This window comes from Chryseobacterium sp. ISL-6, from assembly GCF_018613715.1.
Classification (GTDB): domain Bacteria; phylum Bacteroidota; class Bacteroidia; order Flavobacteriales; family Weeksellaceae; genus Chryseobacterium; species Chryseobacterium paludis.
Map to the genome: position 1 here is coordinate 230,174 of NZ_JAGGPT010000007.1, position 57,671 is coordinate 287,844.

Here is a 57,671-nt window from a genome sequence, read left to right on the forward strand (position 1 = left end):
GCCCTTTTGAAGGATTTTTGAGCAAAATCATATTGCTCTTTTAATCCTTTATATTTTGCTTCCAACTGTCTCAACTGATCAGCCGTAGCTCCATTTTTAGCCATTTGCTCTTGAGCTGTAGCTGCATTTACAGCACCTTGTGCCTGGGCAATTTTTGCTGAAACTTCCGGAACATCTAATAAAGCAAGGGTATCACCTTTTTTTACCGTCTGACCTTCCGTTACATATATTTTTAGAATTCTTCCGGTTACCTTTGGAGCAAATGAGACGACATCCTTTTTGGTCTTCCCTTCAGAATCATTAAGATTTTCTTTTTTTTGAGTACAACTTCCCAATAAAACCAGAAAACTAAATAGTATAGAGATATTTTTTTGCATCATTTTAATTTTAGAGGGTTAATAAAGCTTGGTAATATCCAATTCCTGGGTAGAACGCATCAATTCTATTCCTGCCCTTCGCTGGTTAAAAATAGCATTCTGATATTCCAGTTCTACCACTTCAAGATCACTTTCAGCTTCTATCAGCTGTGATGACTTGCTCATTCCATATCTGAATTCTTTTTCAGCCTGTACCAAAGCGTTTTTTGCTAATTCTTTTTCTTTGCTTTTCAATGCGATCTGTGCTGTTGCAATATCATAATTGGTTTGATTATTTGCTAAATTCAAGGTCAGCTTCTTTAAAGCATCTTCTTTCTGATTTTGTAAAACTTCTTTTCCAATTTTGGCTGTTTCCTCAGCATGCTTCCCTTCTCTACCGTCAAATATCTCCCATTTAAACCCTACCCCTGCGGTAAACAATGGCAATATATTGATATTGGTAGGTCTCCAGTCCAATTTTGCGCCTTCATAACCAATAGCAGGAATTGCGGGAATTACATTTTCAGAAGTTTTAATCCGGCTTCCATATAAGCCGATATAATAAGCTGACGCCATCAACTGAACCTTTGGAATCATCCATGTTCTTTCTGCTTTGATCTTGTAGTCAGCAGCTACAATTCCATGCTCCAGGGCACGGATCTCTGCTCTCTGCTCAATTCCTTTTTCATGGGTAAGCATATCAACCGGTGATAAAACAGGATCTATCAAACGAAGACGCTCTTTATTGATTCCCGTTAATATATAAAGTTGGGTCAGCAACAACTCTTTTTTCCCTTCATACTCTACGATCTTAGCATCTAATGTTGCCTGAGCAAGCTCTATCTTCTTATGATCATAAGGGGTAATTAAGCCATATCCTAATGCTTTATCTGCTGTTTTCCGATTGATATCAAGTCTCTTTTTACTTTCATCCAAAACATTTTTAGACTGATGAATTAAAGCCAGCTGATCATATGCCTTAGAAATACTTGCCACCACCTCATCTCTCGTTTTCTCAAGAAGAATATTTTCTGATACTTTCTTTTCTTCAATTGCCTTTTTAAGATATTTTACTTTACCTCCTGAATAAACAAGCATTTTAGCATCAGCTTTTGCGATACCTGAGAAACCTGAAATATTCAGATTGTTATTATACCTTCCTTCCGGAATCTGTATAAATGGCTGAAGATTAATTTCTGGAGATGTTAGACGTGCCGTTGCATTCACGTAACCTACCTGTCCGCTTAATTCCAAAGTCGGAAGAAAGATATCTTTCAATTTATGCTCATCAAGATCGGTAAGTTTGTTTTGGGTAACCTGCATCTTAAGATCGGAATCCCGAACCATTGCACTGTCTAAAAGTTCTTTAAAGTCCGGCGCAGACTGTGCCCAACCAAAAGCTGGAAGTATAAAAAAACCAAGGGTAAAAATCAATAAATTGTTTTTCATGGTTCATGTTTACAACAAATATAATGCAAAAAAGCTTCGATTTTACAAATAACAATCCCGATTTAGTGAATTTAAAGAATGTTCAATACAAATGGTCGGTTATCAGCATTTCACAGAGAATCGTTTAAATATGGTTTAGTTGTAAAATAATTTTCGCCGCAAAAGGATTAGTCAGGTTTGATCACATTTTTAAACGTATTCAAACAAAAAAACTCCTCTACAATGTGAGGAGTTTTTATAATAATATAGAATGAATTACTTCTGAACCGCTTTCTTCATTGCAGCATCCGGACGTAAAATTCTGTAACGTACTTCGAGATCTTTAGGCACATAAAATACCAAAGGTAATTTACTGTTATATCTTACAATTTCTGGTTGGATATAAATAAACTTCTTAGTCGCTTTTTTATTCATACAACCCATTAAAGTTCCTGCTGCCTCACCATTGGATTCTACTTCATAATAATTGTAACCCCATCCCTGCAGATCCTGAGATTTCACACTGCCCATTAAGAAATAGTTATTACAATCCAACATCTTTTCAGTCCCCACAAAATATTCAACCTTTAAATCCTGCTCATTTTTTGCAACAGGAAGCTGAATATAAACCTGCTTATATCCGTCTTTTGCTTTAGGGAACATTTCGATCTCTAATTTTTCAAATTTTTCTGCTTTCTTCTGTGCGAAAGTATTTACTCCTACCATCATTACCAATCCAGTAATTACTACTTTTGAAAATTTCATTTGTTTTCTTTTTTATTTTACTATTCCCTATTAGCCAAAAATCATTCCAAAATCTGAATATTGCTACCTTTCGTATGGGCATTCATCTGCGGAGCATAATAATTCTGCATGGTTGTAATTCCATTGGAGAACTTTCCAGATGCATTGGCTACAAAATCATATTCAAATACATATTTTCCTTTTGGCATATATTGAATATAGAAATTAGTAGAAGCATCCTTGGTAGCCTGATAATAACCCAAACTATTTTTCCATTGGTATCCTGACAATACATCTACAGGTTCAAATCCTGCAGCACGCATATCTTTAATATGAATAAATTCCATGGCACGGTCTGTATTCAGAATCATTCTTACTGTTACTTTATCTCCCACTTTTAATGGAGTTTCAGCAGAGATTTTCTGCAATTCTTCACCATTTACCGTTTTTACTTTTTTATAAAGCTCTTTGGTAATGGAGATATAGTTTTCTGATGATTTTATTTTATCTAAATCTTCGTAATACTGCCAGAACAATCCTCCCTGAACAATTCCAGGGCCAGGTTTTGTGATGGTAACTGTACCTAAGTTCTTATCTACAATATCTGTTTTCACCGTTGATTTTACATATCCTGTTGCCTGTGTTTGTGGTGCAAGTTCTTTTCCACCCCAAACGATTGTTGCTTTATCACTTTCCGCACCAGTCCATGATTTTCCAGAATTAAGAATGGTAAAAATCACCTCTGAAGTTCCTCTGGAACTACCCCATGAATTGACTTCTTTCTGAGTCACCAACCAGATCTTCATATCTTCAATGAATTTCTGATCGTTCGGTTTCAATTTATTAAAGGCTTCTAAAGCTCCGGCATGATTCACTACTTTTGAACTGAACCAACCCCAATCATTAAGGTTTTGTTTCCAATATACTCCCTGTGTTTTAGTATCTGTAGAAGTTTCTTTCAAATACGTCATCAACTTATCTGAAGTATCTTTCATTCCGTAATCGCTTAACAGCAACGCGGCACGGTGAAGTCCAAAGAATGTGAAGTCTGTAATTTTTGCTGTTTTAGCTTTTTGTTTTACCAATGTTTTTAATGTTGCTCCTTTTCCTTTTAAAGGATATTGTTTTTCCCAATAATTTCTGGTATCCAAATAATCAATAGTCCAGTTATTCCACACATTTTCTTTCGTATCAGCATATTTATTGATTTCATTATCTACATACTGTACCAATTGAGCAACCATTTCATTTTGTGTTGAGCTTTGGTAATCTTTTACATTATCTTTTAACCAAACATTGATCTTTCCTAAGTTTTTAAGGATATACAATGAAACGCTATAAGAACTAGGATAACCTGCGTACCAGGAGAAACCTCCATCCGGATTTTGTAATTTTTTGAAATCATCCCAATCCTGGTTGATTGAATTCTTCATCGTATTGGCATCAAATAATAATGCCAGTTTCTGCATCTGCTCCTGTTCGTTTTTACTTTCCAGTACCCAAGGGGTTTCTTCCAATAACAGTTGCTTTAATTCCTGATTCTTTTCAAGATTAGAATTCAATAATCCTTTGCTTTGGTACTCTTCAAAGATCGTTTTCATTTTTGGATTTGCCTTAAAGATCTCAGAAGCCAATACATCTGCAAACCATTTATTGAAGATCACATCAGCTGAACTGTTCTGATCATTTTTCAAACTTGGAAGAGCAAACATAATTTCCCAGATAGGATTCGTCGTCAATTCCAAAGTATTTGAAACATTGGCAATACTTGTTGATGTTGCGTTTTTAAGGTTATCCAAAACAAAAGTCTTCGTTTCACCCTCTTTTACAAAAACAGGAACGGCATCTGTTACCAGCATTCTATTTGGTAAAATAGCAATCGCTTGCTGTTCTCCATCAGAATAAGCACCCGCTTTTGCTACTACTTTTAAAATGATGGATGAAACATTATTCGGGACTTTTACTTTCCATGTTACTACTGAATTTCCACTTTCATTTAAATCAAAATTCTGAGTGCTTGAATTCAATCCGAATTTTGAAGAGATATCTTCATTGGTAAAGGCATCCAGGATTTGTAAATTTGCAGAGCCACTTAATTTCTTAGCGGTTAAATTAGACAGTTTCGATTGCAGATTCAGCTCATCCCCTTCTCTTAAAAATCTCGGATAGTTAGGTGTTACTGAGAATTCTTTCTGTGTAACCACTTCTTTCTCTAAGGTTGCAGCTCTGGCATCTTTTGTATGCGCCAGGAACATCAGCTTCCATTTTGTTAAAGCTTCCGGAGAGGTAAATTCAAAGTTTACATTTCCTTCTGCATCCGTTTTCAGGTCAGGATAGAAAAATGCTGTTTCATTAAGGTTTTGACGAACCGGAACTTTTTCTAAAGATTCTGCTCCTATTGAATCATCTTTGTCAATTACACCATCACCGTCTGCTTGTTTAGCAGCATCAAAACCTACACTTTTACGAGCATTATTAGCCTTCATTCTTGTAGTTGGTGCTGGTAAAGCGACAGAATAAGCTGCTTCTGTTACTGCTTGGCGCACTGTTACACCAGCTACCTTTCCTTCTAGCTCCTGAAGTGCCCCTCCATAATAAAGTGAGTTATCAAACCAATCAAAAGCCGGTACCTCAACATACTTACCATTAAAATATTTCAATCTTTTTTGATAATATTTTTGCTGAAGATTCTGTCTGATATCATAAGAAGTGATAATGCTATATGGTGTATAAATATTCTGCCAGTTAAAGCTATTAACAGCAAACTGATCCAAAGACATATCATACATATTCGCCAATACCTCAGCATTGATCTTCTCTTTCTCGTTTCCTGAAACTTTTACGGTCCATTTTTCCTTAGAGTTGGGCTCCAGTTTATCTCTAAACGTAACCGTTTCAATCTTCAACGGCTGTTCAGAATTTTTTATTTTTAAATTAACAGATTCAGTCTGTATATCATTAAATGCCACAACCTGAAACTGGATATTTAATGTGGCTACACTTTTATCCTTAGGAACATCTACTGAATATTCTAAAATTCCGTTCTTTAGTTTATAACTTTCAGAAACTGTATTTCCAGATCCGTTTTGAACAAACACATTCACCAAAGCATCAGGAACTGCTGAATACACATAGATTTTTGCTTTTTCACCTCTTGCTACTTCAGCTTTAGGCTCCAGAACCTTCAGGAATGTTTTCTGATTGGGTTTTAAAGAACCTTTATCCCAAACACTGAAATTCTGTACAGATTTTATCGTGTCCTTTCCTTCCATATTATACAGTTCCAATTGATAGTCTCCCGTTTCCAGTTTTCCTAAATCAAGATTGGATATTAATTGCGTATTATCAGCAGAAGGTTCCTGAATTTTATTGAAAATAACTTTTCCAACTTTCCAGTTCTTTACTTCATCATTCTTATCATATAGATCATGTGGGAATTTTTTGATGAATTCATCTTTACTGAATTTAGGTAAGTTCTGAACTTCCTTTTCGAAATTACTTCTGAAAATCCTGTCAGGTGTTTCTAATTTGGATAATTTAACCTGATATGATTTTTTAAGGTTCTGTTCGTTGTAATTTTTTGTTTCTACTTTTACTTTTACATTCTCATCAGCAAAAGTATTCTTGATCTCTTCTGCTTTAATATAATGAGAAACTGAAGCTACTTTTAATTGTGTATTGGCTGTCTGTGTCTCTCCATTAATATCCGTTGCAGAAGCATTGATCTCGTAGTTATCGATCTGTATACCTTCCAGCTTTTCATCTTTTTTAAGATCTAAACGAATAACAAATTCTCCTTTTTCATTAGTTTTTGCCTCGCCCAGAATAGAGTTTTCATTATCATCACCTTGTGGATACCACCAAAAATATCTCCAACGGATATTATGTTTTTTGATTTCGTAACTTACCGTTGTGTTACTTAGCGCAACACCTGAAAACATCGCTGCTTTTCCTTTTAACTCTATGGTCTGACCATATTTATATTCTTCTTTTACAGGATCAAAAGTAACTTCGAATTTTGGTCTCTTATACTCCTCCACTCGGATATCTTTATATCCCTGGGTATCACCATCAGTAATCAGATAGAATGCACCATTCAGTTTTCCTTTTGGTAAAATAAAACTTCCATGATAAGATCCAAATTCATTGGTCCTGAAATTCTGTACGGAAACTTCCTGGCCATTGGTATCCTGTAATGTTATTTTTTGTTTTAATCCAGATGCTATTGCCTCTATTTCTTTATCAATTCTGGTATTGATTACTTTAAAATATACCGTCTGTCCCGGTCTGTAAATCGCTCTGTCAGTAAAGATCTGAGCCTTAGTACGGTTTTGTTTATTAGGATTATAGTCATCAGAGTAGCCGTCATTACCATACACCTGCATGATCTGATAATCTTTCGTCTTTGGCTGCTGAATTAAAAATGTTCTGTAATAGTCTTTATCCGTTGTTGAAGGAAATTTGAAAACACCTTTATCACTGGTTTTTCCTTCTATTTTATTTAAAGTTTTATTGGCTACAAACTCATAGAAAGTAAGATTTTCGTTAGTAACCGGTTTGCCATTTTCACTGTTTACCAGTTTTAGTTCGTTTGAAAGTTGGTTTCTATCTGTTTTATTTTGATAGATCACTTTATTATTAGAAACTAAGAAGTAAAAATTCTGATTGACATCAAGATCTTTAGAATCGGAGCCTGCAACAGAATATTCTGCAACATAAACACCGGAAGGAAGTGGCTGGATTTCTAAAGAAGTTTTATGAAGCTGATAATCCTTGGGATCAGAAAGCTGATAGGTTTCTTTTCTTACAAGATTTTTTTTCAATTCTCCAAATGTATTTCCATAGGAGCTATTAATGTATTTCATTAATGAAGTGAAATTATCTTTTACCTCATAGATATTCAATGAAAACTCAGAAACATTTTTATATTCCGTGACTAAATGAATCGGAAGATTAGCCTGAGTCTGTTGTTCATATTTAATATTAAGATTCGGATTGGTAATCTGATTTTCTTTGTTTTTTATGTTTTCCAGAAATAAAGATTTGGGATATTGGCTTTTGGCCTGATCAGCAATAGCTAATGCTTCTTTTGATTGTTTTTTCGCAAGATATTCATTCATAATATCCTCCATAATCAAAACTTTATAATCTCCTTCCGGACCTGATTTTAAAAGATTCTGAAGTTGGGTTAATTTATCTTTACATTGATTTGAATTACAGTTTTCAGAAAGTTTCTGATGCATAAAATAAAGCTTTGCATTTCCTGTATTCTGCGCAATTAATTCATCATAAATAGTATTAATCTGAACTCTGTTTTCACTAATTTCATTTTTTGTGAAAAGGCCATTATCAGATAAGAAAGTGATTTTTCTTAAAGAATACCAATCCCATAAAGTCGGAAAATAGAGGATATCATTAGTATTGGAAAAAGCAGCCTTATATTTCTCCAGTGTTATCTTCTTCATTTCCTGCTTCTGCTGGTCGAGATCTTTGAAGTTTTTACTGAGATAATTTTTAAAGTCAAGCTTGCTCCATGTCTCTATTTGTGAAATATCTTGTGAATTCACATTCGTTCTGCCATTGATCTCCCAGGAATGCTGGCTATAATAATCTAAAAAGAAACCACTCAGAAGTACATCATAGACCATTTTCTCATTGCCTTTCAGTTGCTTTTGGGTTTCCTGTAGTTTACTAAAGAATTTTGAAGCAGAATTATTCTGATCATCGTCTGTTGTCTGATTTACAATACTGAACTCTGCTTTGAGGGAACTGATCAACTGCAGCGTATTATTTTCTTTCATAGCTTGTTTTTGTATGTCTAAAACAATGGGAAGATTTGATTTATAAGCTCCTTTCTGGCTGTTGTCGGCAATTTTTTTCCACTGATCATCGTAGTATTTCTGTGCAAAAACAGCTGAACAATTCAGCATTAAAAGCAAAAGCATAAAAACCTTGGAAAATCTTTTCATAAATGTTATTTTTGATAAATGAATTTCTTAAAAGTACTGAAAAAATATGGCATAGACAGTCAAATTTATGTCTCCTTAATGGGAACTCTTTTCGCAGTATTTTTCATGAGAGAGCAAAACACATTCCGTTTCCCTTCCTTTTTTTTAATTTTCATCACCTATTTCAGTGGTTATCTTTATACGAAGTATCAATACACTAAATATTTCTTTAAAATATTAATATTAAATGGTATAGCAGGAGTAATTTGTGCCTTTCTGATCATTCATAATCATAACGAAATAAGATTACTTAAATGGTTTATTATTGTTGTTTTAGGATTATTATATAACAGCATTTTCCTGGAGGTTTATATTAGAAAAATTCCTTTGTTAAAGGTTTTTTATGTAGGATTGGTATGGGCTCTTATTAACTGTTGGCTTACTTTACAAGAGTTCAGCCTACCCATTTTTCTAATCAGCTTCTTTTTTATCACAGCTTTAGTACTTCCTTTTGATATCAGGGATATGCAAAGTGATACAGTACAAACCTTTCCAAAATTAATTGGTATTCAGAATACAAAATACATCGCCTATCTACTGGTATTTATAAGTACCATCATTTCCAGTTTCTATCTGGATTATCCTTATTCGTTTTCTTTTTTTTTAACAAGTATTGCCACCTATATTCTTATCTATTTTTCTGAAAACAAGAGAGATGACGCTTATTTTTCTTTTGGGGTGGAAACTTGCTCTGCACTTCCTTTTTTATTTTTAGGAATAATGAAGTATTTTTGACAAATGATTATTAAGAAACTTTCTCTGTACAATTTTAAAAACCATGCTGAGAAAAAATTTGAATTTTCGCCTCAGATCAACTGCTTTGTAGGGAATAATGGTGTAGGAAAAACCAATATTTTAGATGCATTGCATTACTTGTCTGTAGGAAAAAGTTTTTTAGGAAATACAGATCTTAATAACATCAAAAAGGAAGAAGACTTTTTTACGATCGACGCTGAGATTCAAAATGATGAAAGTGAAGATACTCTGAAAATATCTCAACCGAAGGAAGCTAAAAAGATCATTAAAAAGAATGATAAAAGCTATGACAGGATGTCTGATCACATTGGATATTTACCCAGTGTAATGATCTCTCCTTATGATTCCAACCTGATTTCCGATTCCGGGGAAAGCCGGAGAAAATTTTTGGACTCCATGATCTGTCAAACCGATTCCGGATACCTTTTTGATCTTATGCAATATCAAAAAATTGTTCAGCAAAGAAATGCTTTATTAAAATATTTTGCTAAAAACAGGGTTTTTGATAAAGACGCTTTAGAAATTTATGATGATCCGATCACTAAATTCGGGACTAAAATATTTGAAAAAAGACAGGAATTCGTTTCTCAGCTAAATCCCATCATACAGAACTTTTACCATATTATTTCCGGGGGAAAAGAAATGGTTTCCGTGATCTACGAATCTCATTTACTGGAAAACTCTTTTGAAAATTTATTAAAAGAAAGCCTGGAAAGAGACCGAATGTTAACCTACACTTCAAAAGGGATTCATAAAGATGACCTCCTTTTTGAAATGGATGCTGTTTTAATTAAAAAAATAGGATCTCAAGGTCAGCAAAAATCCTTTCTTATTTCATTGAAACTTGCTCAAATGAGCCTTGTAAAAGAATTAACAGGAAAGACTCCCATTCTTCTTTTAGATGATATTTTTGACAAACTGGATGACCACCGTGTTGCTCAACTTATTGAACTCGTGAATCAGGAGAATTTTGGACAAATTTTCATTACGGATACCCATAGGGAACGCACAGAAAGTGTGGTAAAAAAGATCAATGAAGAAAGTATAATTTTTGAGATATGATGCGGTGCTCGGTGTGGAACGTAGAATTAATTTTTCCTGTTACAAAAATGATTACATCCGCTTTTTAGTATTCAGCCATGCAAGTAATGATTAAACAATACATCATTTAGAAAAAATTACAGTACTATATCCCGAATTCGTGTTAGAATTTGAAACATTAAAGACAGAATATAATACATTAGGCGGAAAAATTAATAACTATAAAAAATAGGTAAAAGAAAACCGGAACGAAAGCAAACCATAGCATATTTTAAACACAATAAACATTCCTCAAGAACCTCGAAACATATACCTTGGACCTTGAACCTGCATTTCGAACCTCGAACCCACACCTAATAACAATGAGAAAGAAAAAACGAGAATATCAGTCATCAGAATTAGTAAAATCCTTCGCCAGAATACATGGCTTTGAGGACAAACTAATAGCATTTGAAATTAAAGATTTTCTTGAAGACTATCTTGACGAAAGTCTTTTCAATGAAATCAGAAGTGTTGGCATTCAGGATAAGTGCATCATTATAAAAATAGATTCTCCATTATTGAAAAATGATTTCAAAATGCGCAGAAGCTTCTATCTTAAAAAATTTCAGGACAAATTTGGGGATGATAAATTTAATGATCTTCAGATTTTGTAGACATGGTATTACTCATCAGATCGTCTGCTTTTTTATCTAATCCCGAGCTCAGTGGAAAGAAAAACTTGAAAGGATGATTGAAAAAGTATTTGAATATTTCTTTATAAATTTCACTTACCTGTCCAAAGTTCAATTTTCTTGATCGGAATGCCAAAAACATGGACAAACCAAAACTTACCAAGAAGTTAAAGAATCCAATTAAGAATACAGTGAAAAAAGAGATCCAAAAGGTATAAGAATCTACAGAAAAATCTTTCCCATATAATCCAATAGCAAAATTTCCTGCTGCAAAGGTAATATGTCGAATATCCAGATCCAGCCCAAAGAACAATCCTACCGGAGCTGTAGCTCCAAGGAAAACCCCAAACCAAAAATTGGAAACAATTCCGGGCCAGTTTTTAGCATAATATTTAGAAAGACTTTTAGCAAATTTCGCTCCTAACAACTTTCTAATGGAAATGTTTTTTGCTATCCTTTCAGGGATCTGATAGAATACCGAGTTATTACCGATATTCCCCGAGATAATCCCAGAAATAAACAGGTAAAAACCGGCAATACTAGCATGTAAAATAGCTTTCGACTGAAAAGGGTCTAAATCTTTAAGTAATTTATCCGATCTTTCTGCCGCAAGGTTTTGAGAGAAAAATACATCCAATCCATAAATTATAGCCAAAGCAATTGGAAATGAAAGTGCTACATTTCCCACAAAAGCAATAAACTGACTTCTGAATAATTTGGATACCAGATGGGCAAATTCCGTATTATTCCTTTTACTGTTTCCTTCTTCCGACAATACCTTGGTCATAGTAGCAGCCGTCATTGCGGGCTGCTTAGTTGCCAGTGTAAAACTCATCAGGTAAATCATGACAAAGCCCATTGCATAATTCATAGAATACAGAAATGCATGAGAAAAATCACTTCCGGGAATATATCCGTAAAGCATTTTTAAAACACAAAGCGCTCCTACAATAATCCCACCACCACTGGCTTTGTAGAACATTTTCATGTATTCTTTCTTAGTGGATGTAATATAATGGGATCCTGTTTCGGCTGTATGATTAGTGATAAGGTGAGAGATCAACCTTGTACTGTCATTAATAAGTTCTGAAATGTTATTCTTATGGGATTTATAACTGAGGATATTAAAAACCAGCTGTTTGGATTTAATAATAACATCATCATCATTATTGATAACCAGTAGTTTTACTATTTCATAGATCCTTTCCGTCTGTTGACGGATCTTCAAAAGAGACTGATTGATCTTTCCTGAAATCCCATATTTAGAAGAGTTTTTAAAAGCAATATTTACAAACTCCTGACATTGCTGCGTGTATATTTTAATCTGCTTATAGCGACTGTCTTTAGAATGTAACTGGAGATCCGGATTCGTTTCAAGCTCTGCAGCAAGTCCTTCCAGTTCATTTTGTAAGGCAAGAAAAGGATTGTCGAAATTTCTATATTCAGGAGCCATTCTTACAACTTCCACTTCCATAGCCATTCCTGTTACCCGCCATGAAAGAATGTTCATAGAAAAAACGAGTTCCTTTTTGACGTTATTGTTGGTTATAAAATCTGAAACCCCTAAAATCGTAAGAAATTCATTGACCTCATTTTCGGGTAAATTATGAAGATATTCCAGGTCTTTCTTTGGTCGCAGACTTATATTATCTATCAGATACCAAACTGTTTTTTCCTTTTCTACAGGTGGCAGGACTTTGTTAAGAATCCTCTTTTTAAGCTCAGGAAAGAAAGCGTTTTCAGAAAGAATATTGGCTTCTGTAAGAGACAAATTAAAGGGTCTTCCTTCAAAAATATTATGAATATAATGCTTAAAGTTTTCAGTAAAATCAGGATTATTTCTAAAGAAATTTAGAACATCCGTAAAATCAGACCTTTTTATACTTTCTAAAAACTCCGCAAATGGTTCTAAGGAAAGGGTTTCGTTCTTAAAAGAAAAATATTTTTTAAGAACAGATTCAAAATTTGTGCTGGAATTGAAAAATTTCATTAGTACAAAGATACTATTTCAAACTAACATTTCTCATTTGTCGCAAAATCCAGTTGTGTTTCTTTGTCAGATAAGAGGACGGATTCTTAGGATCATATTCTTTAGGATTAGGTAAAACAGCAGCTATCCAGGCCGCTTCAGAGCTTGTAAGATCTTTGGAAGATTTTCCGAAATAGTATTCAGATGCAGCCTCTATTCCAAACACGCCACGCCCCATTTCGATGGAGTTAAGATACCTTTCTAAAATAATATCCTTCCCCCATACTTTCTCTATGATAAAAGTATATACAGCTTCCAATCCCTTTCTTATCCAGCTCCTTCCCTGCCAAAGAAAAATATTCTTTGCGGTCTGCTGAGAAATGGTACTTCCACCCCTTACTTTTTTTCCTTTTTCATTGTTTTTCATTGCTTTTTCAATAGCAACATAATCAAAACCATTATGAGTAAAGAACTTCTGGTCTTCAGAAGCAATAACTGCTTTCTTTACATTATTGCCCATTTCATCATAAGAAATGTAATCTCTTTGCAGTTTTCCATACTCAAAAAGTCCTCCAATCTGAGTAATGGTTATGGGTGGATTGAAAAATCTCCCCCATACAATGAACACTACATTCAAAATCAGAATGATAAACAGCAGTTGTTTTATTTTTTTCCACATACCTTCTAAAAAAGCACTACAAAAATAAACAAATACTCCGAGTTATTGCAATTCTTTCATGTATACCAACTGATAATTTGGCAGAAGTTCAGGATGGAAAATCTTAATATAATCTTTAAGAACCCAATCTGCACGTACTACACCACTTTCAAAGAAATCGTTGGCCTTTTGTTTTTCTCTTCCGGAAATACTATAGATCTTCCCTTTTGTGAATACTCCTAATTTCCCATAGAAAGGATTCATGTTCAGCATTTCTTTTTTAGAAGTATGATTTCCGGCATTTACCCAATACTGAACTTTATCTGACTTTGCGAAAACCTCTTCAAAAGTCATAGAAACAGCTTTCTCTTCTTTGTTATCTTTCAAAATATATTCTGCATTGGCATCTGAAAGATAATTCGCAACAAATGTTTTACCGCCTGACAAATACCATACATCACCATACATTTCATTGGTTAGAACAAGTGGCTTTTCCTTAGCCTTTAATGCAAGCTGTTTGAGTTCATTGTAATTCTTTTCGATTTCCTGATATTGAGCCTGGGCTTCTTTATCTTTTCCAAAAAACTTTCCAAAAACTTTTAGGTAAGCGGTTTTCTCAAGTGGTTTCTGCTCCAGATATTCATCAAAAAAGACAACCTGTATTCCGTTATTTTTCAATAATTGATAGGTATTTTCAAAACTGGCAATATAGTTTGTAAAAATCGCATCAGGTTTTAAAGAGATTATTTTTTCAACATCATATTTCTGGTCACTTCCTACATTCTGGATCTTTCCTTCTTTAATTAAACTTTGAATTTTTTCTGAATAAATATACTCAGGACTTGAAACTCCGATCACTAAATTTTCTGCGTTTAGCGCTGAAACATACCCTATCAAACTTGCATTTAACAGGATCACTTTCTTAAAAGGAACCTGATTGGTCTTAAAATCATAGGTGTAATTTCCCGATTTTACGTGCAATCCATTAGCTTCATCCTTGTACTGAAGCCTTTTTGAGATCACATTCCAATCATTAGACGATATTTTTTGTTCTCTTTTACAGCAAATTAGAGTACAAAACACAAATAATAGTAAAATTCTTAGTTTCATATTTCAAAGAAAAGAAAAAAGTGTTATATTTGCAAACCTTTAAGAAAGGCCTCGTGGCGCAACTGAATAGCGCATCTGATTACGGCTCAGAAGGTTACAGGTTTGAATCCTGTCGAGGTCACTAAAACGGCAAATATCTAAGATATTTGCCGTTTTTTATTTCTTAATTCTTTCAAGTTTGCGGAAAGCGTTTTTTCCAGGGTGATAACAGGATCAGGTAAACACAGTGCTTACTTTTTTGAATATTTAAATTTGCTTTTCGTGTTAAATATAAGTAATCGTCTTTCTTTCAACCTTAAAAGAATCAGACTCTGAATTTCACAAAATTAAATAAACATTGCCTTCAAATTATCTATGCATAAATTAGAGTTTCAAAGAAAATAAAAACTACTTATGTTTTTCTAATTGTATTCCGTGTAAGATAGATATAATTAAACATGCAAAATGTGGCTACCGCCCCAAAAGTATGCCATAAAAAGTGTGTTCCGAAACTCAACCATTCCCATTTATCAACGATGCGGAAAGTGAGTGCGAGAGTAAACGACAATAAAGCAAAGCCTACCCATTTACCTGCTTTCCACCTGGTATAGATTAAATAACTTAATACCGAAAAAAGCACAAATGAAGCCATGATTGCATAGTTTACGTTGATAAAGAGAGAAGTATTATCTACCAAAATCCAATTTCTCAAAGCAAACATAAGTAACAGATATACAAGAACCATTAAAACAGCATAGTACCATCTGATGCTCTGAGCTACAAAATAAAATCCGGCAGATAAACAGAGCAACATAATGGGCATCCAATCCATCATGATAAATACCGGCCATTGTCTGAATGAATGGTAAACAGTTCCCCCTATGGCACCAACATATAATAAAACTAAGCAGTAGGTTAAAAAAGGATATTCTTTAAAATTACCCTTCATTTTAAGGGTCCAAAAAATGGCTATGGCTAAAAATAATAGAGCAGTTATTGCATTTAACGGCTCAGGGAAAAACTGAGCCATATCTGTTTCTTTATATAACATGCCTCCGTCCGGAGGTATTGGGTTTATCGGCATTGTCTTTTTTTATATTATATTTCCAGGCATGCTTTAGAGTACAAAATACAAACACAAGCCGTTTTTTTAAACATTCGTAAACATTATACTACTATACTTCTTCTAAATATAGAAAAAATTATGGTATTATATACCTGGATGTGCCCGATCGTATTTTATAAAAATGTTAATTCTACTTCTTATACCAATAAACCAGATTGATTATTTTTTGATTCAGTTTGAAATTATTTTTTGATTAAAAAGATAAACGCAAAGTTCATTAATAATTCCGCTTTATTTTAAGGAGCAAAGTGATGCGACTTTGTCGCTGATGAAGCGGTATGCATATACATACGCTTCGATGAATCAACTTCGTTGATTCTATTCTTTGCTTTCTTACCATCAACAGTTTCAAAAATAAAAACTTTGCGTCAGAAAAACGCTTCATCTGTATCAAATACTCCCAACCATTTATTTAGCTGCTCAACCTTCTTATCCTGAATTGGTATCAGCCATCTTCTTTTCTCTCCTTCTTTGAAAAATGAGGTGTGCCGCATCCAGCATTTTAACCGTATGGATGTAGGGCATAACCATATTTCTTTCCGGTAGGTTTTCATAAACGCCCATTGAGAAATAGGCAATTCCAGACATAAAATAATCAAATTCTTTGATGCTGTATTCTCTGAATGCTGTTTTGAAAACCAGCAGCGGATTCCGGTATTCCTTCTCCGAAAGCAAACCAAGAACCAACGGGGAAATCTTTTCCGGCCGGGTATCGACCGTCCATTGCCTTTCCTTCAGCATGATGAGATATCCTGCCCGGATCAACGACCTCATCGACTGGTGAAACTGGAAGATCACCGCCGGATCTTCATTGATCCAGCTATTTCTCTTTACCGCATAATTCATAATATTACTGAGCCTTTCTTTGGAAACATCCAGCTCATTGAACTGAAAGAACGTTTCCATCAACTGCAATCCGGAGTGCTTCTTGCCTGCCCTAAACCGGGGAGCAAAATCTGTTTTTATCTTTTTCATTGTTTGTATTTTTTATAAATGTAGTAAAAGAATTTCAATCACGGTCGATCGACCGTGATTTTTTATTATTTAATTACTTCATTTGTTTTCTATGACAGATATAAACGAAAAAATTTGTTTATACATTACAAAAAAATGGTTGATACCTTGGCTTCAAGAAGGCAAGTCACAAAATTCTTTTGCCAAAAATCATGGCGTAGAAGAAAGTACCATTAGAAAAATTAAAAGTGAAGAAACTTACAGAGTACCAGTCGAAACACTTTTTAAAATATGTGAAGCAAGAAAAATTAGTTTATCTGATTTCTTTAAACTTATAAATGAATAATCCTGACGAGAGTTGGGATTTTTTTTTGCCGAAAATTTTCTGTAAAATTTTTAAGTAATCCGTAGAAATACTGAATTAAAATTTGGAAGTGCTTTTTATTTTTGTTGTTTACGGAAAGCCGTAATTATCTTATATGTTGCATTACTAAATTTGTTAAAAATATGATCTTATGAACTATCAAAAATCTCAAATGGTCTATTCAGACTATAAATGGTCGGCAAGAGCTGATCATGATAATCCAAAATTTATAGGGGCACAAGATGCTACTATGCTAAATAGAGAGGAAGGTTATGAAATGCTATATTTTATAAACAGTTTGGCTTTAACCTGGAGTTGGAATGATAATCTATCTTCACTTCAAAAATTAGAACGTATAATCAGAGTTGAAGTACCGACTAATATTCGAACGCATGTAGGAATTAAAAATTGGATAGAACAAAATTATAAGGAAATCTAGTATTTTCAGTTTACGCATAATATTAATAGAATCATAACTATAAAAATATTGATGAAAATTGAATGATTTATACTTTTAAATTTTATTTAATAAGAGCACTTCTGCTTACTAAAAGCTACAATTTCAATCTTCAGTCTGTGTTTCGTTGATATACTCTTGGTATACATTATTTACAAAAAACTAAATCATAATCAAATGACCGCCTCACAATTATTAGATAACATAATTCTACATGACAATGCTTACTTCTATATTAAAGATAAATCAGGATTTCTTTCAAAAAGAATTATAAAAGAAACTTTTTCAGAGGCATCTATTGATAAACATGGAAGGCCTTTACTAGAAATTGTCAAAGAACAAAAAACATTAAGCAATAGGAGTAAAATATTCTTTTCTATTTTAGTTTTTAAATATATAAAAAAACCTTCATTCACAGAAGAATTAATAACAAATTGGGAAGAAATAAAATTAGCATATATATGCATAATCGATTTTGAAGAGCATCTTGTTGTTGCTCGACGAAACATTTCCAAAATATCAGATTTTCTTAAGACATTTGAGCCATTGGATTACAACGTTATAACTTCTATATATTCACAAGATAGTACTTCTTTTGAAAAACTAAGTATGAATAATATGAATATTTCTGACAGAGCAATTAGGCAAAAAAGCTTAGAATCCCCAGACTTAAAAGAGAATGTATCTAGTTTTGGATTACAAGGATATATTCTTAATACAGTAAGAGTAAGTAACGATGACGAGAAAATTGCTTTATCTGTAAATTCATCAAGAATTAATCAACTTGGTCCCAAAAACACGTTTGATGGATTTTTAATATGGTGTAATAACACTGTAGAAAAAATAAAAAATTATGTTCCAAAAACAAATTTTTTATCTTCTTTTGCAACATCAATAGATTACTCAAAACACAAAGATGATTTAGTTCCAACGTCAATTCTTATTATATTAAGTAAAATTTACAAAGAATTTGAAGAGAATAAAATTAAAAAGTGCTTTTTTAGAATCAAAAAAAGGGATGAAATACTTGAAAGAAAAATTAACTTAATTCCAATTTTAAAACAATTTGAATATTTGTTAGAAATCGAAGAAACAGAGGGAGTATATAAAATAAAAAATAATATTATTAACGATTTATCTTTATTTCTAAATAATAAATCTATAGCTCTTCGTTCAAAAAAACTATCTAACCTTTTTATTGAATATGAAACAGATTTATGTTATCCTATTCTTTCAGTAATTAATTGGACTAGAAGTTACATAATCACATTTGATAACCCTGAATTCATTTATTGCAATAGAAAACTATTTAAAGATAGTCGCTTGCTAGGAAATTTAGATTCAATTTTAAAAATCTTCAAAGAAAATCCAGAACTTGAGAATGTTACTTCTGAAAAAGGAGAATTTCAAATTGATTCCACAAATTTCGAAACTAATTCTGTATTTGGATTTGTTGAAAATACATTTAAAACCAGCTATGAATATTTTATATGTGATGATCTCTCTAAGGAATGGGCAGATCATATAGGTTTAAATGAAGAATCAATTGCATTTTACCACTCAAAGCATAAAAATTCAAATTTTTCAGCTTCTGATTTTCAAGATATAATAGGTCAAGCATTAAAAAATTTAGGAAACTTATCTCCATCCGATGATCAATGGGAAATCAAAGAAAGGCTTTGGAACAATTTATACAAAAATGATTCCGTAGAAACTCAAATATCTAGAATCAGAACAGGTCAAAACTCAAATGAAGCTATTTCATATTTCAAAAGAATAAAAAGCTATCCAAATATAAAAAAGCAAGTTCATATAGTTATAAACTTTATCTCTAAATCTGCTCTAGAAGATAGATTACATAAATTAAAAAATGGTGAATCTTTTAGTGAGAGAAATGAAGTTATTCAAATTTTATGGTTTATTTCTTCTCTTATTTCAAGTTGCTTTGAAGCAAATACAGAAGTTTATATACATTGTAAACCGTAGAACACATTTTCGATGTAAATTCCCCTGATCTCTGAAGCCTCCTGACTTTCAAACAAGTTTAAAGAAAATCATCTTATTTACTAGCTCAAACTCCGGAGACTTTTACAGCAGACTGCTGACAGTATCGATGTTGATAAAGAAACAAGTGGCAATTTCTTTATTCCCTTTCCATTACTGCTAATTGATGGCTCATCATGAGCTGATATCTTCGTAAGTAAGGAACACGATGTGGCGGTTTACATTAGTTTTTACTCAAGCAATATCCCTATAATTTCCTCATACAATGCCTGTAACTGTTCCTCTTTTATAGCATCGATAAGCGTTCCCGTGTTTGTACACAGGACGACGCTGGTATTTTTGGAAGGAAAATAAAAAGCATAGGCTCCGGCTCCAACACCACTACCCTCGTGGCCAATTGCATGCAGGCCGCTATTGGTTTTATAAAAATATAGCCCTAAGCCATATATCGGAGTACCCTGATAACTAACTGCAACCTTCATTTCTTCCAGCGATGCGGATGACAGTACCGTTTTGTTATGGAGCAGCCTGTAATAAAATCCAGCTATATCCTGAACGGAAGCAACAATACCATCATCCCCAATAAGGGTAAGTACTGTACCCAACTGCAACTCGCTCATATCGGTAAAAGTGCCGTCTATTTCCAGATAGTTAGCCGTCGTCCCTTTGGGAGCCGTAGTGCTTGCCGAGCCCGCTATATAATAGGTGTTGGAAAGTCCAATGGCGTTAATTATTTTGTCCGTAATATACTTTCGATGCCCGTTTTGAGTAACGCTATCAATAATAAGAGCCAGCAAGTGATAATTTATATTGCAATAGCCAAATGAGGTGCCGGGTGCAAATTTTGCAGGTTGATCGTATATATAGCTCAATACCTGTTCGCTCGTCATAGGCAGTGGCCCTGCAACAACATCGTTTAAAAACTGATCGTTATCTAAATAATCAGGAAGACCTGATGTCATATTAAGCAGTTGCCTTACCGTAATGATATTTCCGTTTGGCAGATGATTACAAATGTTAGGAAGATAGATGTTTACTTTGGCATCGAGATTAATTTTGCCCTCCTCTTTTAGCTTTAGAACAGCCACTGCGGTAAAGGTTTTTGAAATACTCTGCATATAGTGAAGGGCAGAAGCAGCCATCGGCTTTTCATTAATTACTGCGTCTCCTGCAACCAGGGTATAATTCTCTGAAACTGTTTGTACACTAAGGCTTAAGCCGGGGAAGTTGGACAAAGCTGTATTAAGTTTTTGCTGGGCCAGCGCTTTTCGATCAGGTGAGGGATTTGAATCGTCACTTCTACATGAGGTGATGAAAATAACAACAGCTAGTAATAAAAACTTTTTCATAACATGTAATTTGAATTATTTAAATACAAAATTCACGTAAGAAAATTGAGAAGAGGTTTCAAAAGCTTAAAAGTGCATAAAATGGTACCTATTTGCTGGTATTTTTATACTCGTTTGGTGTCTCGACAATTTTTTTGAAGGTTTTTATGAAAAGTTGTTTTTGAAGTAAAGCCATCTTCTAATCCCATCGCCGGCAAATTATAATTTTCATTCAGAATTTAAAATCATTTCCCTAACTGCAAAACTCAATAACATTGCCCCCCATTTTCGGGTTGAAATAATCTTATTTTACCCGCTCAAAGTCGCAAGACTTTCCACAGCAGAGCACAATATTTTAAAAATGATTCTTGACCATCATTTCTCTTTATGACTTATATCCTATTTTTGTAAAAAAACTAATGGACAAATTAAGTTTTCTGGAAGTTATTGCTGCGATGGCCGTTTTTATATCGCTGCTGCTTTCTGTTTTTTTATTAACGGTAAAAACAGAAAGAAAACTGGAAAACAGATTATTTGCAGCGTTCCTTATCATGAATGCCATTGATATCAGCGGAATTTTCATGCACCTTTTTGTGGACAGCTATAATCTGAAAGCTTTCAAAATATCTGCTTACTTATTGGTAATGCCTCTTTTTTATCTGTACGTGAATGCTGTTTGTTATTCTGATTTCACCTTAAAAAGAAAGCATTTACTGCATCTTATTCCTTTTACTGTTGCCAACTTAATGTTGGTTCCAAGACTTTATCTGGCAGAAGGTGCTGCTAAAGAAGCTTTCTTTACCACGATGTGGCAATCTCCTGAAATGTTTGTATATCAGCTCATCGGGGAACTGCAGTTTTTCTTTTATATCGTTGCCGTATTCATTGTGCTTAAAAAATATAAGAAGATTTATCTTGAAAACTACACGAATCCCAACACCTTGTTATACCAATGGCTGTTTCAGCTTACCACCATTTTCCTATTCATCCATGTATGTATTATTTTTAAAAATATCATACGATATACGGCATACAACGATCTATTTATCTGGATCCATATTGTAGCGGGAACTTCCTTTTTACTGGCTGCCTGCTGGTTTATATTAAAGGCATTAAATTATCCAGAGCTTTTTCGAAGAATTGATTCTACGTTACAACCGACAGAAGATTTTGCAGAAACATTAGAAACTGAAAATAAAACCGATGAAACAAAAAGCATTCAGATCGAACAGCTTAAAATATTTATGGTTGAAAAAGAACCTTTCCTGGAACCTTCATTAACGATTCAGGAATTAGCGGACCAGGTGAACATTCCTGTTCGTGAGTTGTCCGTATTGATTAACCATCACCTTAATCAGCACTTTTTTGATTTTGTAAATGAATACCGCGTTAAAAAAGCAATGACCCTTCTGAAAGATCCCACGAAAAAACAATATACGGTGTTAGAAATTTTATATGAAGTGGGTTTTAATTCAAAATCTTCTTTTCATACATCATTTAAAAAATACACGAACCAAACGCCAACAGCATTCAGAAATAGTTGATAATTAATTCATTGTAAATAATCGAACTTTGAATTGCAGATAATCGGACTCATTGTATTCATTAAAATGAGTCCGACTTTTTTATATGGACTTTTTTCAGGATTCTCTACAGCATATTTGCGTCAGATTATGAATATCAAATTAAAATTCTGACCATGAAATATGTAACCCTTATTTTATTTTTTGCCTTAGTTGGGTGTAATAGTGTTCACCCAACCCATCAACAAAATATTGAAAATGCCATTACAAAAAATGCTCTTCAGTTATTAGAGGACAGAAGATTTCATTCTGTTTCCATTGCCGTGCTTAAAGATGGAAAATCTACCATCAAACATTTTGGAGAATTAACGATTGGAAAGGGAAACAAACCCAACGATTCCACCCTTTATGAATTAGCTTCTGTCACTAAAACTTTTACAGGTTATGTAGCCGCTAAAGCCGTACTTGATCAAAAAATACATTTAGAGGATGATATCAGACTCTATCTTAACGAACCATACCCCAATTTAGAGTTCAAAGGTGAGCCTATAAGAATCAAACATCTCATCACCCATACCAGTGGATTTCCTAATTTCCCTATAAAAAGCGAAAATAAGAAGGCTTTTTTTGAAGGATTGAAACTCATCAAAATTGAAACGAAGCCGGGAGAAGTCTATTCTTATTCAAACACGGCTCCGGAGCTGACCGCCTATATCCTTGAAAAAGTGTATCAAAAATCTTTTGAGGGATTGGTCACTGAATGTATTTTGAAGCCCAATACCATGAACCAAACAAAATTTACACTCACTGAAAATGACAGAACAAGATTGGTAAAAGGTTATAACGATAAAAATGAGTTAATGCCTAACTTCAACAGAACTTTATGGGGTGGAATCTCAGGATTGCACTCTACAACAACAGATTTAGTGAAATATATGAAACTGCAGCTTGACCAGTCAAACCTTATTGTCAACGAATCTCATAAAAAATTATACAAAGAAGGTTCTGATTTTTGGGAAGGATATCATTGGTATATCATAGAAAATGACAATGAATTCATTTACAGACATCACGGTGGTATATACGGAATGCAGAATTGGTTTGTGATTTATCCTAAACAAAATATAGGAATATCCATATTGACCAACACCAGCTTTAATGAAACTGGAGAAATTTTAGAAAAAGTAGTTGATAAGTTGTATGATGACATCAAGGTAAACTAAAAATAGGCAACAATATATTTTAATGGACTCAATCTAATCTTTTAGTAATAGCATATGATTGGAATATGAGAATGGGTACGAAGTTAGAGGGTCAACAGGTCCGCGAATATGAGAAGTATAAAACAACCGTTAAAGGCCATTGGGTTTTAAAGCAAAAACTTAGTAATTTTAAAATCTTAAATCCATGGAGATGAGAATATCTTTTTCAATTATTTTATTATTTTTTTGGTCTTTTTCAAATTCCCAGATTTCAATGTTGGTAAAGGAATTACCTTCAGAAAAATATAAATATTATGTACCGGATAATGATGAGGCAACAAATTACGAATATCAATATCCTGGACACCTTGTAGAGATAACAATATCAAATACATCGGATAAAAGTGTATCTTTTCCGATTGATACAGCTAGCTATGCAATGCCTTTTACCGATAATATCGAGCTATATTATAATAGTAAGCCCAATATAATTTCTAAGGGTGATCGTTATAATGTTCTGGGAGCATATGCTTTTATATATCAAAAAGGAATATTTAAGGATTTTGATGCAGGAAATGATCCTTTTTATGAAGAGGAACAGTTGGTTGAAATACAAAAAATTGAAAATACCAGACTTCAGAAGATCCACGAATGGAAAGAGGCAAAAAAAATTACTGATGAATTATTTGCCACCTATAATTGGTATATGATGACGCATATGGTAACCATCTTACCCCATGATAAAATCACATATAAATTGTATTTTAATCCATTCTTAAAGAAAATGTCTGAATATAGTGATAGACTTTATTATGATCAATTAGATTCTAAAATTCCATACAATGTCACTTTTAGATTGATACTTAATAAAAATTTGTATCAATTTCTAACTTTAGAGGATAAAAAGAAATATCCTGATTTATTTATAGGGACAATATCTTCAAATTCTCTTATTTTTAAATAAGAGACAAATCAATTTTTAATTCTTTCAACTTTGCGGAAAGCCCTTTTTCCTATAATTATAACTGGATTAGATGCAGTTGAACTCATTTCCTTAAAAAAGTTAATTGTTTTTATCAATTCGTATGAAAGAACTACATTTAGCCACCACAAATCTTTAAAACAACTCCTATAAAAAATTGATTTATACAACACTTTTAAATATTGCTATTTTTCAGGGAATAGTCTTAGGCTTGGTTATTTTAAAGTCTTCTCTCTTTAATAGCAATTCAAATAAATATTTAGCCTGCTTACTATTTACACTTTCAATTAAATTACTGAATCATGTTTTTGAGATTCAACAGGTATTCACCTCCTATCCTCTTCTCCATATTATAGACAACATCGAGTGGGTATTCCTAATGCCTGCTTTCCTATTCCTGTTTATTAAAAGCAGAACTGATCATACCGGAAAATGGAAACAAAAAAATTATTTGTATTTTATTCCGTTTGCCTATTCCGCTGTCCTTAATATTATAAACGATCTTGATCATGTTGCAGGGGTTTATACGTTTTCTGAGTCAGGTAACCGTATCATCGGAATACTTGGATTGATTCATCTTTTTTTAGCCGTTACATTCATCCCATTCCTTCCGGTTTACTCTTATTTTATGATAAGACGTTTAAAAGATTCACAGGAAAAAAAATGGATACTTACCTTATTAACAATGGTTTCTTTCGTGCTATTTGCCTGGCTTATTACTGCTCTGGCCGGCTTACTTCTTGACTATGATATTTCTTCTACGATGAGTGTCCTGGCTTTATGTGCAACATTTATCATTCATTGGACCTCTTATATAGGCATTTACAAATATAAACTTGCTAAAAATAAAGAGGCTATCTCCAATTTTCTAAACAATGATCCGGCTATTTCGTATCCCAATCTGCAAATTGTAGAAAATAATACACCACAAGAATATAAGGAATCTATCACAGCGGATAATCTTTATTTTCAAAAACTGGAACTTCTTTGCAAGGATCAGCACATTTATACCGACAGTACCTTAAACAGAGAAAAAGTCGCTGAAAAACTAGGCATAAGTGCGGGATATGTTTCACAAATTGTAAACACGATAACAGGAGACAACTTTGCCCATTATATCAATCAATACCGAGTGGAAGCAGTGAAGGAAATGATGTCAAATTCAGAATATGACAACTATACTTTGCTGACGATGGGATTAGAATCCGGGTTTACTTCAAAAACGACTTTTTATAAAGCCTTTAAAAAAGTTACCGGTCAGACCCCCAATGAATATAAAAATACCAGCAAATAAGTACCATTTTATCCAGTTTTAAGGTTTTGAAACCCGTTCTAATTTTTATTATTTGAGTTTTGCATTCAAATAATTCAAATTAATTTTTTATGAAAAAAACCTTTTTACTACTCATCATTTTGTTTGCTTTTAATTCTGTGAATGCTCAAAATGAAACTGATGCAAATCCTTATCAGAAAAACAATGAAATCAAATTAAATTTAATCGCGCCCTTATCCGGTGCTGTGGAAGCAGGTTATGAACGGCATTTAAATAAAAACTCATCACTGGGGATTTCTGGATTTTTTGTTTATGATCATAAAAAAGAAAAGGATACGAATTACTTCATCTCCCCATACTACAGATACTATTTTGGAAAAAAATATGCTTCCGGCTTTTTTGTTGAAGGATTTGGAATGTTCACGTCCATTGATGGAAAAAAAATATACTCAGCAGACCACCTCACATTCACTGAAAACAAAGATGTTTATGATGTGGCACTGGGTGCTGGCCTTGGCTGGAAGTTGGTCACAAAAAAAGGATTGGTTTTTGAAGCCAATGCAGGCTACGGAAAACTTTTGTTCAATGGAGATAAAACAGAGCATGGCGTGGTTGCAAAGTTTGGATTGAGTATTGGTTATCGGTTTTAATATAAATAGATCTAAAACTAAAGCATAACAGGAATTTTACCTGTAGTAGATAAAACACAAAACTGAAGAAAGAACAAAATCCTGACGAGAGTTGGGATTTGTTTTCGTAAATGGATATAGAAGTAGCTATACTGACTGCTTTATCTTCAATTAAAATCATCAAAATTATATGTTAATTTTACAACTGATTAGTCCTATTAAATAAATAAAAATTAAAAAAAGCTCATTTTCAATAAATTATGTGTATATTTGTAAAATAATCAGGCTTCTGCCAGTGCTTCTTCTGATTTTTGAATTTATTCTTATCCATCAGTCTTCGCATTTTCAGCCGCTAATTTTTGTCATCAATATAACCGGTGCAGTACCTTTTCCAACTTGAATACTTTCAAGATTAAAAAAATACCAACATCATTTCTTGCTTACAAATCGATTAACTACTGTTTTGATATAATCAATTCAATAGTGGCGGTAGCCAAAATAAATAGAATACAATAATTTTTTAATACAATACAATGCAACAAGGAACAGTAAAATTCTTTAACGATGCCAAAGGATTTGGTTTTATTACTCCATCAAATGGTGGTCAAGACGTTTTCGTACACACTTCAGGATTAGTAGATAACATTCGTGAAAACGATGTTGTAACATTCGATGTACAAAACGGAGCGAAAGGCGTTAACGCAATCAATGTTAAATTGGTTTAATTTCTGAAGATTAAAATACTTCAATCGAAATATAAAGCAGATAATTAATTTTATCTGCTTTTTTTTTGTCTTAATAAATAACCTTTTTAATGGTGCTTCTGTATTATGTGCCAACAATTTAAATGAAAATATTAATGAAAAGTTTGAGGATTTTTCCTTCCCTCTACTCTTCAAAATTATGATTTCTGGAAGCATTGATGTCTTTGAAGTGATAGCTGAAAAAATTATCTAACTTTTCATATGGTATTAAAAAGTTCTTTTTCTTTTTTCAGTAAAAATAATTTTAATGGCTTTCTCTTTGGTTTTTTCAACTCTCCCACACAAAGTTTCTTTCTATCCATTTTTGACCAACATATCAGGTTTTTTTGATCCAGTAATATACTAGATATATAAAAAATATAAATTGATTAAACTTACTATTATGTAAATTTGAAAAAATATAATAGCCACTATTCAAATACGAAGTTATGAGAAAATTTATATTAATTATTTACATTTTGTCATTCAATTTGTCATTTTCGCAAACTCATCGTTTTATCTATGAACTCAAATATAAAAGTGATTCTTTAGAAAATATTTATTCTACAGAGGAAATGGTCTTGGATATTAACCCGACAGACGTAAAATTTTATGAATATGGTTTTATCGAGAACGATTCTCTGATGAAATTACCAGAACACCAATACGCCCAACACACGAGTCAAACAGGACTAACAATTTCAAGAAAAAAAGATTCTAATAAAAATATTAATTACGCTCAAATCAGGATGATGCCTTTTTATTACTTATTTGAAACAATTGATGAGATGAAATGGCACATACAAAAAGACACAAAAATTATTGACAAATATAAACTGCAAAAAGCAACGACCAATTTTGGAGGACGACATTGGACTGCGTGGTTTGCAATTGAACTTCCAATTTCAGAAGGCCCTTACAAATTCAGAAACCTTCCAGGACTTATTCTGTTTTTAGAAGATTCCAAACAAAATTATCTGTTTAGTTTTGTTCGAAACAAAAATTTCCCCAAAACATATGATACTAAAGAATTTTTAGAAACCCACTATGGAATGAATCCAATAAAACTTAATCAAAAAAATTGGATTAAATTAAACCTGGAATTTTATAATGACCCTTACGCCAGGATGAGAACGGAATTTCAGCCAAGTTGGAATGTCCAAATTAATGGCAGGAAAATCAAAGCAAAAGAAGAATTCAACGAGTTAACAAAATCAACTCAAAACGATATTCGACAATATTACAATCCCATTGAATTAGATAAAGCTATTCCATATCCTGATAAATAAGGGGCATACCCCCACTCTGGTGCCAGCGTAACGCTCGTTGCCTATTTCATATATTGCAAATTTAAATCTATTTCCAAAATCTCCTGATCATCATTATAGCATGGGTAAATAAATGTAAATCAAAATGTTATCCCATTAAATTAATAACATTGAGCTCGCGACAACAAGGTAATGTTTATAGTATCTATTATCTTATAATTATTGAAATCTTTATAAATGTTTTTCTAACTTTTCACAAAAAGTATTTTCAATTTCACACAGCCTTTCTTTTGATATAATTTTCATTAAAAAGCCTTTTTCTTGTAAATTATTAATAAAATCTTTTCCTAAATTAAACGAAACATCTTTTTCTAAATAATATATTAAATATGATGGCCAAATCCACTCTCCATCACTATAGTAAATTTGTGGCGCAATAAGCCTATTATTTTCTACATCAATAAAAACACCCATCCAGCTTAGGATGATATTTCCATTTTTTAAATAGTTAATAATATTTATTCTCAAATTCTCATCCATGTCATAATCTTTTGCGCTTCTATAATCATTAAGTGCAAGAACTTCAGGAATATTATTATATTCTTTTATAAATCCAATATATTTCATTTCTATTTTATTGTTGTGTTAAAAAATGTTCTGAATTTACCGCCTTCAAAAACTTGATAACTCCCACACTGGCACTAGCATCACGCTCGTTGCCCACTCTCATATTGCAAATTTAAATCTATTTCCAAAATCTCCTGATCATCCTTATAGTAATTTCTTACACTACTATATTTCCATTCATAATGGTTCTGTTATAAAACCACTTTCAAACCCACTTAACTTTTAAATACCATAAATAAAGATCCGAGAAAATGTATTTTCTCGGATTTATTTATAGATTGTTAATCTTTATTCGGACACGAGCGTGACGCTCGCGCCAGCACGGGGAGTTCTTCTAAATTGATTTTCATATCTACAATATAGTAAAAAGCCAGCTTTCTAAGAGCTGGCTTTCTTGTTTATAATTCTTAAATTAATATATTATAAATATTTATAAAATCTCTAATCCCATGTACTTTTTAGAAACGGAATCAATTAAAGAATAATCTTTCGATGTCATTTCCCAAAAACCATCATCAAAAAATTCTAAACATATTTGATTGTTTTTATAAGAGTCTTCTTCATTAGAATATCTTTTAATACTTTGTATATTATCATTTATTAAGATTTCAATCTCAAATATTTGTTCTATATTATTTATTGATTGCAAAAACAAATCTGAATTTGGAAATATATTAATTTCCTTTGACAATTTTTCATTAGAATCATCTTTTGTTATACCATAAAATCTCACAATTCCAAAGTTATAAAATTCGAATTTTGAATTAGATTCAATAATATCATATAAAAAAGAGATTAATTCATTACTTTCACTTTGATTGCTTGCTATTTTTATTTTTTTATATTCTAACATATCTATTAAATTAATTAATCAATTGGAAATGCTTGTTTCCCTCGTGCTTTTGAACCTCCTGTTGGATTAGGTTCCCCCACGCTGGCGCGAGCGTCACGCTCGTTGCCCATTCTCATATTACAAATTTAAATCTATTTCCAAAATTTCCCGATCATCATTATAGTAATTTCTTGCACTACTATATTTCCATCCATAAAGCTCTGTTATAAAACCTCTTCAGGCTCACTTAATTTTTAAATACCATAAATAAAAATCCGAGAAAATGTATTTTCTCGGATCTAATTCTAAATTATTCTTTATTCAGACACGAGCGTTACGCTCACGCCAACAGGGGGAAAAAAATTCTTAGGCATCGGGTTTTCAACTTCAAAATGTTCAAATTTGTAAACCTTATCTAATGATCTGCCCTCTAACTTCGAAGATAATCCATAAACTTCTGTACCAGCTAAAGTAATTCCATTATGTTTTTTAATTATGTATTTAAAATCTTCGGGAAATTTAAATCATATTTCTTCTTCTAATTTTTCGATAAGAGAATCTAAAATAACCTCATCTAAAAGCAAAATTTCATTAGAAAATTTGTACAGTTTTTCTAAACTTTTTTTATAACGATCTGTCATTTTTTTAACCAACTTTCTCGTTTATTTCTTTTTAATGAATTATTATATTTAAGAAAGGTATAGACTAGCATTCTATAAATATCTCTACTTTAAATAATACAAAAGCCAACTTCTAAAGGCTGGCTTCTGTGTTTGTTTGTAACTTATATTTATATTTTTGTAGGGATTTTTAAAATGCTTTTAATCTATAAAAAAATAATATCTTATATTACTTAATTAATACAAATATAAAAAGCTCATACTAAAATAGATTACAATTTTAAATATAGTATGGATTATTTTGTTTAGTGTAACATTTTGGACACTCTATTATCCCTTGATTATTAAATGTTTCCCAAGAGTCATCGCAGTTGACACACATCACCCAGTTGTCTCCAACGGAAATAGCTTTTTGTAGTCGATTATCAGGAAATTCATTATCAATTAAAAATTTATACTTTTTAAAAATAGTATTTGCATTTCCAATATCATCCATCATTTCTTCTTCAAAGAATTTATTATTCTTCCATTCATTGAAAGTAATTAGATTAGGAAATGTAGGTTGATCTATAGGATACTTTTCCACACCAGTAAAGCCAACCCAGTATTGTGACATTCTATTGTCTGTAATAATAAAAAATTCTGAAGGGTAATTAAATGGGTAAATGCTTCCTCCTTCATCCATAATAAAAAAATTGACAGTTCCTTCATTGGTATATTCTATTGCATAAACAGTATATTCTTCTCCAATGGTTAAAGGAAATCGTTCATATGGTATTTGCCAGTTGATTTTATACTTGACATTTTCTGGATTATCTATTTTTATATATTTAATTCTCATTTTTTAATTTTTTAATTTCTATGGATATCGATGTCCTCTACTCTTTGCATTTGTCCCATCTTTAATTTTAAATCCTGATCTTTGTCCTGTTTGTATATTCTCATCATAATGAACCTCAGTTACTGTACTACTGTCACCATGCTTATGACTATGTTTCATTTTTTTGTTATGTTTATATTTCAGGGTGTCACCTAGTTTTCCTTTCATAATTTCTCCCACGCTGGCGCGAGCGTCACGCTCGTTGCCCACTCTCATATTACAAATTTAAATCTATTTCCAAAATCTCCTGATCATCATTATAGTAATTTCTTACACTACTATATTCCATTCATAAGATTCTGTTATAAAACCTCTTCAGACTCACTTAACTTTTAAAGATCATAAAAAAAGATCCAAGAAAATGTATTTTCTCGGATCAATTTATAAATGTTGATATTCTATTTGCTTTTATCATAGAATGCAATAGCATGGGTAAATAAATGTAAATCAAAATGTTATCCCATTAAGTTAATAGCATTGAGCTCGCGACAACAAGGTAATGTTTATAGTATCTATTATCTTACAATTATTGAAATCTTTATAAATGTTTTTCTAACTTTTCACAAAAAGTATTTTCAATTTCACTCAGCCTTTCTTTTGATATAATTTTCATTAAAAAGCCTTTTTCTTGTAAATTATCAATAAAATCTTTTCCTAAATTAAACGAAACATCTTTTTCTAAATAATATATTAAATATGATGGCCAAATCCACTCTCCATCACTATAGTAAATTTGTGGCGCAATAAACCTATTATTTTCTACATCAATAAAAACACCCATCCAGCTTAGGATAAGAACCTTAGCTCAATTAGTATATCTATCATTGTATACTCCTTCTATTCCTCTTCCACCTTCAAAAGATGCATAAATATTATTACATATTAGCTCCAAAGTTTGCCCATCCAATTTTCACAGCTGTACTACCAGATCCTGAACATCAATTTAACGAAGGTAAAAGATGCTTGTTATTTACGCTTTTTGTTACATGAACGGGTACGTAGAAGTTCCATAGTACTTCCTCGTGTTCTATACTATTGTTTCTTGGAGAAATTTGATCTCAATGACAAAACACTTGTTGTGGTAAATGAAAATGAGCCAGTGTGGGGTATAGATGTCTCAAAACTCTCATTATGTTCTTCATATTTCTGTGTTTAAAAGAGAAACTAAAAAACAAAACATTCAATTATAAAAAATGACTATCTGATATTGTTGTTGATTCTTATAAATTATTTCAAGTAATTAAAAAAACAGGAAGGAAAATGTTCCCTCCTGATTATAAATAACGTAAAGTGTAAAATTACAAGTAGAGTATTTACTGGAATATTTCTTAATATTTCATTTGTAATTACTTTCCTTAATGAAAGTGGATTTATATTTCCGTTAAGATCCTATCTCGATACATATCAAACAATTTAACTTCTTTTTCTTCTTCATCTAATAACTTTTCATAAAATTCATCTCCTTTTGTAGTCCATTCTTTAAAGCTAATAATTTCACCATTTCCCATTTCTAAGTCTTGAGGATCTCTCACTTCATTCAATGAGGTAGTCCAATATTTAGAAATATTATGATCAATTATCTGAAATAAATTACTTGGAAAAGCAAGTGGATAACTGTCCGATTCGTCTCCTATTATATAATAGAAAATGGTATCAAAGTATTTTGAAATAGCAAGTACAGCATAGGCTTTCCCTATAGTTATTTCCATTTCTGAATTATTTGCCCATTCAATTATAGCATTTGAGCTATTTTCAATCGAAATGGTGGCACTAATACATTTTACTTTCATTTTTATTTAAATTTAAAATCAGTTAACATTCCAGTTTTTGGATCTCGTAAATAGTGAACGACAGACTTCCCTCCTTTTTTACCAACACTATGATGCCACTTTTCCCAGCCCTGATATCTTGGGTCTCCTAATTTTAAATTAAGATTTCTACCCATTCCTTGTTGTGCTTCATTTAGAGCTTGAACATCTTGCTCACTTCTAGCCACTCTTCTAAAAATATTTTTATTTGATCCATATTGCTGATTTTTTGCTAAAGAGGCGGCTTCATTCAAACTACCACTAATATTTTTCAAAGGACCAGCATTACTTAAAGCTCCTTTTTCGGCTGCTAAAATCCTTAAAGCATCATCTCCATTTTTCGTAACTACAAGAAGAGGCAATGCTGCTAATTGCACATTTTTATTATCCGAAGCAGATATAGCCATTCCCAAAACTTCCCATATTCCGAAAGGATCTTTAATTCCTCCAATATATTTAATTGGACCATCAGCATATCTTCCTGCATTTACAAATCTGTCCCAAGCAAAATCACTTTTCGCATTCCACTTACTCATATAAGCGTTAAAAGTATCTTGAAAAGCTTGGCCCCACTTAAAATGCTCTCCTATAAGATTTATTGCGGGTATATTGATATATGCTTCACCAGAACTATTGGTTCCGCCACCGCCCTGAGGATCAAGGGAAGTATTGAGACTTAGATAACTTCCATCATACCCTAGTTTGATATTGCTTTCACTTTCCAAACCATCTCCTGTATTGTACCATGTAGTTGCACCTAGACTCCACATTCTATCTATTAAAGCCTGCTCCAGCATTCCATTTGGATCTGTAAACATGATGGGATTATTAAAGCCATAACGGTATGGGGTAAGGCTGGGATTTTGTTCAGCCATTGGATCAGAGGCAGTCCATCTTCCAATATCTGCCATATATATTCTTGCTCCAAAATCATAAGCCCCAAATTCCTGTAGTTCTTTGCTTCCAAATTTGTAACTTTTATAGGCACTAGGAGAGAAAAAAGAATTTCCGGTCTTTAAATGGTTCATCCCAAATGGATAGTAGTCGTTGGAATCCGTAATTTCAAGACCTCCTGCGCTGTTTCTTGCGAAACTTACCCTCACATTTCCAAGATGATCGAAGTACTGGTAAATATACTGATCTTTTATATAATCATAAAACCCTTCAGATGTTGGAAAAAATTGCAAATCATCTGTTTTTAAATTTACAGTGCTCGATGTTTTCTGCTCATCTATTGAAAAGGCCTCCGGTTGCATGGCTCTTTTTGACATCATCAACGAAGAAAGCATTTCCGGATCTCCGCCTCCGCTTGTATTAGGACTTTCAACCTTTGAATATTGAAAGCCATCCAGATAATCAATAGTGGTTTTTACGGTTGTAAACCCTGTAAAATTTGTAATAGTCGTGATATTTTCTTTTCTCAGCTTTGTTCCATCTGCACTGTATTTTGTATTAATACTAATATCCTCAATACCATTTCTATTTAAATGGACAGAATTAGAGAGATTAAGATAATTGTACTTAATCACATCTATACCTTTATCTGGCATATCGATCATATTACCATTGAGATCATAACTAATGATATTTCCACCACCCTGATATCCGGTTGGATTATTGGATAAATCTTTGATATTGGTTACTTTATTATCTCCTCCCGAGTAGATATATTCTAATTTATCTATTACTGTTGCAGGGTTTCCGCTTTGAATGACAGATGTCCGGTACAATTTTGAGATGTTGCCATTTAAATCATAATCCAGTGATTCTGTATTTTCCTTACTGTAGGCGTTATTTGGATTTTGATAATAACCTGCTGAAAGCCTGTTCAGTTTATCATAAGCATACCCATATCTTTTTGGTGTCATGGATGGATTTACTCCGATGGTTTCTACCGTTCTCCAATCTACTTCTGCAATATTCCCATTGTAGTTTGCCTTTACGTTCTTATTTGGAAACAATACCGTATCAGGATTTTCAATACCTTGTTTTTGGTTGTATTTAATCTTATACGAAAACAATTTTCCTCCCAAATTGGCAACTCCCATTTGGTCTTTATTAATATCAGTCAGCAAACCTCTGATATTGTAGGCATAATCTATACTTTGAAGATTGTTTCCCACTTTTTTATTTTTTACCTGGGAAAGTTCATTGTATGTATTCTCAGTTAAAAGCTCCTCTGCCTTGTCATCTACCTGATGAAAATGCTGAATCAATCTATTTTGAGGGTCATATACAAAACGTTCTTTTACCGTTACTCCAGATTCGCCTGTTTTTCTTAAATGGTAAGTATTGGTTTTTTGTGGAACTCCCGCAAAATCCAATAGAGTTTCTGTTTTAGTATAGCCCCCTAAATGGTTGATAGAATGACTTCCAATGGGTCTTGCTTTTGTATCATACCAAACAAAACTCTTCGTCCAGTTGTCATCCTCAATATTCTTTATATAAGAAGCTGTTGGTAGTGATTTTGTACTAATTGAAGAATTTTGTGCATCCTGTGATAATACATCCTGACCCAAAATTGGGGAAGAAATAGCTGGTGTGCCAAGAGGATAGGTATCATAATAACTAACGCTTAATAGGGTCATACCAGTTGTAGGAAAAGCACTTTTGGTGTAATATACATCCATTCCGCTTAATGTAAACGGAGTCGTACTTCTGTCTTCATTATTTACCAAATTGGTAGACAAAGTATTGATTTGTGTTTGGAGGGTTGATCTTGTTGACGTACTACCAAAGAATCCTGTATAAACCACCCTTCCGAATTTATCATATTTGATAAACATCCAACCTTTTTTATTAAAGCTGTTATTGACAGTTCCTAATATGACATCCTGTGTTAAAACCAATCTATCCTGCTTATCATAAACCATATACTCCCAACCTTTACCCGGTATTTTCTTTTCAACCAGCCTTCCCAAATCATCATAACGGTACTGATAGCAAAGATTATTTAAAGCAGATGATGAAATGGTCGTAGAGACTGACGCTAAAGGTGGGATTACATAAGCTAATTGGTTGTACTCATTATAAACATAATATGTATCTACATCCTTCGTACCATCATTTTTTCTGATAAGCACAGTCTGTCCTTTTCCGTTTTTATATTCTATCGCAGTATTTTCATCTTCATCGCTCACAGAAGTTTTTATAAGGTTATTCACGGAATAATAGCCTGAAAAATCCAAACGAGACTCCGTCCTGTTTTCGACCCATGTTGTGGAAATAGTATATTTTTTTACTTCATTGGCTAAAGTATTGGTATTATAACTGTAGTTTACAGGTTTACTTGACCATGCATTTCCAGTACCAAAGCTTTGCTTAACCCTATCTAACGGAGCATTTTCAATAATCTGCTCAGAATAAATTTTCTCTGCTCCATAAATATCAGGATTTACTGCATTATTAAGAGGATTGTCATAGATGGCTCCATTTTGAGTTCCCGTTTGAGGAACTGGTAAATAAGACTTTGTAGGTCTTCCATACTGATCGTATTCTATATGGGTAACTACATCTTTCTGGGAAGGTGAAGCCTTAATGGCAACAATTTGTTTAGATCTTCCCATTCCATCAAAATACTGAACGCTTTCTGCTTTTTTAGTACAGTCTGCATCTAAGCAGCCTTTAGTATATATATAATTTTTTGTAGTAGATGGAGCTATACTTTGTGCAATCACGTGGACTGAACCTAGTAATAATCCTCCAATAAATATTATTTTTTTCATGATTTTTCTTCGTAATTAATAATCTAAAAAGGATCTATCGGTAGCGTAAGATCGAAATTGACAATTGTTCCATTTGGAATTGATGAAGAACCTGTTGTAAGCTGAGCTACAATATTCCCATTTTGATAAATCGTAATTTTCCACGCACCATAATTAATAACTCTAGCACCAAAACTATTTGCAACATATGTTAAACAATTCCCATTTATTATCCCTACAGACTTTCCAACCGCCCATGTAAGACTACTGTCATATGGAAAGCTCATTTGAAGCCTAAAATTGGATGTATTAGGCATTGTAAGTGATGCGCTGTTTAATGTTGCAATATCATATCCTTTGACAACCGTACAAGCCATTGGTACACATCCTGCATTTTGATTAGTTACACTTTGTCCATTTGCAAGAACATCATTGTAAGCCATCTGATTGGCATCAACCTTACTGGCGTATGAGAAATACTTATTCGCTGGAACAGTATACATATATTTTTGAGGAAGAAATCCGGGGCTACAATTATTACTTCTGTATTCCTGAGCCATTTCATCATTGGCAAAAAGTGGCGGAGAATAATGATAGTCGTAAGTATTTAAAGTCTTTCCTTCTTTATCCAGAATTTTTGATAACCTATGAGATGAATCATAAACATAAGCTTCTCGTGCTCCAGATGAACTCGTTTTAGAAGTAATTCCAATCAAGGGATCATAGGTATAAGTAGTGATTTGATAGCTTTTTAAAGCAATATCTTTCCTCACATTGTCCAATGCTAGAAGTAGCGCATTCTCGTTGGCAGGATTATCAGCATCTGCATTTGATGCAGTGATAGCGGCTTTAACTGAAGTAAGATTGGAAACCGATGCATATGTAGCGCCAACAATTTCCGCAATAGGCTGGGTTTGATAATAACCCCATATAGTAGCAGTTGGAATTTCATTTTCCGCCAAAAGTTCTCTTAAATTTCCTTTATCATCATAATTATTAAAAGCAATTTTCTTAAAAGAACTTTGGTTTGGGACATTATACATTAATGTTGAAGTTGGATAGAGTGTAGAAGCATCATCTAATTTAGTTTCTATTCTACTGATCACCTTCCCATCATTTTTTACTTCAGTCTCCAAAACTGTTCCTACCATATTGGCATTGATCAGTTTTTGAATATTCTTCTCTTTTGCATATTTGAAGTTTTTCTCAACTATTGACCCATCATACAATGTTTCTTTACTATATATAAGATTATTATATTGATTTTCATAATTATTTTCAACTGTATTTATTACTGTTTGGCTATTACCATTAATATAGTCTTTAACCGTTTTAGTTTCTTTTTTAATAAAAGTTTTTTGTACAGCTACACCATCATGCTTAATATTACTGATTGGTAAGGTTTCAGATTGGTATGAAAATCCAGTTTCTTGTAATAGATTATTGCTTATCCCATACACCTCTTTCTGTTTGAACAGCCCCATCCTTCTTAAATAGCTCCCGAAGTCTATATACGTATAGTTTAACCCTGATAAATCGAATAATTCTTTTGCATCATAAAAAATGTATTTAGTATAACTATTATCTAACATGTTAATAGCTTTGACATTAGCGTATCCTATTGCTTTATCAGGTTTTACATTTTCATCTAAAAGTGTTGGATTACCCATAAAATCTTCTTCAATAGTTTCTCCACTAGAAGTTAAAGGATCTGAAAATCTATTATATTCGTACTTCATCCACTTAGATGGTGTTGTTGAACCAGCATCATAATTTTTTACACTTTTAATTCTTAATCCGTAACCAAATATATTTTTATGTTTTCTTACTCCTTTAACTCCATAGAATTCTAACTTTCCCTGGCCCCTTCTTGGCCCAACGAAGGAAACTTTTTTTATTTCTACCGGACTAACAAAACTGTAAGACTTTATATCAGGGCACACAAAACCATTTGCCGAATTTAAATATGGCTCAGAAGTGATTATGGAATTATCAACTCTATGCAAGTCATAAACTATTTCATCCGAAACATCTGGTTTATGCGGAGGGTAGGGATACAATGAATAATTAAAAATTGTAAAAAAACGAGTATAACCTGATGGTAAATTCAGATTATAATTAGAGAAATTTTTATAGCTATCAAAATCTAATGTGTAAATTTTATCAACATCATAATATTCATAACAGGTACCATACAGACAATAGTCCTCCAAAGCACGACCTGTTATATCTATAGAATTACTTTCAAACTCATATTCAATTCTTCCTCCGGTTGGCAGACTTATACTTTTTAATGTATTTATATTTACTGTTTTGGGATTGGTCGAATTGGGCCTCATTAAAGCTCCGTTATCTAGACTACAAGGATTGTATAGATTGGTATACCCATAGCCATCTACACTATTTACCATATCAGGTCCTACTGCAATTAATTTATTGTACTCAAAAGAATGTTTTTGAATAACATTATTATCTTTATCCAAACTGGCAAGTTCATCCAAAAAATTTCTATCAGAAATGGTATGTAAAAAGGCATATTGGCTGACAATTACATTGTTTTTGTCCTTCACTATCAATTTATCCATTTGATACCAATCAATATTTCCTTTATTTTTCAATGAATGAGTGGTAGGATTAGATATGTATTTAAATTCAATACTCCCCTGGTTACTGATATTAATCTTTTTTATTTTGTACTCCTGCAAAGTTCCAATTGCTTGAGTAATTAATTCTGTAGTGATCTCATATTCAAACGATGCTACTTGTTGATTTTTATTATCCTTTATTGTAGATAATAAAAATGCAGTATTAACAAGTTTAGTATTTAATGGTGCTTCTGGAATTGATGAATCAAGTCCAACACGAATTTTACTAATATTTACTTTGTCAAATAAATAGCTATTTCCATTTTCATCAGTAATAGAGAACGATAAGATTTTATTTGGTTTGGTATCATCCTTAGCAACTGTTATTTTATTTTTTGAAGGCTGTATCTGTACAGCAATTAATTTATTTGTGGTCTGATCTTTATCTATATAAAATCTTCCGCTATTTCCCAAAAAGTTATAGTAGTAAACCTCTGAAATAGCCTCTGTAGAATTATTTCTATCTTCATAGTCTTTTTCATCTTTTACCTTACTTTTAAAAATATTTCCGCCATATTGAAGACTCCATCCTCTTCCTACATCACTTATAAGTTTATATGCAGATGCTCCTTCTGTTGAATAGGATAATGACACTCCAACATTAATACTAGATGCTAACGGGAAATTAGTAAGAGGTAAATTTATGTTAGGAATACCACTATGAAAATTAGTTTCAGAATTAGTAAGGTAATCATTCTTTTGAAGTTCTATTGGTTCATTTTGGCTTTTCAAAATTCCAAAAAATAGTACCCCAACTATGGATAAAATTTTATAAATATTCTTTTTTCTCATTATTAATTTATTTCTTTATGAGTTTAGCGTTAGCTGTTTTATTAGTATCCGTTTTTATAACAACAAGATAAGCTCCCTGTATCAATGGCTGTGTATTGATCTTTGTTACCTTATTCTTCGTCTTCAAACTCTGCAATTGTCTCCCACCCATATCATACAAAGTGATATCAGCGTCTTTGAAATCAAAACCAATTTCCACATAAGCATAATCTGATACAGGGTTAGGATAGATCTTAATATCTTGTTTCTCTATTAACTGATCCAATTGTTTGTCACCTAGTTTGATAATCTTCCAGTTCTCTTTTCCTAATTCCTCTGCACTGGTTCCTGCCAAGATGATTGAGCCATCTCTGTTCAGTTTGATATCAGATAATCTTTCCTCTCTCTTTCTGGATTCCCCTGCCACATGTTTCCTCCACTGTTCATTTCCGTTTTGATCCAGATATAGCATCCAGAATTTCTCATCATCAGCTTCTATTCTTCCTTCTGCCTGAGTATAACCACCTAAAAGAATTCCTTTTGTTTTATCATCTGCAGAATGAATTGCGCTCATTCCCATTAAAACATCTCTGTTCTTAAAATTGTAAGATTTCTGCCACTGCTCATCACCTCTTTCATTTAAAGAAATTAGCCAAACATCAGTTCCTTCTTCAATTCCTACAGTTTTATTTCCTGATCTTTCAGATCTTGATTCTCCGCCAATGATATAGCCTGAAGATGTTAGTGCTAATGTTCTTAAATGATCATCACCTTTACCACCATAGTTCTTCTCCCATTCTACTTTTCCGTCTTTACTGAGTTTGATGATCCAGTAATCACCTTCTCCAAAATTTTCAGTTTGCTTTGATCCATTAGCATTACTTCTTGAATAAATACCCAGTAATGCTCCACCATCTTTCGTTGGAATCATCTTTTCAACTTCATCAAGCCCTTTCCCACCTAAAATAAGTTGTGAGGTTTCTTTTCCGTTTTTATCAAGTTTAATGATTAAGATATCTTTTGATCCGTAACCTTTAGGTGAGTTTTGAACATTACCTGCCACAAAAAATCCAAGATCGATTGTTTGAATAACAGCTCTGGCTTCTTCATCAGCAGAAGTTCCTAAAGTTTTCTGCCACAATTCATCACCAAATTCATTGATTCTAATGAGCCAGATATCTGATCCACCTTTGGAATCTTCTTTTTTGTCTAATGATTTTCCAGAAAAAGTGGTTCCTGAAATAAGCGATCCTCCATCCTGCGTTGTTACAGTTGAAGAAAGATAATCATGATTATTTCCTGCAAAGTATTTCTCCCAAACCTGATCTCCTTGCTGGTTCAGTTTCACCAAGTGAAAATCGTATCCATTATTCTGTTTCGATGTAGCCTGAGATTCTCGAAGGCTACCTCCCTGAATAGCACTTCCCGTAATCAGATATTGCTGATCTATGGTTGTCGTAACCTGACTAAGAAAATCCTGTGTACTGGATTTAATGTTTTTCTCCCAGACTATTTCCTGAGCTGAGCTCAAAATTGTGCACATAGTAAAAGCACCAATGTAGAGTTTTTTCATCTATTTATGTTTTTAGTTAATTGATTTTTCAAAGCCTGCAAATTTAACACTTTTTAATACTTATTAATTTTACTTTAAAAAAAAATAATATGAATTTCATCATATTTTTATATTCATTTTCAAACGGTTACGTTTTATACAGTACAAAATTAGGATAGCATAGCGACAGAATATGTCGTATTATAAGTCTTTTCAAATTGGTGGAATCATTGTTTCTTAATTATCACCCTCCTTGTTCCGTTTCTTTCCGTAATTTTTTAGTTCGCTGTATCTACTTTCTTCCCACTCCTTTCAAGAATAATTTTTCTGCTTCTGGTTACAAACAAAAACCTTTACCAAAGTTGATAAAGGTTTTTTAAGTTAGAATTAAAACTAACCAGTTTTATTGTTTTGTAAATATTAAATCTTTTGTTTCTGGTAGATAAATAGTTGTATCTAAAGTTGGTGAACATTTACTTGCTGTGGTGACTACATCATTTGGACGATATTCCCAAGAAATTTGAGTAGCATTAATTTTTTTTAAATAAACATCACCCCAGCCTACAGAGCAGTTTGTTCCACTGTAAAAAAATATTATCGAACTTTGAGTAGATTTAATTTTAGTACTATGAAAATCAATGTCTGTATTATTATTTGTAGTGTCTTGTAAAATCGTACCTGAAGAATTTTTTACGATATATTTTACAATTAGAGCATCTCTATAGAACTTTTGATCGCCCTAATCAATTAACTTGTTTTCTTGTTTTGTAATAAATAATGTAATTTCATTTCCTCCATAATTGGCTTTATAGTTGCCCATGTATGGAGTTAGTCCATTATTAGTATCTTTAAAACATAAGCATTATTAGGAATATTTGATAATGCATTACTTAAAGGAAGATTTTGGGCATTACAGGATATAGTGCCTGTCATTAAGCCAATTATAATTAATATTCTTAAATATATTGTTTTCATATTTTATTTATCATTTAATTAATATCTATGGGCACGGGTTAATATTAATAGTACCATTATTATTTTCAGTAATAGTGTTTACAACTCCATTGCCTTCAACCCGTCTCAAATTTAATTCTTAATAATTTATTCTCTTTTTTTTCGATAATCAATTAAAAATTGATTCACATGTGCAGGAGTATAAACAAATCCCCAACTCTCTCCCAGTTCCCATATAAGATATTACATTAAAAAACCCTTACCAAAGCTGGTAAAGGTTGATTTTATATTAAAAATTTACTATAATTTTTTATTGCTTTGTTAAAATAACATTTTTTGGTAAAGGTTGAGGGAATGGATTGGAATTATAATATTGGCAAGATGAGTCAATTATATCTGTTGTATCCATAAATTTCCAATTTAGTTGTGTATTGGAGGTATTCACGAAGTCTATGTAAATATTTCCTGAAATATTACAGATATCTGGATCTACATAAAACAATGTGTATTTACTTGTATTTTTTATAAATCCTATTCCTTCAATTTTAGTATCCTGATCAACTAAACCAGTATTGTCATACAAAATATTTCCCGAAGAATTTAAAACTTTGAATCGACCAACTATTACATCCTTATAATAAGGGTTATTTTCTTTGTGATCCATATATTTTTTAACCCTTTTTAAGTTAAGAAAAAAAGTTTTATTATTCCAAATTCCGCTCCATGTACCTTCATAAGGGAGTAATTCATTATTCAAATCCTTAATATATGAATTATTAGGCACATCTGTATTTGTGTTCAAAGGGAATATTTGTGCACAGCTTAATAAAATGAAGTGCAAAGCTAGCAGTATTAATATCTTTTTCATTTTTTTTATTTTTTAGGGACAAGGAATCGGAAGGACATTATTATTTTGATCCAAACTTAATTTTTTAGCTTTTCCTGTTATTTTTTCTACTTTATATAATTCTATTCCATCTATTTTTACTTTTTCTTGTAGAAACATTAGGAATACTTTCTCTACATTGGCTTGGGTTATTTCGTCTTCTAAAACTAGTTTACCCATTTCTCTTTCATACCATGTTTTCCAGAACTTTATTGTATTTGGACCAATCCCAAAACTAGATGATAATCCTGTAAATTGAAGAATGTAATTTCCTTCAGAGGTAATAACCATTGCGTAAGCATCTGCAATATTACCATGCCCATCTGCATTAGCAACACAACTTGTTAAAAAAGTAGATAAGTCGCCCGGAGAAAATATTTTAATTGGGTGACCACCATCACTTTCATTATTATGTGAGTGTATGAATCCAAAATACTGATCTCCAGAAGGTAGTGTCACATTATGTGTTCCTAATACATTTTCCATAGGAGGATATTGTGTTCCTGTTACTGTTGTATTTACAGGATAGCCGGCTGCATAGCCCATTTCATGATCATAATTAAAAACTTCTGGTTTGTCTATTGCTGCTACTTTTTCTTTGAATTTGGAATTCGAATATAAGTTACTAATTTTTTGACAAGGATCATTTAAACCAGGAATAGTTCCTCCTCCACATCCGGCGGGAAGTCTATAAAAAGCCTTATTAAAGTTTGAACCACAGGGATTTGATGGAACATTAGGGCCAGGTGTTCCGCCGCCGCCACAACCGAAACAGCCGCCTCCGCCTCCGCCTCCGCCTCCGCCGCCAGGGGTTGAGGGAAAAGGATCATCTACTGTTCCGATAACCTCATAGGTGCAATATGTAGTTCCACAGTCGGTACAGCCACTTTCAGCATCACAAATCCCTTCGCCATGATGGGTGCAATGAAGCGCTATAAAACATGTTTCTATAATCATTAGTTTCCCTTCTTGCTGAATTGTAACTTTCGTTGAAGGGGCAAAATTCCTCATCCACATGATTCCATATTCGTCATCAGACTTTTTACCAATAAACAAATCTTTTGGTATTCCTATAAAATGTTCATTTCCAAATGTCCTATTATCCATGTGCATGAAAGTAAGAAAAAGTTTCTCCCGATTTTCTACACTGATCCTTTGATCGTAGACTATATCTTCAAGTAAGGCATTGTCATAATCTTTTACAGCTGTTACCACGTCTTTGCCATCTAAAGTTGCAAAAAGTATGGAACTCATTGTTTCATTGTCATCAGAAAGAGGAATCATAAGGCCTACTGCATTTTCAGTCACTACTTCATACATTTTATCCCAAATTGGCATTCCATTTTGATCGGGCATTTTAGATAAAAAATCTGTTTCTCTATTGTAGGCTTCAAGAATGTTAATGTAATCTACACTTGATTTTGATTGAATAGATGATGGGTGTTTAAAGAAATCAGAATTGTTTCTTTTCGGATTAGTTTCGGCTTTTACCAAATCTTCATTTCGACATGATTGTAAGCCAACACTTAATGTTATCAATAATGATAACCATAAGAAAAATTTGTTTTTCATTTCTAGTTTATTAATTTTAGTTTTTAAATATAATTACAAGTATTAACATTTTTTAATATTAATTTCATAATTCATATCGATAAAACGAGAAAACTTACAGCTTTATTGTTCGGAATATTTGTATTTACTATTTTACTGATAATTCTATTGCAAAATAAAAATCACTAATACATAAGTTTTTGTTATCGTTATATTCTATCAATTGTTATCAGTGCAAAACTAATTCGTTACAGCGACAGAATATGTCGTATTACAAGTCTTTTCAAATTGGTGGAAAGCAATTTTTCTTCATGATTATGACCTTACCTTTTCGTTTCTTTCCGTAATTTTTTAGTTCGCTGTATCTACTTTCTTCCCGCTCCTTTCAAGAATGAGGTGTGCCGCATCCAGCATTTTAGTCAGATGGATGTAGGGGCTGACCATATTCCTTTCCGGGACATGATCATAAGTTCCCAATGAGAAATAAACCATCCCGGACATAAAATAGTCAAATTCCGTGACGCTGTATTCTTTGAATGCTTTTTTAAATACCAATAAAGGGTTTTGGTATTCCTTCTCTGAAAGCAAACCGAGAAGTAATGGAGAGATATTTTCTAATTGGGTATTCACTTTCCATTTCTTTTCTTTGAGCATGATGAGATAGCCAGCACGCACAAATGACCGCATTGACTGGTGAAAATGAAAGATAACGGAAGAATCTTCTTTGATCCAACGATCCCTCTTTACCGCGTAATTCATAATGCTGTTTAACCTCTCTTTGGATACAGCCAGTTCATTGAACTTAAAATAGGTTTCCATTAGCTGTAATCCGGAGCACTTTTTATGCTCTGTCCAAAACCGGGTTTCGAAGTCTGTTATATTCTTTTTCATGTGTTTGTATTTTTTATTTTTATAAATGTAATAAAAAAACAACAAAACAACATATATGTGTTGATGAAAAACTTTAGAAAGCCCAAAATTTACTAGATGTATAAATGGGAAGTAGAAGAATTAAAATTTCAAATTGGAAAGCTTATTCAATTACATAGGCTAAAGCGAGGACTTTCACAGTTCCAACTTGGAAATGAACTCAATCTATCAAGTAATCACGTTGGCAGAATTGAGAGAGCTGAAACTAATCCAACAATAGAAAGTCTTGTTAAATTCTGCAATTTTTTTGAAATTGATATGTTAGTTTTATTTACGAAAATATCAGACAAAGAATTAAAGAATATCGAAACTGAAATTGATTATTTACAAAAAGAGTTTAAAAATCAAAATAAGAGAAAATCCTGACGAAAGTTGGGATTTTTTTTGATGAAATTGTCAAAACTCCCAAGAATATATTTATTCGAGACCTTTAAGAAATTATGTAAAATTACTGATTCAAAATTTTAAGATGCTTTTTATTTTTGTTATTTACGGAAAGTCGTAAAATAATATAAATTATCATTTGTAAGTTTGACTTAGTTAATGATAAAATATAATATTATGGGACTTAAACCAGGGCCAAAAAGAACAGCAACATCAACTGGAAAACCAGATCAACGTCAACGTGATAATAAGGAGACACCAGGAAATACACCTTCTTTAAAACCACCTAAGAAACAGCAGGGTAAATAAACTATATCTTATAGTATCCAGTCTGTAAAGAATAGCGCTACTTAAAAATAAGTAGCGCTATTTTGAAAGATTGTAAACTTAAAAAAATTAGCTTTTATCCTTAAAGCTTTACTATTTATCGTTTGATTATTTTTATGGTTTTTACGAGGTTATCAGCTAAATTCACTTTGACCTGATAAACACCCGATAACAAAGCAGAAAAGTCAAGAGTTCCCTGCGTATCATTTATTGCTTTCGTAAGTACCGGTTTCCCTGCTGTATTGTAAACCGTTACCGAAAGAATTTTTTGATCGAATGAGATCGTCAGGATATCCTGTACAGGATTTGGATAGGCTTTCATCTCATTTGCTTTTGTGGAAGCTTCCTCAACAGCAAAGCTATTTGTAAGACGGGTAACAGTTACATTGCTTACAGGACAAGCGACTGACGTGAAAATTTTACTTTGAATATCTGTCCCATCTCCTATCTGCCCCATACTATTATAGCCAGAGATTGCTAAAATTCCAACATTGTCAATAGCGAGGGTGTTGTGAGCTCCTGCTGCAATACTTTGCCAATCGGTAGAAGTTCCGACACGCATTGGGGTAGATCTATTCGTCGCTGCTCCATCACCTAATTGTCCCAAAACATTATATCCCCATGTCCAAAGCGTTCCATCTGTTTTGATGGCGATAGTAGAACCATTAATGCCTGTACGAACACTTCGCCAATCTGCTGTGGCTCCTACTTGTGTCGGCGTATTTTTTGAAATTGTGGTCCCATCACCCAATTGCCCGTATCCATTATCTCCCCACGTCCAAAGTGTCCCATCTGTTTTGAGCCCTATCGAATGGATTCTTCCTCCATCAATAGCTGCCCAATCCGTAGCTATTCCTATTTGAATAGGAGAAGTACTTCCTGTTAAAGTTCCATTACCGAGTTGCCCTTTGGAATTATCTCCCCAGGTCCAAAGCGTCCCATCTGTTTTGATGGCGAGCGTATGATTTCCTCCGGACGTTACACTTAACCAGTCTGTTGCTGTTCCTATTTGTATTGGTAAGGTTTTATTGACGGTGGTACCATCCCCTAATTGCCCGTATTTATTATTACCCCAGGCCCAAAGTGTCCCATCAGATTTCAGGGCCACCATATGGCTGGCCCCGGTGGCCATATGTACCCAGTCTGTTGCTGTTCCTACCTGTGTCGGCGTATTTCTGTTGGTTTTAGTTCCATCACCTAATTGTCCGTCATAATTCCATCCCCATGTCCATAGCGTTCCATCTGCTTTAATTCCTGCCGAATAAGATACTCCAGCCACTATTTTCACCCAGTCTGCGGCTGTTCCTACTTGTGTTGGTGTATTTCTGTTGGTTGTAGTTCCATCTCCCAGCGCTCCATCAGAGTTGTCTCCCCAACTCCATAATGTGCCGTCTTTTTTTAGTCCCATTGAATGATAAAGACCTAGACTTGCACTTTGCCAACAGCCTGTTCCGGTTGTAGGAAGTGTGGTAAAAGAACCTCCCGGTATCCAGACCACCTGACTGAAACCACAATCAGACGCTACCCACCAATAATAAGTGTGGTTAGGTAATAAATTCGTCAAATTGACCGTAGTAGAAAGAGTAGCTCCATTATTCCCGCCCATAACAGGATTTGTGCTGTAAAGATGTACATACCCTTGATCAGGAGCCTGAGTGGCTGCTGTCCAGCCAATAGTGGCTGTTGAAGAAGTAATATTGATTGTTGAAAATTGTGTTGGAGGAATACAAACTTCAGGACAGGCAATAGGAATAAATATATTTTTGTCATTATTCACAGTATTAGTATTAGAAGTTCCATCACCCAGCTGACCGGAATTATTTCTTCCACAAACTTTTAAAGAACCGTCAATGCCTTTTACAAGAACATGATTTTGTCCGGCATAAATCTCCAGGTTGTCTGAAGATATACCAACTTGTGTAGGAGATGTTGTATTTACTGATCCATCTGTACCATTACCCAACTGCCCATAATAATTATAGCCCCATGACCAAAGTGTTCCGTCTGTTCTCGTTGCAAATGTAAAACCATTTTCAGCAGCTACATTTAGCCAATTGGTTTCTGTTCCGATTTGAATAGGAGCCGTTTTTTTAATAGTCGTTCCATCACCCAGTTGTCCATACGTATTCGAACCCCATGTCCATAGTGTCCCATCTGCTCTTATTCCTACAGAATACCCATATGAGGCATCAATACTTTTCCAGTTCGTGTCTGATCCGATTTGTATCGGAGCTTTTTTTGAAATGGTAGTTCCATCTCCTAATTGTCCGTTAAAATTGTATCCCCATGCCCATAGCGTCCCATCTGTTCTAATTCCTAAGGCATATCTATTTCCGGCATTAATGCTTTGCCAATCGGTAGCTGCGCCGATTTGTATTGGAATCTTTTTTGAAATGACAGTTCCATCTCCAAGCTGTCCGTAATCGTTACGCCCCCACGCCCATAATGTTCCATCCGTTTTGATTCCTACCGTAAAATCATCTCCTACACTTACACTTTTCCAATTCGCAGTTGTTCCGATTTGTATTGGAATTTTTTTTGAAATGGTAGTTCCATCTCCCAGTTGTCCATATTCGTTGCGTCCCCAGGCCCACAATGTTCCATCTGTTTTAATGGCAAAAGTCTAGTTACCGCCGGCACTGATCATTTTCCAATCGGTTACCGTTCCTATTCGGGTTGGGGCATTTCTGCCATTCACATTTAGGTCAGCCAGTTGCCCGGAGAAATTAGCTCCCCAACCCCACAATGACCCGTCTGTCTTTATTCCTACCGAATGCTCAGTTCCTGCACTCAGACTTTGCCAGCATTGAGCAAAAGAATGTAAACTGATGAATACAAATAATAAAAGTATTTTTCTCATATTTTAATTTTATAGTATTTTTTCCTACTCGTATAGCTTTTCGGTTCCGCTTTGTTTTAGTCGCTTCTGAACTTCATCCCATAGGTCAACTGAACACAAAAATTTTAGGAAACAAATGAATTCTTACGAAGACATGATTTTTAAATCCTCAAATAGGTTTTGATTTTGAAAGTCCTCCGTAGATTAAATAGCATCATTAGTGACACCACATGAAACTTTCCAAACTTCAATACAAGAATTTCTCACCCCCAGATCGAAAGCGAAGTATCGGAATACCCTAATATTATATATTCTTTATATCTGATTTACAGGAATAATCAAATAAACCTATGTGTTCTATATGACTTATAGCGTTAAAGAAATTGTGATAACTTAGTATTGTTTTTAAATGGTTGGAAACAATAAGTTTTGACGCATTCGGATGAATAGGTACAACGTAGTTTTGTTCATTTTCATGATGTAATTAGTTTTCGGGTTAGTTTTAGTTTTTTAGAGCAAACAACATAATCTGTTATAAGAACTTTATGCTGTTGATTACAAAAATATATTTTTATTACGGATCATCAAAGCTAAAAAAACAAAAAGCAACCCATACTTACCTCATCCCTCCATACTACATTTTGATATCATTTATTTCCGTATCTTGTCTATACGTTTTTACAAAAAAAACATTTTAAAACTAAATACCTTATTTTATGAAAAACTTAAAAAACCTATCCCAAAAGCTCACCAAAGGAGAATTGAAGAAAATTTTTGGCGGCGATGGTCCTGAATTATCTCTTCCGATGTGTACACCAAGACAATGCGAGATTTTTTATACCCGATGTGACCGTGTTAGCAGCTGTCCTCCACTCTACCCTGATCCAATTTAAATAAAATACGGCTCAAAGGAGAAATACATTGCCCGCAAAATAATAGATCTAATTTGTGGGCATTTTTATAAGACAAACTGGAAGCAATTGTTTACTCCCAACACCCGAACCCTATGAAAATAAAACTTAGCTATCTACTTATTTTACTATATAGTCTTGTAAGTTGTCAGGAAAAATCAATCATCAATGACCTGAAATTCTCTAACTATTCAGGACATCCCAAAAAAATTACAGAGGTCATTACTTTTTCAAACCAAAATATAAATGAGAATATCTCTTATTTTGACAAAGAGGGTTTCCTTACAAAAGTTGAATACTATAATGTGATCAAAAGTGGATCTTCTCATGATCGATTGATCAATGAAATTACTACCTACAATTCAAAAGACAAAGCAAAACGCTATTTTGAAGTCATTAATCCTGAAACTAAGAAAATAGTAACTAACGGTTATTTTGAGAAAATATCGGATTCATTATATAAGAGAGTTTCAAATGCTACTGATCACAATATATCACTTCACAAACTATTTTATTTTGACAGAAATAACCGCCTCATAAAAACAGAAGAAACCGGGAATTTTTATGAAACCCCAATTAACAGCATCATTTTATATACCTATACCAATACCCTAAAAAATGAAATCCTTTTTGAGAATTTAACCAATCACAAAAAGTCTAAGCATATTTATAAAAATGTAAAGCTTGATCCAAATGCCAATTCTGTGTATGAAGAATTAGTGGATGATCATGGAATTCTACAACAAAAAACAGAAAGAAAATTTGAATATTATTAATTGAAAAAATTTCTATTAAGCGTAGTTTAAGCAAGCTTCAATCTCCCTGCTCAATCGAAAAGTTTAAAAATTTATTTCACAAGAGAATATATTAATACTCCAATACCGGCATAAGCAGCAACGGTAATAATATCAGCAATAGGCTGCGAAAAGCGTTTTTCAGCAATTCTCTCGCCATTGATCTGGTTCTTATGGAATTTCAGAACTTTTTTAGAATTACGAACCGGATGCGCCACCAGGCTGTCGCTTTCCCACTTGTCAACGATGACTTTATAAGACCTGCCATCAACATCAATTTTAACATTTTTACCCGGAGTCAATTTCCCCTGAATATCAACCGGGAAAGGCGTTTGCTGTAAATCCGCACCTTGAGATTTAGTGGCTGTATTTTTTGTTTGCGGAGAATTGGTGTCAGCAGGAGCTGCACGCTCATTAGATTCTTTCTTATTGCCCTTCTTATCCATTGCTGGATCGGCTGGTTTTTTAACCTGGTAAGTATAGCAACTTACAAGAGAAAATAATATAATGATGAGATAAAGATTCTTTCGCATTAGCCAAATTTAAGAAATAAACGGAAAATTCAGTATTTTCTTTTAAAAATTCTGAATTTAAAAATGTATTCCTGCTTAAAAAAGCAATTGGTATTGATTAAGATTTTAAGAATCAGTATTAAAATGCAGTGTTACCGAATAATGATATTCTCCCTAAACACTTCGCAGTTCAGCAATTTCTTTTACTAATTTCGGGTACATAGACTGTAGATCAGCTCCACCTTTTGGTTCACGGTTCATCTGCCGCTCCGGGCTATCATAATGATTCTCCGGATACAGTTCGTCAACAGTATCTCTTATTTCTGATTCATCTTCATTATCATGATTTTCTGAATAGGCATCATCAGAGACATACAGAAGTCCTTCTGCCCAGCAGTCGGCAATGTTAAAGCTGTATTTTCCATTGACCAATGACTGAATATCTTTTTCAATATCTTCAAAAAATTCTTTTCCTTTCAACAACAGCCAGCATCGGAAGTAAATAAACCCATCATCAGAAAGGGAATCGTTAAACACATAAACCCCATTCTCCAGCTTAAATCCACATTCAAGAATAATAGAAAGTTCAGCAATTTCTGCCGTATAAAGGTTACTCAGTTTCTCCCGAAGTGTTTTTTCAAAAAGAATAAGTCTTTCTTTTCCAAATTTAGAAAGGTAGGCGGTTAAATTTTCCAAATGTTCATCCACATCATATTCGCTCCAATGGGCTTTTCTCTGTTTATTGGATTTTTCAATGGCTTCCCAGAAATAAATATCAGCTCTTTCATTCTCTGAAAGTTCTTTTTTCTGTGGAACTTCGTCATGTTCCAGAATTTCAATATATCCTTTCTTTATCTTTTGATTGATCAGCTTTTCAGACTCGTGAGTACATTCTTTTTCATCAGCAAATTCTTTGATTGTTTCCCTGCCTTTTGTTCCGGTTTTGCCAAATATTATTTTTTGAGTAGTTCCCTGGTAATCTATATTCCAAAATTTATCTGATAGCTCATTTTGATTGATCAAGTGCCTTTTCATAAAGTAAAAAAATGTGATGGATTTTTAATGGAATTAAAACTACAAAAAAATAAAGAACCGATGTGCTATTTCCTCTACAAATTCCTTTCTGGCAGCCATTACCTGAAAATCTTTAAGTTATATTATAGTCACTTTAATACTCTTCCCACTCCCCATTTTGAGGATCATATTTCTGATATTCACCCGTATCTGTAAATTCTGAGGCGGTCATCCCCACTTCAAAAATATTTTCTTCATTAAAATCTGTTGAAAAATACAGTGCTTCATCGGTTAGCAGCGCTTGCCCATATTCAGGATGTTCGAAATGAAATCCATATTTGCTTTTTTCATGTAAAACATAGTTATACTTTGCAAGACGTGCTTTTAATTCTTCAATCTGAGGTGCCGTAAACGGCTCAAGATTCTTCTCATCATCGAAAAAACTTTCGTCGTTGAGTTTCTGCTCTCTTTCTTTGGTCTCTTTTCTAAATAAATGGATGTCGTAGCTCATATCTTTTTTATGCTTTAAAAATACAGTTAGTCTATGGTTTTTTCTATGTTTTGATGTTAAATTTATAAAAATAAGTAGCCAACAGAGTAAAACCTCCACCATAAAAATAGGTAAGAATGGTTGCCAATACTTATTTTGTCTGTCAATTTTACACCATCTTTGACCGGAGTTATCAAGCATGCTTTAAAACTGCCTGCCCCACCCATTATTATGCTTGCACCAGCCAATAAAAATAATTAATTTCAATCCTCAGATAACAGGAGATGGTTAACAATACAACACCCTGTTAATTAGTACTTTAAATCACACAAAGAATAAAATAAAATTAATAATTAAAATAAACGAGGCAAACATAGCGAATAATCTGTTTCAACAACCAACGGAACGATCACTATAAGAATTAGATATGCTCAGGGAACATCAGCAAAAAACAGGGTTCAGGCACTTACTGGAATTTATATTCTACAGTAATTTTTTTTATGGCATTTGTACAGCCGCCACTACCCTTGAAACCACTTTCCTTATGAAAATCCCTTTTCAAGGGATAATGCTATACATACTAACGTTTATCAGTACCATTATTTTCTATAATTATCCATACGCCAGAAGTCATTCACCTACCTCCAAAAATCCGCGTACCCGGTGGTATTCTGCTCATCATAAAATGATCTCAAAAATCCAGATTGGCCTTAATATCTGTCTATTAGGGATAATGGTGTGGATGGCAATCGTTTACTTTAATGAAATAAAAGCAATGACAGGTATACAGTGGATCCTGTTATTGATCTTCCCTATCGTAGCGGCCATGTATTACGGAAAAAATATTGCCACGCGTGCCTACAACCTTCGAAGAGCGGGATTGGTAAAGCCTTTCATCATTGGCTTTGTCTGGGCTGGCTTAACGACCATATATCCGTTATTATATTCTAATGTCATTCATTCATTCGAACAGAATTTCACCTTACTTCTGCTTATCCTGTTTCTGAAGAATTTCATGTTTATTTCATTGCTGGCAATTATGTTTGATGTAAAAGATTATGCGGATGATACCACAAATCAGTTAAACACTTTTGTTGTAAAATATGGTTTAAGAAATACACTTTTAAACATCATAATTCCATTGATCATTTTAGGTATCCTTACCTTCATATCCTATGCCTTAATGAGTAAATTCAGTATTCCTAAAATGATATTTATCCTCATTCCTTTTTTACTTCTGGTGGCGGTAACGCTGTCATTAAAAAAAAGGCGGCCTCTTATGTATTACCTGGTTGTTATTGACGGACTGATATTTGTAAAAGCCCTTTTTGGTATTTTAGCTGCCATCTCATAAAATTTCATGAGGCAATTTATCAGTTTAGTTTCACGTTCATTTTTTGAATAAAACCATCCCATTGCTTATTCAGGTACACCAATGATTCCTTTTTCTCATTTTCATCCAGAGACGAATAATTAATCGAATTAAAAACCAGTTTTTTCAATGCTTTTACATCAAGCTCCCAGGAAACAAAAGCGACCCAGAAATCATAATTAAGACCTTCATATCCGTAAACACTCGGATCATCACTATTAATGGAGCACTGTACTCCATTGCTTAACAAAACCCTTGCAGGATGATTCCGCAGGTCACTGACATATCCTAAAATCTGGTTACTGATCGGACTTACCTCAACCAGTTTATTTTGTTTTCTGATCAACTCCATTGTTTTTGGAAAATAAATAAGATTGAGGCCATGCCCAATCCTTGGGTTATCCAATGATGAAATATCCAGTATATTTTTATTAAAGACAGAGGTACTTTCTCCTGCATGAAGAAAAAGAGGCATCTTCACTCCATACTTTTTGCTGAGTTCATTCAGTTTCATCCAATCTTCCCGGAAAGAATAGATGCTATTTCCTGCCGCCTCATCTGCAACAAGATCAAAGCCTGAAATAACATTCGGAAACTCCTTTTTAAGTTCAAAGGCTGTTTCAAGTTGTTTTTCAATACTTTTCGGATCTAAAAATTTAAAACTGGAATAAATTAATTTCAAACTGAACTGCGGGTATGATTTCTGTATTTCTTTAACAACCTCCTGCAGATCGGTAACCGACGTTTTCAATGGATACTTTCCATGTTTAAAATCATAAAGCTCATCAAAGATAAACCTGATTTCCAGGTGTTGCACATTATTTGCCACTAAATCCAGAAACCCTTTTTTATAATATTCCTTAAAAAAAGGACGATAAGGCAACAACAGGCTAATACGTTTAAAACGTTTCTCAAATTCAATCCAGTAATCGGTATAAGTACACAGTGATTCCCGCTTCAGGATGAGAAGGTCTGCCAGTTTTTTTTCAAAATCAGGATCTGAAGTCAGTTTTTTATCAAGACCAATAAATCCTTTCGGAACTTTCCCTTCATCAAAAAATGCCAGCTGTCCGAAAATAAACTGGTCATTATCTGCCTGATCATAAACATAAGATTCTTTATACTTTCTTGCTGCAGCAATCACCCATTTCACATCGGTTATTCCGCCACTATGGGTATGCAGCAACCCTCCTTTCGGCATAGATTGAATGATCTCAAATAATTTACTGCCCTCTATCAATGGTTTTATTTCATTAAAAGAACTATTAAATAAAGGTATTTTCTGTTTGTCTGTTTCCGTAAGAAATTCCTTTCGTAACTGAAATAATTTTTTGTCCAATGCGATCTCAGCATCAGACAGTTTTATATCAGCATCAAAAGCCAATGCTTGATTTTCCTGTTCCAATAACATCCAGTTCTGTTGATAAGTGGATTTTTCAGCCACTTTATTTTGGCATCCAAACAATGGAAATCCAAAAAGTAAAATATAAGTAAGATACCTTCTCTTCATAATATTGAGGTTTGCTTTGCACACTTGATTATGCAATAAGAATCTTTTGAAAAAAATAAAGGTTTAAATAAAATGATCTCCAAAAATATAATTAATTTTTTGAGTAAAACAAAATTGAACCTAACCATATAACAGAAAAAATTACTACAATACCTTTTGCATTGGCTAAAAGCTTTACACCATTTAAATGAAAATGGCGTTATTTTACATCATTGATTATTATTTTAATTGAATATATTCTAAAAGGAAAATAATAATTTTTAATCAAATTTAATAAACATCTGATCAAAATTCAAGGTCATTTTATTGAATTGACGGATCACATCCTGACCAATATTTCCGTAGACCGTCTCTTTATTAATCTTGTTTTTTAATAAATTTATATTTTTAAGCGGGATCTGTTTTCCTAATATATGAAAGGTATGGTTTACTTTAAATCCATCATATTCGGCTTTTCCGCCTGCACCGCCCATACTGATCTTAACGCCTTTGTATTCCTTATCTATATTTTTTTTATTCTCTTTATAAAAAGGTGCATATAACATCGTCTGATCAGCACCGGTATCAAAAGTAAAATGTCTGCCATCAATAAAAATAAGTGGAGTCAGACCGTCAATTGCCATATTCGCCGGTGTATTTATTTTTGTTTCTTTTTCCGGTACAATAAAATAATCATTTTGCGTCAGCTGCACTTCATTTAAAGCTTCAATAACGGGAAACCCAAGGATACCATTGATCTGATAATTTATCTGTGGAAAGCTGAGCGCCGTGTCTGCAAATACTAAAAATACAGCATTTTCTATTGTGATATTTCCAAGAACCAGTTTTTTACATATGACAAGATCTGCTTTAACAGAAATACCGGTAATCGCATCTACATCAATATCAGCGGGAATAATTTTCATTTTTAAACGCCTGGCAGCGGATGCTGAAATTGTGGAAATATTAGCTCCTGTATCAAAAATAAAATTCATGGTTTCTTCACCGGTACTTATTTTAAGATTCTTTAAGTTCGCAATATCCTTTTCCATCTTTATGCGGGTATCTCCATTAAAAGTAACCTGTTGTCTGGGTTCATTTTCAAGAGCAGTCCATATTTTCAGGTTGTTTTTAAAGTCACTTTTTTCATCTTCTGTAAGGAGATCGTTATATTGATTAATGGCTACCTCAATAGCCTTTTTG

General features: G+C 33.2%; 46 protein-coding genes, 1 tRNA gene and 1 pseudogene (2 of these 48 running past the window's edge). 18 read left to right on the forward strand and 30 right to left on the reverse strand.

Translation table 11 applies throughout. From position 1 onward, the window contains the following. The 4 genes from J7E44_RS16775 to J7E44_RS16790 form a co-directional block, all read right to left on the reverse strand. Positions 1-377, reverse strand: partial view of an HlyD family secretion protein gene (locus J7E44_RS16775; protein ID WP_214831561.1) — the 5' portion only. Its footprint begins 580 nt before the window's first position; the window shows 377 of its 957 coding nt (coding positions 1-377); the start codon lies at positions 375-377; its stop codon lies off the left edge, out of view. 18 nt (positions 378-395) lie between these two features. Further along, positions 396-1,805, reverse strand: coding sequence for a TolC family protein (locus tag J7E44_RS16780; protein WP_214831562.1), 1,410 nt, complete (start codon positions 1,803-1,805; stop codon positions 396-398). A 255-nt stretch (positions 1,806-2,060) separates the two neighbouring features. After that, on the reverse strand, positions 2,061-2,549 hold the full coding sequence (locus tag J7E44_RS16785; protein WP_214831563.1) for an ecotin family protein: 489 nt from the start codon (positions 2,547-2,549) through the stop codon (positions 2,061-2,063). A gap of 41 nt (positions 2,550-2,590) precedes the next feature. Further along, positions 2,591-8,497, reverse strand: coding sequence for an alpha-2-macroglobulin family protein (locus J7E44_RS16790; protein WP_214831564.1), 5,907 nt, complete (start codon positions 8,495-8,497; stop codon positions 2,591-2,593). 18 nt (positions 8,498-8,515) lie between these two features. Here J7E44_RS16790 and J7E44_RS16795 point away from each other — a divergent pair, with 18 nt between their 5' ends. From J7E44_RS16795 to J7E44_RS16805, 3 genes are all read left to right on the forward strand, one after another. Then, positions 8,516-9,271: a UbiA prenyltransferase family protein gene (locus J7E44_RS16795; RefSeq protein ID WP_214831565.1), complete on the forward strand. Its 756-nt coding sequence runs from the start codon at positions 8,516-8,518 to the stop codon at positions 9,269-9,271. Between the two features lie 3 nt (positions 9,272-9,274). Further along, entirely contained in the window at positions 9,275-10,354 is a 1,080-nt protein-coding gene (gene recF, locus J7E44_RS16800) for a DNA replication/repair protein RecF (protein WP_214831566.1), read from the forward strand. A 341-nt stretch (positions 10,355-10,695) separates the two neighbouring features. Continuing rightward, positions 10,696-10,989, forward strand: coding sequence for a hypothetical protein (locus J7E44_RS16805; RefSeq protein WP_214831567.1), 294 nt, complete (start codon positions 10,696-10,698; stop codon positions 10,987-10,989). Here the strand turns inward: J7E44_RS16805 and J7E44_RS16810 are convergent. From J7E44_RS16810 to J7E44_RS16820, 3 genes are read right to left on the reverse strand one after another with little or no spacing between them, the layout of a single operon-like run. After that, positions 10,967-12,997 carry a transporter-like protein gene (locus J7E44_RS16810; RefSeq protein ID WP_214831568.1) on the reverse strand — a complete coding sequence of 677 codons (2,031 nt, stop codon included), beginning with the start codon at positions 12,995-12,997 and terminating at the stop codon, positions 10,967-10,969. The two genes, J7E44_RS16805 and J7E44_RS16810, sit on opposite strands and share 23 nt — an antisense overlap. A gap of 13 nt (positions 12,998-13,010) precedes the next feature. Then, a complete protein-coding gene (gene mtgA / locus J7E44_RS16815) occupies positions 13,011-13,655 on the reverse strand; it encodes a monofunctional biosynthetic peptidoglycan transglycosylase (protein WP_214831569.1) in 645 nt (214 codons plus the stop codon). 42 nt (positions 13,656-13,697) lie between these two features. Continuing rightward, the gene (locus tag J7E44_RS16820) at positions 13,698-14,744 is read right to left on the reverse strand and encodes an ABC transporter substrate-binding protein (RefSeq protein ID WP_214831570.1); all 1,047 of its coding nucleotides are present in this window, start codon (positions 14,742-14,744) and stop codon (positions 13,698-13,700) included. A 47-nt stretch (positions 14,745-14,791) separates the two neighbouring features. Between J7E44_RS16820 and J7E44_RS16825 the strand changes: the two genes are divergently transcribed. Next, positions 14,792-14,865 (forward strand) — tRNA-Arg (locus J7E44_RS16825). Between the two features lie 270 nt (positions 14,866-15,135). Here J7E44_RS16825 and J7E44_RS16830 read toward each other — a convergent pair. Together J7E44_RS16830 and J7E44_RS16835 are read right to left on the reverse strand one after the other, a co-directional pair. Then, positions 15,136-15,807 carry a hypothetical protein gene (locus J7E44_RS16830; protein WP_214831571.1) on the reverse strand — a complete coding sequence of 224 codons (672 nt, stop codon included), beginning with the start codon at positions 15,805-15,807 and terminating at the stop codon, positions 15,136-15,138. A 471-nt stretch (positions 15,808-16,278) separates the two neighbouring features. Beyond that, on the reverse strand, positions 16,279-16,824 hold the full coding sequence (locus tag J7E44_RS16835; RefSeq protein ID WP_214831572.1) for a hypothetical protein: 546 nt from the start codon (positions 16,822-16,824) through the stop codon (positions 16,279-16,281). 91 nt (positions 16,825-16,915) lie between these two features. On the opposite strand from J7E44_RS16835, the gene J7E44_RS16840 reads away from it, so the two are divergent. The 3 genes from J7E44_RS16840 (at position 16,916) to J7E44_RS16850 (ending at position 19,610) form a co-directional block, all read left to right on the forward strand. Next, positions 16,916-17,149, forward strand: a complete 234-nt coding sequence (locus J7E44_RS16840; protein ID WP_214831573.1) for a helix-turn-helix domain-containing protein — start codon at positions 16,916-16,918, stop codon at positions 17,147-17,149. 169 nt (positions 17,150-17,318) lie between these two features. After that, complete coding sequence (locus J7E44_RS16845) at positions 17,319-17,606, forward strand: hypothetical protein (protein WP_214831574.1); 288 nt, start codon at positions 17,319-17,321, stop codon at positions 17,604-17,606. Positions 17,607-17,801: 195 nt separating this feature from the next. Further along, positions 17,802-19,610: a hypothetical protein gene (locus J7E44_RS16850; RefSeq protein ID WP_214831575.1), complete on the forward strand. Its 1,809-nt coding sequence runs from the start codon at positions 17,802-17,804 to the stop codon at positions 19,608-19,610. Positions 19,611-19,858: 248 nt separating this feature from the next. On the opposite strand, the gene J7E44_RS16855 is transcribed toward J7E44_RS16850, so the two are convergent. Beyond that, complete coding sequence (locus tag J7E44_RS16855) at positions 19,859-20,863, reverse strand: serine hydrolase domain-containing protein (protein WP_214831576.1); 1,005 nt, start codon at positions 20,861-20,863, stop codon at positions 19,859-19,861. A gap of 512 nt (positions 20,864-21,375) precedes the next feature. On the opposite strand from J7E44_RS16855, the gene J7E44_RS16860 reads away from it, so the two are divergent. The 7 genes from J7E44_RS16860 (at position 21,376) to J7E44_RS16890 (ending at position 28,597) form a co-directional block, all read left to right on the forward strand. Continuing rightward, the gene (locus J7E44_RS16860; protein WP_214831577.1) at positions 21,376-22,500 is read left to right on the forward strand and encodes a helix-turn-helix domain-containing protein; all 1,125 of its coding nucleotides are present in this window, start codon (positions 21,376-21,378) and stop codon (positions 22,498-22,500) included. Positions 22,501-22,655: 155 nt separating this feature from the next. Next, entirely contained in the window at positions 22,656-23,702 is a 1,047-nt protein-coding gene (locus J7E44_RS16865) for a serine hydrolase domain-containing protein (protein WP_214831578.1), read from the forward strand. A 190-nt stretch (positions 23,703-23,892) separates the two neighbouring features. Beyond that, positions 23,893-24,645 (forward strand): hypothetical protein, encoded by a 753-nt coding sequence (locus tag J7E44_RS16870; RefSeq protein ID WP_214831579.1) that lies wholly within the window; start codon positions 23,893-23,895, stop codon positions 24,643-24,645. A 175-nt stretch (positions 24,646-24,820) separates the two neighbouring features. Next, positions 24,821-25,957, forward strand: coding sequence for a helix-turn-helix domain-containing protein (locus J7E44_RS16875; RefSeq protein ID WP_214831580.1), 1,137 nt, complete (start codon positions 24,821-24,823; stop codon positions 25,955-25,957). 89 nt (positions 25,958-26,046) lie between these two features. After that, positions 26,047-26,586 carry a DUF3575 domain-containing protein gene (locus J7E44_RS16880; protein ID WP_214831581.1) on the forward strand — a complete coding sequence of 180 codons (540 nt, stop codon included), beginning with the start codon at positions 26,047-26,049 and terminating at the stop codon, positions 26,584-26,586. Positions 26,587-27,098: 512 nt separating this feature from the next. Further along, entirely contained in the window at positions 27,099-27,290 is a 192-nt protein-coding gene (locus tag J7E44_RS16885; RefSeq protein ID WP_214831582.1) for a cold-shock protein, read from the forward strand. 467 nt (positions 27,291-27,757) lie between these two features. Beyond that, the gene (locus tag J7E44_RS16890) at positions 27,758-28,597 is read left to right on the forward strand and encodes a GLPGLI family protein (protein ID WP_214831583.1); all 840 of its coding nucleotides are present in this window, start codon (positions 27,758-27,760) and stop codon (positions 28,595-28,597) included. 210 nt (positions 28,598-28,807) lie between these two features. On the opposite strand, the gene J7E44_RS16895 is transcribed toward J7E44_RS16890, so the two are convergent. From J7E44_RS16895 to J7E44_RS16950, 12 genes are all read right to left on the reverse strand, one after another. Then, positions 28,808-29,203 carry a hypothetical protein gene (locus J7E44_RS16895; protein WP_214831584.1) on the reverse strand — a complete coding sequence of 132 codons (396 nt, stop codon included), beginning with the start codon at positions 29,201-29,203 and terminating at the stop codon, positions 28,808-28,810. 430 nt (positions 29,204-29,633) lie between these two features. Beyond that, the gene (locus J7E44_RS16900) at positions 29,634-30,056 is read right to left on the reverse strand and encodes a hypothetical protein (RefSeq protein ID WP_214831585.1); all 423 of its coding nucleotides are present in this window, start codon (positions 30,054-30,056) and stop codon (positions 29,634-29,636) included. A gap of 879 nt (positions 30,057-30,935) precedes the next feature. Next, on the reverse strand, positions 30,936-31,496 hold the full coding sequence (locus tag J7E44_RS16905; RefSeq protein ID WP_214831586.1) for a hypothetical protein: 561 nt from the start codon (positions 31,494-31,496) through the stop codon (positions 30,936-30,938). An 18-nt stretch (positions 31,497-31,514) separates the two neighbouring features. Then, on the reverse strand, positions 31,515-31,751 hold the full coding sequence (locus J7E44_RS16910) for a hypothetical protein (RefSeq protein ID WP_214831587.1): 237 nt from the start codon (positions 31,749-31,751) through the stop codon (positions 31,515-31,517). A 322-nt stretch (positions 31,752-32,073) separates the two neighbouring features. Next, positions 32,074-32,316, reverse strand: a complete 243-nt coding sequence (locus J7E44_RS16915) for a hypothetical protein (protein ID WP_214831588.1) — start codon at positions 32,314-32,316, stop codon at positions 32,074-32,076. Positions 32,317-32,905: 589 nt separating this feature from the next. Continuing rightward, entirely contained in the window at positions 32,906-33,325 is a 420-nt protein-coding gene (locus J7E44_RS16920; protein WP_214831589.1) for a hypothetical protein, read from the reverse strand. 2 nt (positions 33,326-33,327) lie between these two features. Continuing rightward, positions 33,328-37,068, reverse strand: a complete 3,741-nt coding sequence (locus J7E44_RS16925) for a DUF6443 domain-containing protein (protein WP_214831590.1) — start codon at positions 37,066-37,068, stop codon at positions 33,328-33,330. Between the two features lie 23 nt (positions 37,069-37,091). Then, a complete protein-coding gene (locus J7E44_RS16930) occupies positions 37,092-40,484 on the reverse strand; it encodes a DUF5977 domain-containing protein (RefSeq protein ID WP_214831591.1) in 3,393 nt (1,130 codons plus the stop codon). A 7-nt stretch (positions 40,485-40,491) separates the two neighbouring features. After that, positions 40,492-42,036, reverse strand: coding sequence for a T9SS type A sorting domain-containing protein (locus J7E44_RS16935; protein WP_214831592.1), 1,545 nt, complete (start codon positions 42,034-42,036; stop codon positions 40,492-40,494). A gap of 1,243 nt (positions 42,037-43,279) precedes the next feature. After that, a complete protein-coding gene (locus J7E44_RS16940) occupies positions 43,280-43,837 on the reverse strand; it encodes a DUF6705 family protein (protein ID WP_214831593.1) in 558 nt (185 codons plus the stop codon). A 12-nt stretch (positions 43,838-43,849) separates the two neighbouring features. Next, positions 43,850-45,427, reverse strand: coding sequence for a hypothetical protein (locus J7E44_RS16945; protein ID WP_214831594.1), 1,578 nt, complete (start codon positions 45,425-45,427; stop codon positions 43,850-43,852). Positions 45,428-45,757: 330 nt separating this feature from the next. Continuing rightward, entirely contained in the window at positions 45,758-46,297 is a 540-nt protein-coding gene (locus J7E44_RS16950; protein WP_214831595.1) for a hypothetical protein, read from the reverse strand. 96 nt (positions 46,298-46,393) lie between these two features. Here J7E44_RS16950 and J7E44_RS16955 point away from each other — a divergent pair, with 96 nt between their 5' ends. Further along, positions 46,394-46,702, forward strand: coding sequence for a helix-turn-helix domain-containing protein (locus J7E44_RS16955; RefSeq protein ID WP_214831596.1), 309 nt, complete (start codon positions 46,394-46,396; stop codon positions 46,700-46,702). A 195-nt stretch (positions 46,703-46,897) separates the two neighbouring features. Then, a complete protein-coding gene (locus J7E44_RS24135) occupies positions 46,898-47,029 on the forward strand; it encodes a hypothetical protein (protein ID WP_261512659.1) in 132 nt (43 codons plus the stop codon). A 115-nt stretch (positions 47,030-47,144) separates the two neighbouring features. Here the strand turns inward: J7E44_RS24135 and J7E44_RS24295 are convergent, their stop codons facing one another. The 3 genes and pseudogenes from J7E44_RS24295 to J7E44_RS16965 form a co-directional block, all read right to left on the reverse strand. Continuing rightward, complete coding sequence (locus J7E44_RS24295; RefSeq protein ID WP_353050505.1) at positions 47,145-48,653, reverse strand: T9SS type A sorting domain-containing protein; 1,509 nt, start codon at positions 48,651-48,653, stop codon at positions 47,145-47,147. 267 nt (positions 48,654-48,920) lie between these two features. Next, positions 48,921-49,667, reverse strand: a pseudogene (locus tag J7E44_RS24300) (RCC1 domain-containing protein); the annotation flags it as partial. 3 nt (positions 49,668-49,670) lie between these two features. Then, entirely contained in the window at positions 49,671-49,907 is a 237-nt protein-coding gene (locus J7E44_RS16965) for a hypothetical protein (RefSeq protein WP_214831598.1), read from the reverse strand. A 985-nt stretch (positions 49,908-50,892) separates the two neighbouring features. On the opposite strand from J7E44_RS16965, the gene J7E44_RS16970 reads away from it, so the two are divergent. Next, complete coding sequence (locus J7E44_RS16970; protein WP_214831599.1) at positions 50,893-51,573, forward strand: hypothetical protein; 681 nt, start codon at positions 50,893-50,895, stop codon at positions 51,571-51,573. A 71-nt stretch (positions 51,574-51,644) separates the two neighbouring features. On the opposite strand, the gene J7E44_RS16975 is transcribed toward J7E44_RS16970, so the two are convergent. From J7E44_RS16975 to J7E44_RS16985, 3 genes are all read right to left on the reverse strand, one after another. Beyond that, positions 51,645-52,124, reverse strand: coding sequence for a hypothetical protein (locus tag J7E44_RS16975; protein WP_214831600.1), 480 nt, complete (start codon positions 52,122-52,124; stop codon positions 51,645-51,647). A gap of 153 nt (positions 52,125-52,277) precedes the next feature. Further along, a complete protein-coding gene (locus tag J7E44_RS16980) occupies positions 52,278-53,138 on the reverse strand; it encodes a DUF4240 domain-containing protein (RefSeq protein ID WP_214831601.1) in 861 nt (286 codons plus the stop codon). A 133-nt stretch (positions 53,139-53,271) separates the two neighbouring features. Beyond that, a complete protein-coding gene (locus J7E44_RS16985) occupies positions 53,272-53,628 on the reverse strand; it encodes a hypothetical protein (protein WP_214831602.1) in 357 nt (118 codons plus the stop codon). A 523-nt stretch (positions 53,629-54,151) separates the two neighbouring features. On the opposite strand from J7E44_RS16985, the gene J7E44_RS16990 reads away from it, so the two are divergent. Next, the gene (locus J7E44_RS16990; RefSeq protein WP_214831603.1) at positions 54,152-54,961 is read left to right on the forward strand and encodes a UbiA prenyltransferase family protein; all 810 of its coding nucleotides are present in this window, start codon (positions 54,152-54,154) and stop codon (positions 54,959-54,961) included. 19 nt (positions 54,962-54,980) lie between these two features. Here the strand turns inward: J7E44_RS16990 and J7E44_RS16995 are convergent, their stop codons facing one another. Together J7E44_RS16995 and J7E44_RS17000 are read right to left on the reverse strand one after the other, a co-directional pair. Further along, positions 54,981-56,489 carry an amidohydrolase family protein gene (locus J7E44_RS16995; RefSeq protein ID WP_214831604.1) on the reverse strand — a complete coding sequence of 503 codons (1,509 nt, stop codon included), beginning with the start codon at positions 56,487-56,489 and terminating at the stop codon, positions 54,981-54,983. A gap of 260 nt (positions 56,490-56,749) precedes the next feature. Beyond that, positions 56,750-57,671: the 3' portion of a retropepsin-like aspartic protease gene (locus J7E44_RS17000; RefSeq protein WP_214831605.1), read on the reverse strand. Its footprint extends 413 nt past the window's final position; only the last 922 of its 1,335 coding nucleotides appear in the window; its start codon lies beyond the right edge, outside the window; it ends in the stop codon at positions 56,750-56,752.

What these genes read in the sequence shown, in the direction of transcription:
- J7E44_RS16870 (WP_214831579.1), top strand. Translation starts at nt 23,893, where the DNA reads ATGAGAATATCTTTTTCAATTATTTTATTATTTTTTTGGTCTTTTTCA.
- J7E44_RS16980 (WP_214831601.1), bottom strand. Translation starts at nt 53,138, where the DNA reads ATGAAAAGGCACTTGATCAATCAAAATGAGCTATCAGATAAATTTTGG.
- J7E44_RS16795 (WP_214831565.1), top strand. Translation starts at nt 8,516, where the DNA reads ATGAATTTCTTAAAAGTACTGAAAAAATATGGCATAGACAGTCAAATT.
- J7E44_RS16820 (WP_214831570.1), bottom strand. Translation starts at nt 14,744, where the DNA reads ATGAAACTAAGAATTTTACTATTATTTGTGTTTTGTACTCTAATTTGC.
- J7E44_RS16805 (WP_214831567.1), top strand. Translation starts at nt 10,696, where the DNA reads ATGAGAAAGAAAAAACGAGAATATCAGTCATCAGAATTAGTAAAATCC.
- J7E44_RS16785 (WP_214831563.1), bottom strand. Translation starts at nt 2,549, where the DNA reads ATGAAATTTTCAAAAGTAGTAATTACTGGATTGGTAATGATGGTAGGA.
- J7E44_RS16885 (WP_214831582.1), top strand. Translation starts at nt 27,099, where the DNA reads ATGCAACAAGGAACAGTAAAATTCTTTAACGATGCCAAAGGATTTGGT.
- J7E44_RS16970 (WP_214831599.1), top strand. Translation starts at nt 50,893, where the DNA reads ATGAAAATAAAACTTAGCTATCTACTTATTTTACTATATAGTCTTGTA.
- J7E44_RS16935 (WP_214831592.1), bottom strand. Translation starts at nt 42,036, where the DNA reads ATGAAAAAACTCTACATTGGTGCTTTTACTATGTGCACAATTTTGAGC.
- J7E44_RS16940 (WP_214831593.1), bottom strand. Translation starts at nt 43,837, where the DNA reads ATGAAAAAGATATTAATACTGCTAGCTTTGCACTTCATTTTATTAAGC.
- J7E44_RS16920 (WP_214831589.1), bottom strand. Translation starts at nt 33,325, where the DNA reads ATGAAAGTAAAATGTATTAGTGCCACCATTTCGATTGAAAATAGCTCA.
- J7E44_RS16895 (WP_214831584.1), bottom strand. Translation starts at nt 29,203, where the DNA reads ATGAAATATATTGGATTTATAAAAGAATATAATAATATTCCTGAAGTT.
- J7E44_RS16850 (WP_214831575.1), top strand. Translation starts at nt 17,802, where the DNA reads ATGACCGCCTCACAATTATTAGATAACATAATTCTACATGACAATGCT.
- J7E44_RS16865 (WP_214831578.1), top strand. Translation starts at nt 22,656, where the DNA reads ATGAAATATGTAACCCTTATTTTATTTTTTGCCTTAGTTGGGTGTAAT.
- J7E44_RS16890 (WP_214831583.1), top strand. Translation starts at nt 27,758, where the DNA reads ATGAGAAAATTTATATTAATTATTTACATTTTGTCATTCAATTTGTCA.
- J7E44_RS16990 (WP_214831603.1), top strand. Translation starts at nt 54,152, where the DNA reads ATGAAAATCCCTTTTCAAGGGATAATGCTATACATACTAACGTTTATC.
- J7E44_RS16830 (WP_214831571.1), bottom strand. Translation starts at nt 15,807, where the DNA reads ATGCCGATAAACCCAATACCTCCGGACGGAGGCATGTTATATAAAGAA.
- J7E44_RS16840 (WP_214831573.1), top strand. Translation starts at nt 16,916, where the DNA reads ATGACAGATATAAACGAAAAAATTTGTTTATACATTACAAAAAAATGG.
- J7E44_RS16910 (WP_214831587.1), bottom strand. Translation starts at nt 31,751, where the DNA reads ATGAGAGTGGGCAACGAGCGTGACGCTCGCGCCAGCGTGGGAGAAATT.
- J7E44_RS16975 (WP_214831600.1), bottom strand. Translation starts at nt 52,124, where the DNA reads ATGCGAAAGAATCTTTATCTCATCATTATATTATTTTCTCTTGTAAGT.
- J7E44_RS16810 (WP_214831568.1), bottom strand. Translation starts at nt 12,997, where the DNA reads ATGAAATTTTTCAATTCCAGCACAAATTTTGAATCTGTTCTTAAAAAA.
- J7E44_RS16985 (WP_214831602.1), bottom strand. Translation starts at nt 53,628, where the DNA reads ATGAGCTACGACATCCATTTATTTAGAAAAGAGACCAAAGAAAGAGAG.
- J7E44_RS16900 (WP_214831585.1), bottom strand. Translation starts at nt 30,056, where the DNA reads ATGTTAGAATATAAAAAAATAAAAATAGCAAGCAATCAAAGTGAAAGT.
- J7E44_RS16835 (WP_214831572.1), bottom strand. Translation starts at nt 16,824, where the DNA reads ATGAAAAAGATAAAAACAGATTTTGCTCCCCGGTTTAGGGCAGGCAAG.
- J7E44_RS16955 (WP_214831596.1), top strand. Translation starts at nt 46,394, where the DNA reads ATGTATAAATGGGAAGTAGAAGAATTAAAATTTCAAATTGGAAAGCTT.
- J7E44_RS16950 (WP_214831595.1), bottom strand. Translation starts at nt 46,297, where the DNA reads ATGAAAAAGAATATAACAGACTTCGAAACCCGGTTTTGGACAGAGCAT.
- recF (WP_214831566.1), top strand. Translation starts at nt 9,275, where the DNA reads ATGATTATTAAGAAACTTTCTCTGTACAATTTTAAAAACCATGCTGAG.
- J7E44_RS16925 (WP_214831590.1), bottom strand. Translation starts at nt 37,068, where the DNA reads ATGAAAAAAATAATATTTATTGGAGGATTATTACTAGGTTCAGTCCAC.
- J7E44_RS16965 (WP_214831598.1), bottom strand. Translation starts at nt 49,907, where the DNA reads ATGAGAAAAATACTTTTATTATTTGTATTCATCAGTTTACATTCTTTT.
- mtgA (WP_214831569.1), bottom strand. Translation starts at nt 13,655, where the DNA reads ATGTGGAAAAAAATAAAACAACTGCTGTTTATCATTCTGATTTTGAAT.
- J7E44_RS16945 (WP_214831594.1), bottom strand. Translation starts at nt 45,427, where the DNA reads ATGAAAAACAAATTTTTCTTATGGTTATCATTATTGATAACATTAAGT.
- J7E44_RS24295 (WP_353050505.1), bottom strand. Translation starts at nt 48,653, where the DNA reads ATGGGCGGGAATAATGGAGCTACTCTTTCTACTACGGTCAATTTGACG.
- J7E44_RS16905 (WP_214831586.1), bottom strand. Translation starts at nt 31,496, where the DNA reads ATGAGAATTAAATATATAAAAATAGATAATCCAGAAAATGTCAAGTAT.
- J7E44_RS16995 (WP_214831604.1), bottom strand. Translation starts at nt 56,489, where the DNA reads ATGAAGAGAAGGTATCTTACTTATATTTTACTTTTTGGATTTCCATTG.
- J7E44_RS16845 (WP_214831574.1), top strand. Translation starts at nt 17,319, where the DNA reads ATGAACTATCAAAAATCTCAAATGGTCTATTCAGACTATAAATGGTCG.
- J7E44_RS16790 (WP_214831564.1), bottom strand. Translation starts at nt 8,497, where the DNA reads ATGAAAAGATTTTCCAAGGTTTTTATGCTTTTGCTTTTAATGCTGAAT.
- J7E44_RS16930 (WP_214831591.1), bottom strand. Translation starts at nt 40,484, where the DNA reads ATGAGAAAAAAGAATATTTATAAAATTTTATCCATAGTTGGGGTACTA.
- J7E44_RS16880 (WP_214831581.1), top strand. Translation starts at nt 26,047, where the DNA reads ATGAAAAAAACCTTTTTACTACTCATCATTTTGTTTGCTTTTAATTCT.
- J7E44_RS16780 (WP_214831562.1), bottom strand. Translation starts at nt 1,805, where the DNA reads ATGAAAAACAATTTATTGATTTTTACCCTTGGTTTTTTTATACTTCCA.
- J7E44_RS16860 (WP_214831577.1), top strand. Translation starts at nt 21,376, where the DNA reads ATGGACAAATTAAGTTTTCTGGAAGTTATTGCTGCGATGGCCGTTTTT.
- J7E44_RS24135 (WP_261512659.1), top strand. Translation starts at nt 46,898, where the DNA reads ATGGGACTTAAACCAGGGCCAAAAAGAACAGCAACATCAACTGGAAAA.
- J7E44_RS16915 (WP_214831588.1), bottom strand. Translation starts at nt 32,316, where the DNA reads ATGGGTGTTTTTATTGATGTAGAAAATAATAGGTTTATTGCGCCACAA.